The organism is Rhizobium sp. NPDC090279 (assembly GCF_044769665.1).
Classification (GTDB): Bacteria; Pseudomonadota; Alphaproteobacteria; order Rhizobiales; family Rhizobiaceae; genus Rhizobium.
The window spans coordinates 627,222-684,131 of sequence record NZ_JBIVYI010000001.1 but is presented as its reverse complement, the minus strand read 5'-3'; the positions used below and the strand labels follow the sequence as shown (position 1 = coordinate 684,131).

General features: G+C 61.0%; 53 protein-coding genes (2 of these 53 running past the window's edge). 27 read left to right on the top strand and 26 right to left on the bottom strand.

All coding sequences use genetic code 11. From position 1 onward, the window contains the following. A protein-coding gene (locus tag ACIQWP_RS03125; RefSeq protein WP_402782175.1) for an FGGY-family carbohydrate kinase crosses the window boundary here: on the top strand, positions 1 to 263 show its final stretch. The gene continues 1,123 nt to the left of window position 1, outside the view; the window shows 263 of its 1,386 coding nt (coding positions 1,124–1,386); its start codon lies off the left edge, out of view; it ends in the stop codon at positions 261 to 263. Between the two features lie 47 nt (positions 264 to 310). On the opposite strand, the gene ACIQWP_RS03120 is transcribed toward ACIQWP_RS03125, so the two are convergent. Next, on the bottom strand, positions 311 to 1,138 hold the full coding sequence (locus tag ACIQWP_RS03120) for an aminoglycoside phosphotransferase family protein (protein WP_402782172.1): 828 nt from the start codon (positions 1,136 to 1,138) through the stop codon (positions 311 to 313). 398 nt (positions 1,139 to 1,536) lie between these two features. On the opposite strand from ACIQWP_RS03120, the gene ACIQWP_RS03115 reads away from it, so the two are divergent. Next, positions 1,537 to 2,643 (top strand): branched-chain amino acid ABC transporter substrate-binding protein, encoded by a 1,107-nt coding sequence (locus ACIQWP_RS03115; RefSeq protein WP_402782169.1) that lies wholly within the window; start codon positions 1,537 to 1,539, stop codon positions 2,641 to 2,643. Positions 2,644 to 2,728: 85 nt separating this feature from the next. Here ACIQWP_RS03115 and ACIQWP_RS03110 read toward each other — a convergent pair whose 3' ends face one another. The 4 genes from ACIQWP_RS03110 to ACIQWP_RS03095 all read right to left on the bottom strand — a co-directional run bounded on the left by ACIQWP_RS03110 (position 2,729) and on the right by ACIQWP_RS03095 (position 6,764). Next, a complete protein-coding gene (locus tag ACIQWP_RS03110; protein ID WP_402782166.1) occupies positions 2,729 to 3,553 on the bottom strand; it encodes a sugar phosphate isomerase/epimerase family protein in 825 nt (274 codons plus the stop codon). A 28-nt stretch (positions 3,554 to 3,581) separates the two neighbouring features. Further along, entirely contained in the window at positions 3,582 to 4,757 is a 1,176-nt protein-coding gene (locus ACIQWP_RS03105) for a dihydrodipicolinate synthase family protein (protein WP_402782163.1), read from the bottom strand. Between the two features lie 12 nt (positions 4,758 to 4,769). Continuing rightward, positions 4,770 to 5,927 carry a Gfo/Idh/MocA family protein gene (locus tag ACIQWP_RS03100; RefSeq protein ID WP_402782160.1) on the bottom strand — a complete coding sequence of 386 codons (1,158 nt, stop codon included), beginning with the start codon at positions 5,925 to 5,927 and terminating at the stop codon, positions 4,770 to 4,772. A 129-nt stretch (positions 5,928 to 6,056) separates the two neighbouring features. Next, a complete protein-coding gene (locus ACIQWP_RS03095) occupies positions 6,057 to 6,764 on the bottom strand; it encodes a TetR/AcrR family transcriptional regulator (protein WP_402782157.1) in 708 nt (235 codons plus the stop codon). 290 nt (positions 6,765 to 7,054) lie between these two features. On the opposite strand from ACIQWP_RS03095, the gene ACIQWP_RS03090 reads away from it, so the two are divergent. Then, positions 7,055 to 8,266, top strand: a complete 1,212-nt coding sequence (locus tag ACIQWP_RS03090; protein WP_402782154.1) for a TIGR03862 family flavoprotein — start codon at positions 7,055 to 7,057, stop codon at positions 8,264 to 8,266. A 23-nt stretch (positions 8,267 to 8,289) separates the two neighbouring features. On the opposite strand, the gene ACIQWP_RS03085 is transcribed toward ACIQWP_RS03090, so the two are convergent. Together ACIQWP_RS03085 and ACIQWP_RS03080 are read right to left on the bottom strand one after the other, a co-directional pair. Further along, entirely contained in the window at positions 8,290 to 9,243 is a 954-nt protein-coding gene (locus ACIQWP_RS03085) for an NAD-dependent epimerase/dehydratase family protein (protein WP_402782151.1), read from the bottom strand. A 175-nt stretch (positions 9,244 to 9,418) separates the two neighbouring features. After that, a complete protein-coding gene (locus ACIQWP_RS03080; protein ID WP_402782148.1) occupies positions 9,419 to 9,757 on the bottom strand; it encodes a carboxymuconolactone decarboxylase family protein in 339 nt (112 codons plus the stop codon). Between the two features lie 117 nt (positions 9,758 to 9,874). On the opposite strand from ACIQWP_RS03080, the gene ACIQWP_RS03075 reads away from it, so the two are divergent. Beyond that, entirely contained in the window at positions 9,875 to 10,792 is a 918-nt protein-coding gene (locus ACIQWP_RS03075; RefSeq protein WP_402782145.1) for a cupin domain-containing protein, read from the top strand. A gap of 310 nt (positions 10,793 to 11,102) precedes the next feature. Here the strand turns inward: ACIQWP_RS03075 and ACIQWP_RS03070 are convergent, their stop codons facing one another. Next, positions 11,103 to 11,831 (bottom strand): GntR family transcriptional regulator, encoded by a 729-nt coding sequence (locus ACIQWP_RS03070; protein WP_402782142.1) that lies wholly within the window; start codon positions 11,829 to 11,831, stop codon positions 11,103 to 11,105. Between the two features lie 186 nt (positions 11,832 to 12,017). Here ACIQWP_RS03070 and ACIQWP_RS03065 point away from each other — a divergent pair, with 186 nt between their 5' ends. The 5 genes from ACIQWP_RS03065 to ACIQWP_RS03045 all read left to right on the top strand — a co-directional run bounded on the left by ACIQWP_RS03065 (position 12,018) and on the right by ACIQWP_RS03045 (position 16,939). Continuing rightward, a complete protein-coding gene (locus ACIQWP_RS03065; RefSeq protein WP_402782139.1) occupies positions 12,018 to 13,004 on the top strand; it encodes an ABC transporter substrate-binding protein in 987 nt (328 codons plus the stop codon). An 88-nt stretch (positions 13,005 to 13,092) separates the two neighbouring features. Beyond that, the gene (locus ACIQWP_RS03060) at positions 13,093 to 13,872 is read left to right on the top strand and encodes an ABC transporter ATP-binding protein (protein WP_402782136.1); all 780 of its coding nucleotides are present in this window, start codon (positions 13,093 to 13,095) and stop codon (positions 13,870 to 13,872) included. Positions 13,873 to 13,879: 7 nt separating this feature from the next. Continuing rightward, positions 13,880 to 14,803, top strand: coding sequence for an ABC transporter permease (locus ACIQWP_RS03055; RefSeq protein ID WP_402782730.1), 924 nt, complete (start codon positions 13,880 to 13,882; stop codon positions 14,801 to 14,803). Between the two features lie 20 nt (positions 14,804 to 14,823). Beyond that, positions 14,824 to 16,071 carry a kynureninase gene (gene kynU / locus ACIQWP_RS03050; RefSeq protein WP_402782133.1) on the top strand — a complete coding sequence of 416 codons (1,248 nt, stop codon included), beginning with the start codon at positions 14,824 to 14,826 and terminating at the stop codon, positions 16,069 to 16,071. Between the two features lie 37 nt (positions 16,072 to 16,108). Then, positions 16,109 to 16,939 carry an alpha/beta hydrolase gene (locus ACIQWP_RS03045; RefSeq protein ID WP_402782130.1) on the top strand — a complete coding sequence of 277 codons (831 nt, stop codon included), beginning with the start codon at positions 16,109 to 16,111 and terminating at the stop codon, positions 16,937 to 16,939. Between the two features lie 59 nt (positions 16,940 to 16,998). On the opposite strand, the gene ACIQWP_RS03040 is transcribed toward ACIQWP_RS03045, so the two are convergent. Next, positions 16,999 to 17,430, bottom strand: coding sequence for a VOC family protein (locus ACIQWP_RS03040; protein WP_402782127.1), 432 nt, complete (start codon positions 17,428 to 17,430; stop codon positions 16,999 to 17,001). 140 nt (positions 17,431 to 17,570) lie between these two features. After that, complete coding sequence (locus ACIQWP_RS03035; RefSeq protein WP_402782124.1) at positions 17,571 to 19,661, bottom strand: putative bifunctional diguanylate cyclase/phosphodiesterase; 2,091 nt, start codon at positions 19,659 to 19,661, stop codon at positions 17,571 to 17,573. Between the two features lie 170 nt (positions 19,662 to 19,831). On the opposite strand from ACIQWP_RS03035, the gene ACIQWP_RS03030 reads away from it, so the two are divergent. The 10 genes from ACIQWP_RS03030 to ACIQWP_RS02985 all read left to right on the top strand — a co-directional run bounded on the left by ACIQWP_RS03030 (position 19,832) and on the right by ACIQWP_RS02985 (position 33,812). Next, positions 19,832 to 20,320: a pentapeptide repeat-containing protein gene (locus tag ACIQWP_RS03030; protein ID WP_402782121.1), complete on the top strand. Its 489-nt coding sequence runs from the start codon at positions 19,832 to 19,834 to the stop codon at positions 20,318 to 20,320. 56 nt (positions 20,321 to 20,376) lie between these two features. After that, a complete protein-coding gene (locus tag ACIQWP_RS03025) occupies positions 20,377 to 20,604 on the top strand; it encodes a hypothetical protein (protein ID WP_402782118.1) in 228 nt (75 codons plus the stop codon). A 28-nt stretch (positions 20,605 to 20,632) separates the two neighbouring features. After that, positions 20,633 to 23,101 carry a glycoside hydrolase family 2 protein gene (locus ACIQWP_RS03020; protein WP_402782115.1) on the top strand — a complete coding sequence of 823 codons (2,469 nt, stop codon included), beginning with the start codon at positions 20,633 to 20,635 and terminating at the stop codon, positions 23,099 to 23,101. Positions 23,102 to 23,265: 164 nt separating this feature from the next. Then, positions 23,266 to 26,526, top strand: a complete 3,261-nt coding sequence (locus ACIQWP_RS03015; RefSeq protein WP_402782112.1) for a GH36-type glycosyl hydrolase domain-containing protein — start codon at positions 23,266 to 23,268, stop codon at positions 26,524 to 26,526. A gap of 149 nt (positions 26,527 to 26,675) precedes the next feature. After that, a complete protein-coding gene (locus ACIQWP_RS03010) occupies positions 26,676 to 27,332 on the top strand; it encodes a DUF2161 domain-containing phosphodiesterase (protein ID WP_402782109.1) in 657 nt (218 codons plus the stop codon). A 262-nt stretch (positions 27,333 to 27,594) separates the two neighbouring features. Further along, positions 27,595 to 29,097: a DegQ family serine endoprotease gene (locus ACIQWP_RS03005; protein WP_402782106.1), complete on the top strand. Its 1,503-nt coding sequence runs from the start codon at positions 27,595 to 27,597 to the stop codon at positions 29,095 to 29,097. A gap of 346 nt (positions 29,098 to 29,443) precedes the next feature. Then, positions 29,444 to 30,073 carry a J domain-containing protein gene (locus tag ACIQWP_RS03000; protein WP_402782103.1) on the top strand — a complete coding sequence of 210 codons (630 nt, stop codon included), beginning with the start codon at positions 29,444 to 29,446 and terminating at the stop codon, positions 30,071 to 30,073. 231 nt (positions 30,074 to 30,304) lie between these two features. Then, a complete protein-coding gene (locus tag ACIQWP_RS02995) occupies positions 30,305 to 31,795 on the top strand; it encodes a lipopolysaccharide biosynthesis protein (protein ID WP_402782728.1) in 1,491 nt (496 codons plus the stop codon). A gap of 92 nt (positions 31,796 to 31,887) precedes the next feature. Then, a complete protein-coding gene (locus tag ACIQWP_RS02990; RefSeq protein ID WP_402782100.1) occupies positions 31,888 to 32,703 on the top strand; it encodes a galactosyl transferase in 816 nt (271 codons plus the stop codon). A 38-nt stretch (positions 32,704 to 32,741) separates the two neighbouring features. After that, a complete protein-coding gene (locus ACIQWP_RS02985; protein ID WP_402782097.1) occupies positions 32,742 to 33,812 on the top strand; it encodes an acyltransferase family protein in 1,071 nt (356 codons plus the stop codon). Positions 33,813 to 33,825: 13 nt separating this feature from the next. On the opposite strand, the gene ACIQWP_RS02980 is transcribed toward ACIQWP_RS02985, so the two are convergent. After that, complete coding sequence (locus tag ACIQWP_RS02980; RefSeq protein WP_402782094.1) at positions 33,826 to 35,154, bottom strand: PLP-dependent aminotransferase family protein; 1,329 nt, start codon at positions 35,152 to 35,154, stop codon at positions 33,826 to 33,828. Positions 35,155 to 35,256: 102 nt separating this feature from the next. Here ACIQWP_RS02980 and ACIQWP_RS02975 point away from each other — a divergent pair, with 102 nt between their 5' ends. The 5 genes from ACIQWP_RS02975 (at position 35,257) to ACIQWP_RS02955 (ending at position 40,169) form a co-directional block, all read left to right on the top strand. Continuing rightward, a complete protein-coding gene (locus ACIQWP_RS02975; RefSeq protein WP_402782091.1) occupies positions 35,257 to 36,234 on the top strand; it encodes a nitrate ABC transporter substrate-binding protein in 978 nt (325 codons plus the stop codon). Positions 36,235 to 36,280: 46 nt separating this feature from the next. Then, the gene (locus tag ACIQWP_RS02970; RefSeq protein WP_402782088.1) at positions 36,281 to 37,171 is read left to right on the top strand and encodes an ABC transporter substrate-binding protein; all 891 of its coding nucleotides are present in this window, start codon (positions 36,281 to 36,283) and stop codon (positions 37,169 to 37,171) included. Beyond that, positions 37,168 to 38,112 carry an amino acid ABC transporter permease gene (locus ACIQWP_RS02965; RefSeq protein WP_402782085.1) on the top strand — a complete coding sequence of 315 codons (945 nt, stop codon included), beginning with the start codon at positions 37,168 to 37,170 and terminating at the stop codon, positions 38,110 to 38,112. The genes ACIQWP_RS02970 and ACIQWP_RS02965 overlap by 4 nt, the downstream gene beginning before the upstream one ends. Next, positions 38,109 to 38,912, top strand: coding sequence for an amino acid ABC transporter ATP-binding protein (locus ACIQWP_RS02960; RefSeq protein ID WP_402782082.1), 804 nt, complete (start codon positions 38,109 to 38,111; stop codon positions 38,910 to 38,912). Before ACIQWP_RS02965 ends, ACIQWP_RS02960 begins: the two co-directional genes overlap by 4 nt. Positions 38,913 to 38,987: 75 nt before the next feature. After that, the gene (locus ACIQWP_RS02955; RefSeq protein ID WP_402782079.1) at positions 38,988 to 40,169 is read left to right on the top strand and encodes a M20 aminoacylase family protein; all 1,182 of its coding nucleotides are present in this window, start codon (positions 38,988 to 38,990) and stop codon (positions 40,167 to 40,169) included. Positions 40,170 to 40,353: 184 nt separating this feature from the next. Here ACIQWP_RS02955 and ACIQWP_RS02950 read toward each other — a convergent pair whose 3' ends face one another. Next, a complete protein-coding gene (locus ACIQWP_RS02950) occupies positions 40,354 to 40,530 on the bottom strand; it encodes a hypothetical protein (RefSeq protein ID WP_402782076.1) in 177 nt (58 codons plus the stop codon). 157 nt (positions 40,531 to 40,687) lie between these two features. Further along, positions 40,688 to 41,710 carry a LysR substrate-binding domain-containing protein gene (locus tag ACIQWP_RS02945; RefSeq protein ID WP_402782073.1) on the bottom strand — a complete coding sequence of 341 codons (1,023 nt, stop codon included), beginning with the start codon at positions 41,708 to 41,710 and terminating at the stop codon, positions 40,688 to 40,690. Between the two features lie 341 nt (positions 41,711 to 42,051). Between ACIQWP_RS02945 and katG the strand changes: the two genes are divergently transcribed. After that, positions 42,052 to 44,250 (top strand): catalase/peroxidase HPI, encoded by a 2,199-nt coding sequence (gene katG, locus ACIQWP_RS02940; RefSeq protein ID WP_402782070.1) that lies wholly within the window; start codon positions 42,052 to 42,054, stop codon positions 44,248 to 44,250. Between the two features lie 100 nt (positions 44,251 to 44,350). Here katG and ACIQWP_RS02935 read toward each other — a convergent pair whose 3' ends face one another. The 7 genes from ACIQWP_RS02935 to ACIQWP_RS02905 all read right to left on the bottom strand — a co-directional run bounded on the left by ACIQWP_RS02935 (position 44,351) and on the right by ACIQWP_RS02905 (position 50,362). Further along, positions 44,351 to 45,220: a PhnA-like protein gene (locus ACIQWP_RS02935; protein WP_402782067.1), complete on the bottom strand. Its 870-nt coding sequence runs from the start codon at positions 45,218 to 45,220 to the stop codon at positions 44,351 to 44,353. Between the two features lie 132 nt (positions 45,221 to 45,352). Then, entirely contained in the window at positions 45,353 to 45,868 is a 516-nt protein-coding gene (locus tag ACIQWP_RS02930; RefSeq protein ID WP_402782064.1) for a DUF992 domain-containing protein, read from the bottom strand. Positions 45,869 to 45,923: 55 nt separating this feature from the next. Next, entirely contained in the window at positions 45,924 to 46,208 is a 285-nt protein-coding gene (locus tag ACIQWP_RS02925) for a BON domain-containing protein (protein ID WP_402782061.1), read from the bottom strand. A gap of 50 nt (positions 46,209 to 46,258) precedes the next feature. Next, positions 46,259 to 46,438, bottom strand: coding sequence for a CsbD family protein (locus tag ACIQWP_RS02920; RefSeq protein ID WP_402782058.1), 180 nt, complete (start codon positions 46,436 to 46,438; stop codon positions 46,259 to 46,261). Positions 46,439 to 46,635: 197 nt separating this feature from the next. Further along, positions 46,636 to 48,138 (bottom strand): PAS domain S-box protein, encoded by a 1,503-nt coding sequence (locus ACIQWP_RS02915; protein WP_402782055.1) that lies wholly within the window; start codon positions 48,136 to 48,138, stop codon positions 46,636 to 46,638. Between the two features lie 111 nt (positions 48,139 to 48,249). Next, on the bottom strand, positions 48,250 to 49,257 hold the full coding sequence (locus tag ACIQWP_RS02910; protein ID WP_402782052.1) for an aldo/keto reductase: 1,008 nt from the start codon (positions 49,255 to 49,257) through the stop codon (positions 48,250 to 48,252). A gap of 211 nt (positions 49,258 to 49,468) precedes the next feature. Next, entirely contained in the window at positions 49,469 to 50,362 is an 894-nt protein-coding gene (locus tag ACIQWP_RS02905; protein WP_402782049.1) for a LysR family transcriptional regulator, read from the bottom strand. A 174-nt stretch (positions 50,363 to 50,536) separates the two neighbouring features. Between ACIQWP_RS02905 and ACIQWP_RS02900 the strand changes: the two genes are divergently transcribed. After that, a complete protein-coding gene (locus ACIQWP_RS02900) occupies positions 50,537 to 51,235 on the top strand; it encodes a RibD family protein (RefSeq protein ID WP_402782726.1) in 699 nt (232 codons plus the stop codon). A 63-nt stretch (positions 51,236 to 51,298) separates the two neighbouring features. Here the strand turns inward: ACIQWP_RS02900 and ACIQWP_RS02895 are convergent, their stop codons facing one another. Then, positions 51,299 to 52,288, bottom strand: coding sequence for an aldo/keto reductase (locus tag ACIQWP_RS02895; protein ID WP_402782046.1), 990 nt, complete (start codon positions 52,286 to 52,288; stop codon positions 51,299 to 51,301). A gap of 118 nt (positions 52,289 to 52,406) precedes the next feature. After that, a complete protein-coding gene (locus ACIQWP_RS02890) occupies positions 52,407 to 53,339 on the bottom strand; it encodes an alpha/beta fold hydrolase (protein ID WP_402782043.1) in 933 nt (310 codons plus the stop codon). Between the two features lie 61 nt (positions 53,340 to 53,400). Here ACIQWP_RS02890 and ACIQWP_RS02885 point away from each other — a divergent pair, with 61 nt between their 5' ends. Further along, a complete protein-coding gene (locus ACIQWP_RS02885) occupies positions 53,401 to 54,018 on the top strand; it encodes a TetR/AcrR family transcriptional regulator (protein WP_402782040.1) in 618 nt (205 codons plus the stop codon). 9 nt (positions 54,019 to 54,027) lie between these two features. On the opposite strand, the gene ACIQWP_RS02880 is transcribed toward ACIQWP_RS02885, so the two are convergent. The 4 genes from ACIQWP_RS02880 to adh all read right to left on the bottom strand — a co-directional run. After that, entirely contained in the window at positions 54,028 to 54,378 is a 351-nt protein-coding gene (locus ACIQWP_RS02880; RefSeq protein WP_402782037.1) for a ribbon-helix-helix domain-containing protein, read from the bottom strand. Positions 54,379 to 54,398: 20 nt separating this feature from the next. Beyond that, on the bottom strand, positions 54,399 to 54,995 hold the full coding sequence (locus ACIQWP_RS02875) for a DJ-1/PfpI family protein (protein WP_402782034.1): 597 nt from the start codon (positions 54,993 to 54,995) through the stop codon (positions 54,399 to 54,401). A 94-nt stretch (positions 54,996 to 55,089) separates the two neighbouring features. Beyond that, positions 55,090 to 55,482 carry a DUF779 domain-containing protein gene (locus ACIQWP_RS02870; protein WP_402782031.1) on the bottom strand — a complete coding sequence of 131 codons (393 nt, stop codon included), beginning with the start codon at positions 55,480 to 55,482 and terminating at the stop codon, positions 55,090 to 55,092. A gap of 79 nt (positions 55,483 to 55,561) precedes the next feature. Further along, positions 55,562 to 56,910: the 3' portion of an aldehyde dehydrogenase gene (gene adh, locus ACIQWP_RS02865; protein WP_402782028.1), read on the bottom strand. The gene runs 160 nt beyond the window's last position; the window shows 1,349 of its 1,509 coding nt (coding positions 161–1,509); its start codon lies beyond the right edge, outside the window; the stop codon is at positions 55,562 to 55,564.

Here is a 56,910-nt window from a genome sequence, read left to right as displayed (position 1 = left end):
AAGCCTGCCTCGACCTGATCGGCGCCAAGGGGCCGATCTTCGTCGAGGGGCCGTTTGCCCTCAACCGAGCCTATCTCGTGGCACTGGCCGCTGTAACCGGCAAGAGCGTCATTGCCTTGCCGGGGTCGACCGGAACAAGCCAAGGCGCAGCCCTGCTGACGGGAATTCGGCCACCGTCCGCCGGGGAAAACGCACCCATCCGCGCGGATTTGCCGGGATTGCGACACTATCGGCAAGCCTGGCACAGTGCTTTGAGCGGTTAGATTGGTCAGCCTTTGGGAGATCACCAAGCCGCTCCGTCTGTTCACCCTCACGCAACTCCGACCCCGCCGAGCTCCGCCGCCGCGATCTCCGCCACCTGAATTGCGGCCGCGACGTGCTCGTCGACACCGTCCTCGATCAACCACGCGGCCGAGAGGCCCGCCCAGGCAACGATCCACTGCAACAGCCGCCAGCGGCTCAGCTGGGCCGCCTCCGCAACAATATCGACCTGACGCACAAGGCGGCCAGGGGATGTGGCGACGGCATGGTCCGGGTTGCAGAACAAATTGGCGTAGTCGAAGCCGCGTTCGCCAAGCAGGCCCTTCGGGTCGATCACGAGCCAACCCCGTTCTGCGAAGTCCAGAATATTGCCGTGATGAATATCGCCGTGCAGAGGCACGACATCGCGGGGTTCCGACAGCAATTTGCGAGCCATGGCTGCGGACAGTACAAAAGTGCCGCCTTCGCAGTGAGCCATAGCTTCGAGCGAACGAAACCGATGAGTTAGGGGAACCAATTGCGGCAAGGCGCCCCCACGAGCGGCATGAAGCTGAGCAACGGCCTTGCAGATGATGCCGCTTGCTTCGTCATCCCGGCCATTCCTCGCCATCTCGGCAAGGGAGCGGCTGCCTGTCGCCCGTTCGAGCAGGATGGCGTCATCCTTATGCTCGAGAACGCGCGCGGCCCCGTCGCCATTCCACCAAACCATGAGTTCGGCGCCCCCTTTTTCCTCGGGCGAGACCGCGATCTTCAGCATGGCTGGCGCGCCATCACGGCGCACGGGAAAAAGCCGGCTGGAATGCGTCACGATCGGAGCACCATCGGGGATTAGCCGCCAGAGGTCAAAATAGGCTTTCGAATCGTCGTCCTCATTCACGCGACATTCATCTCCTTGACATGGATCACGCCATGGGAGGCGCCACGGCTTATGTGGGTCAGTTGCATGGAAACGTCCACTTTTCGGTCCACCTCGCCTTACCGCCGTATTACCAGGCCTTGGCGGCGGGCACACAACAACCATCCCTCGACAAAATTTTCAAAAAATCGTCAAAATTGTCTTCGCGACGGTTATTTTCTTGCGGAATCGTCGCAATATTCCTACAGAAAATACCCTCATGAGCGCTTTCGAGATCAAAAAATGTCCGAAGGCGATCATCGGCTTCGATATCAGCTCTGTCTTCTTGAAAAGAACGCCTCACGGCAGTTTGCGCGTCGAGACAGGTGATTGCGGGCGGGTTCAAAGGGCGCTGCCGCGCCTATCCAAGGAGAGCTAAAATGAGTCTGAAGACATTGACGGCCGCGACCTTCGTCGCTTCGCTGGCCTTCGCACCTCTCGCGCATGCGGACATCACTATCGGCCTCATCGCGCCGCTGACCGGCCCGGTCGCAGCCTATGGCGAGCAGGTCAAGAACGGCGCGCAGACCGCCATCGACGAAATCAACAAGAGCGGCGGCGTTCTCGGCCAGAAGCTCGTTCTGAAGCTCGGCGACGACGCCGGCGATCCGAAGCAGGGCGTATCCGTCGCCAACGGCTTTGTCGGCGACAGCATCCGCTTCGTCGTCGGCCCGGTAACCTCGGGCGTGGCCATTCCGGTTTCCGACGCGCTTGCCGAAAACGGCATCCTGATGGTCACGCCGACCGCAACGGCGCCGGACCTGACCAATCGCGGCTTGACCAACATCTTCCGTACCTGCGGCCGCGATGACCAGCAGGCAGTCGTTGCCGGCGAATATGTGGTGAAGAACTTCAAGGACAAGAAGATCGCCATCCTCAACGACAAGGGCGCCTACGGCAAGGGCCTGGCGGACGCCTTCAAGGCGGCCGTCAACAAGGGTGGCATCACCGAGGTCGTCAACGACTCGCTGACCCCGGGCGAAAAGGACTACAGCGCTCTGACGGCAAAGCTGAAGCAGGCCGGCGTCGAAGTCATCTACTTCGGCGGCTACCACCCGGAAGCGGGCCTGCTTGCCCGTCAGCTGCACGACATCTCCGTCAAGGCGCAGATCATCGGCGGCGATGGTCTTTCCAACACTGAATACTGGGCAATCGCCAACGATTCGGCTGCCGGCACGCTCTTCACCAACGCATCCGACGCCCTGAAGAACCCGGATTCGCAGAGCGCCGTTGCCGCTCTCAAGGCACGCAACATCCCGGCTGAAGCCTTCACGCTGAATGCTTACGCTGCCGTGCAGGTACTGAAGGCCGGCATCGAGAAGGCCGGCAAGGCAGATGACGCCGAAGCTGTTGCTACCGTGCTGAAGAAGGGCGAACCGATCGACACCGCGATCGGCAAGGTCACCTACGGCGAAACCGGCGACCTGACCTCGCAGAGCTTCTCGCTCTACAAGTGGGAAGGCGGCAAGATCGTTTCGGCCGAATAAGCCGTTACGTCATCGCTTTGAAAAAGAGCCGGGCCACTTGTTGGCCCGGTTTTTTATTGGGGGATGCTGCCAGAAGTGCCGCGGCTCAGCAAACGCCGCGGAAACGCTCGATGCAGGTGGAGAGAACCTCCTCGCCCGGCCGCTTCCACCAATTATCCTGCGAGAAGATCTCCACTTCCTGCAGGCCGAAGAAGCCCGCCTTCTCGATCTCGGCGCGGATGCCCTTCAAGTCGATAACACCATCCCCCATCATGCCTCGGTCGAGCAGCAGGTCCGTGGTCGGCACGAGCCAGTCGCATATATGATGCGCCAGGATGCGGCCGCCGGCACCGGCGCGCGCGATCTGCTCATAGAGCTTCGGGTCCCACCAGACATGGTAGACATCGACAGCGACACCGATGCCGTCGCCGAGCAGATCGCAGATGTCGAGCGCCTGCTCCAGCGTGTTCACGCAGGCGCGATCGCCGGCATACATCGGGTGCAGGGGCTCGATCGCCAGCGGAATTCCCGCACTTCGGGCGTGCGGCAGGATCGCGGCAATGCCGTCGGCCACCATCTCGCGGGCATGGGCGATATCCTTCGACCCCACAGGCAAGCCGCCGACGACGAGCACGAGGCAATCGGCATTCAGCGCCGCCGCTTCATCGATCGCGCGCTTGTTGTCGTCGATCGCCGCCGCCCGGCCCTCGGCGTCCGCAGCGGGAAACATGCCGCCGCGGCAAAGCCCGGTTACTTTCAGCTCATTGTCGGCAACGATGCGCGCGGCTTCCGAAAGCCCGATCTTGTGCACCTGATCGCGCCAGGGAGCGATCGCGACGATATCCTGCTTCAGACAGGCTTCGACCGCCTGGCGCATGTCATATTGGTGGCGCACCGTCGCCAGATTGATGGACAGACCTTCTACTGCCATTGCGCTGATCCTCCCCCGATCATGTTTGCTAGTCGATGCCAACAGTGGCAAGGATCGACCTCATCCGATAGGCCGCCAGATCCGGATCACGCAGCACGCGCGCTGCATCCGCCAGCCGGAACAGCTCGGAAAGGTGCTGGATCGAGCGGGCGCTCTGCTGGCCGCCGAGCATCTGGAAATGGTCCTGGAAGCCGTTGAGATAGGCGAGGAAGACGACGCCGGTCTTGTAGAAGCGCGTCGGCGCCTTGAAGATATGGCGCGATAGCGGCACGGTCGGCTCAAGGATCGCGTGGAAGGCGTCGAGGTCGTTCTGAGCAAGCTTTGCAAGCGCCGCGCTTGCAGCCGGCGCGACAGCATCGAAGATGCCGAGCAAGGCGTGCGAGTAGCCCTGCTCATCCCCGGCGATCAGTTCGGCATAGTTGAAATCATCACCTGTATACATCTTGACCGACGGATCGAGCCGCCGGCGCATGACGATTTCCTTTTCCGCCGAGAGCAGCGAAATCTTCACGCCATCGACCTTGGCCGCATTCTGGTTGATGATTGCGGTCGCGGTCTCCATGGCCTGCATGTCATCGGCCGATCCCCAATAGCCTGCCAGGGCGGGATCGAACATCGAGCCGAGCCAGTGAATGATGACAGGCTCTTTGACCTGACCGAGGATGCGGTCGTAGACACGGATATAGTCGTCAGAGCTCTTCGCGGCTGCGGCGAGCGCCCGGCTTGCCATCAGAATAATGCGGCCGCCCTGCCCTTCCACATAGGCGATCTGTTCCTCGTAGGCGCGGATCACGTCATCGATCGTCACATCGGGACCGGGCTGGAGGTGATCGGTTCCGGCGCCATAGGCGATCACGGCATCCGGCCGGCCGCGCGCCGCCGACTGCGCATGCGCAATCAGTTCCTTTGCGCCGGTCCAGTCCAGCCCCATGCCGCGTTGCGCGGTATCCATCGCCTCGGCCACGCCAAGGCCGAGACCCCAGAGATACTCGCGAAAAGCGATGGTGCGTTCCCAGTCGATGTTGCGGTCGAGCCAGGGATCGTTGTCCGCCAGCGCGTCGACGACGACATGCGCGGCCGCATAGGCCACACGATTGAAGTGATGACCGCCCGCCGGCTTCACAGGCGCGATCAGCGGCTCGTTGGCGGGAGTGAAGGTGGCGATAGAGCCATCTGCCATCGGCATGCGAAGGCTTTTCGTCATGAGCGCGGCCTCCTAGCGGGCCGAGAGGGAGGGTACGTCGACCCAGCGACGCTCCGCCCAGCTCTTTTGCGCAAGCTCAGCCAGCTGCACGCCCTTGGCGCCCTCGCGAAGCGTGAACTTCCACGGCGCGTCCTCGGCCACATGGCACAGGAACTGCTCCCATTGCGCCTTGAAGCCATTGTCGAAGGCCTGCGTGTCCGGCACCTCTTCCCAGGTGTCGAAGAAATTGATCGGCTGCGGCTGATCCGGGTTCCAGACCGGCTTCGGCGTGTTGACCCGATGCTGCGTCCAGCAGCGCATCAGGCCGCAAACGGCTGATCCATGCGTGCCGTCGACCTGGAAGGTGACGAGATCGTCGCGACGGACACGTACCGCCCAGGACGAATTGATATGGGCGATGATACCGCCTTCGAGCTCAAAGGTGGCATAGGCCGCATCGTCGGCATCGGCGGCATAGGTGTTGCCGTTCTCGTCGACGCGGCTTGGAATATGGGTGGCGCCGAGGCAGCTCACCGACTTCACCTCGCCGAACAGGTTGTCGAGCACATAGCGCCAGTGCGGCAGCATATCGAGGATCATGCCGCCGCCATCGGCCTTGCGGTAGTTCCACGACGGACGCTGCGCCTTGACGCCCCAATCGCCTTCGAACACCCAGTAGCCAAACTCGCCGCGCACCGAGAGGATCTTGCCGAAGAAGCCGCTGTCGCGCAGCATGGCGATCTTGCGCAGGCCCGGCAGGAAGAGCTTATCCTGCACGACGCCGTTCTTGACGCCGCGCCGCTCGGCAGAGGCTGCCACCGACAGCGCTTCCTCGAGCGTCTCGGAAATCGGCTTTTCGCAATAGACATGCTTGCCGGCGGCGATCGCCTTTTCGAGAAGCTCGACACGCATCTGCGTCGAACCGGCATCGAAGAAGATCGTATTGCTGGGATCGGCAAGAGCCGCATCGAGATCGGTCGTCGTCTTGGAAAGACCGTGCTTGCGGGCAATCGCCTCGATCTTTTCGGCATTGCGGCCGACGAGCACCGGCTCCGGCATCAGCCGGTCGCCGTTCGAAAGCAGAACACCGCCTTCCTCGCGAATTCCCAGGATGGAGCGCACCAGATGCTGGTTGTAGCCCATGCGGCCGGTAATGCCGTGCATGATAATGCCGATCGGCTTCGTTGCCATGAGTTCTTCCTCCCGTAAATAACTATATAGTTACATAACTGACACGGCGAAGCCATGCTGTCAACGGCCATCGTCAATGGCCGCTGCGGCAGTCATCCATCGTTGCTGAGTTCGTCTTCTCGGGGCGTTCTAGGGGCGCAGATAGGCGAAGATAACCTCGACGATATGCTCGCCCCAGGCGTCGATTTCGACTTTTTCCGAGAGGTTGCGACGGAAGATCGTCGAGAGCGTCCAGCGGTTCGTCAGGAAGAAGGAGCCGAGCGCTGCAATGCTCATGTAGATCTTGACGGGGTCGCAGTCTTTCCGGAAGACGCCCGCGGCAGCACCACGGCCGAGCAGGCCGGAGATCTCGGACACGAGTGGCGAATGCAGCTCGAAAATGCGCGCCGAACGCTTCAGGAAGCGCGCCTTGTGCATGTTTTCCGTGCTGAGAATCCCCAGGAACTCCGGGTGATCCAGGAAATACTGCCAGGTGAAGACGACCAGTTCGCGCATGCCGTCCGCAGGCGAGCGATGCGACAGGTCGAGCCGCGCCTCCGCCGAACGGATGGCAATGTAGCTGCCTTCCAGAACGGCGACATAGAGCGCATCCTTGCCGCCGAAATAGTGGTAGAGCATCCGCTTGTTGATCTTGGCGCGCTCGGCGATGGCATCGACGCGGGCGCCACCATAGCCGCGCTCGGCAAATTCCTTGGTCGCGGCAGCCAAAATTGCCTTGCTGGTGCGTTCCGCATCCCTGAGACGTGGCCGTTCCGAAGCTGTGCGCGAGGAGGTTTGCTCTGCATTCGCGAGGTCTGCACTCTTTGCGCTGCGCTTTGCGGTCTTGACTTCCGACATCATGGCTCCCGGCGGCATTTCATGGGGGCTTACGCGGCCCATCCTCACGCCGATAAGTAACTGATCATCGCACAGGTTGACAGCCCCTGGCGAATCGAAGGCCATAGTAACCATATGGTTATATCGATTTAAATGTTGATATGCCGGCAGATGCTGACCGGAAACGTGGGATTGCCGCTACCATTTCGCCATCTGAGTAGGGGCACCGATTGAGCCGGAAGACGGTAACGAGCTTGCGTTCGGACCCGATCCGGTCCTAGACAGCAATAGGCAAGCGGCAACGGGTGAGCATGACCGAAAAGCAAATCGCAATCATAGGCGGCGGCCCTGCCGGGTTGATGGCGGCGGAGACGCTATCCGCGCTCGGCCATCGCGTCATCGTCTATGACAGCATGCCGACGGTTGCGCGCAAGTTTCTGCTCGCCGGCAAATCCGGCCTCAATATCACGCATTCGGAAGATTACAGTCTCTTTGCCGACCGCTTCGGCACAGCTTCTGCCCGATTGCACGCAGCGCTTGACGACTTCCGGCCCGATGACGTCAGAGCCTGGGCAGAGGGCCTGGGGACGGAAACCTTCGTCGGCTCTTCCGGCCGCGTCTTCCCGAAGGTCATGAAGGCATCGCCGCTGCTGCGCGCCTGGCTGGCGCGGCTGGAGGCGCTGGGCGTCAGCATGATGACGCGGCATCGCTGGTGCGGTTTCGACGACGGCGGCCTGGCATTCGAAACGCCAAAGGGGCGCCAGATCATCCGTCACGATGTCGTTCTGCTTGCGCTTGGCGGTGCGAGCTATGCCCGGCTGGGCTCGGACGCAACATGGGTAGACTGGCTTCGCGATCAGGGGATCGACATAGCCGCGTTCCAGCCGGCCAATTGCGGCTTTGATGTCACCTGGAGTGCCCCGTTCAGCGAACGCTTTGCCGGCGAGCCCCTCAAGGCGGTGACGGCGACCTCAGCAGCAGGAACGTTCCCGGGCGAATTCGTCATTTCGAAAACGGGGATCGAGGGTAGCCTCGTCTATGCGCACGCGGCTTCGCTGCGCGACCGATTGACCAAAAGGGGCGAGGCTTCGCTCATCGTCGATCTGGCGCCCGGTCGCAGCGAGGAACGCCTGGCGCACGACTTGGCGCGACAAGACCCCAAAGCCAGCTTCTCCAACCGCCTGCGCAAAGGCGCCGGCATCGAGGGCGTCAAGGCGGGACTTTTGCGCGAGCTTGCAGACCCCGTCGTTCTCTCGCATCCGGAGCACCTTGCGCGCTTGACCAAGGCCCTGCCGATTCCGTTGCTGAGACCGAGGCCCATTGCCGAGGCCATCTCGTCTGCCGGCGGCATTCGTTGGGATGAGCTCGACGAGGGATATATGCTGAAGAAGCTCCCCGGCATGTTCACCGCCGGCGAGATGATCGATTGGGAAGCGCCGACCGGCGGCTATCTTCTGACGGCCTGCCTTGCGACCGGGCGCGCGGCTGCAAAGGGCATGGATGCCTGGCTTAGGGATCGTTGATCCGCGCCTGAACGCCTGATCTTTCAGCCGATCCGGCCCTTCTCCATCAACCAGGCGACCGATTCCTGAACGGCCTGCAGCGACGTATAGCGCGGTCGGTAGCCAAGCAGCCGCTCGGCCTTGGCGATCGAGCAATTCGGGCTTCTGACGATGTGTTCCCAGGTCGCCTGCGCGTCTTCCGTAGACTGGTTTTCGGCCCATCTCTCATAGGGCAGGAATTCCAGCTTCGGCTCATGCCCGAACCAGCGGGACATCGCTTCGGCATAGCCCCTCAGCGTCAGTGCGCCGGACGAAACCGCATGGAAAGCCTCTCCCGTCGAAGCCCGCCAATTGGCGATCGCGCCCATGAAGATTTGCGCGACGTCATCGGCATGGACGTGGTGAACGGTTTCCAGGCCAAAATTCGGCAGGGCAAGGGTTTCGCCGCGCGCCAAAGTCGAAAAGGCAGACAGATTGAAATGCCCGGCTGGATTAAGCGGCGCCCAACCCGGGCCGACAATATGGCCGGGGTGGATCAGGGTTGCGGGAAATCCTCTGCGGCGCGCCTCCTCCAGCAGATGCGCCTCAATCGCTGCTTTCTGGATGCCATAGTCGCCGAACGGCTGCTTCGGCGCCTCCTCCGGGGTCGGAACGACGGTGGAAAAGCCATGCGTCCAGATCGTGCCCGTATGCAGGAAATGTCCGACATGGTCGGTGAGGGCCTCGGTCAACTGCCTTGCGCTATCGAGCGTAAAGCAGATCATGTCGACGACGATATCCGGCTTCAATGCACGGATGGCCGGCCCGAAACTGCCATCCGTCTCCATAGCGGCGCGGTCCATCACCAGCATCTCCGCCTCATTCCAGGCCTTGTTTGGCGAATAGGGCCTGGCCTGGCCACGGCTGATCGCCACGACCTGATGCCCTGCCTCCACCAGTCGAGGCACCAGATAGGTGCCGACATGCCCCGTCGCACCGATAACCACCGTGCGTGTCATACTGTCCTCCCAAGGATCGAGATCGGATCGGCGGGCGCCGATATTCAAGACGTGATCTGTCCCATGAGAATAGGAGAGCACGCGGCTTTGTCATCCCTTCGATGAAGCAAATGCATGTTCGTCACCATCTTTGCGTGCTTGCAGAAGACGGTGACGAAGAGGTCAGGCGATCAGATCAGTTCGCAATGGCATCGGCGGCGTCAAAGACGCGGGCCGAATAGACAAGTGCAGCCCCTGCATTCACGGAGATGGCAACGCCGAACGCCTCGGCAATCTCTTCCTTCGTGGCGCCATGCTTCATCGCTTCCGTCGTGTGAACGACGATACAGCCATCGCAACGCAGCGACACCGCAACGGCGAGGGCGATCAGTTCGCGCTGCTTGGCATCGAGGTGATTGGTCTTCTGGCCAGCTGTCGACAGCGCCTGATAGCCCTTCACCGTGTCGGGGGCGACCTTGGCGATCTCACCGATACGGCCGAAAAGCTGGCTGCGATATTCCTTCCAATTCAACATCATATTCTCCTTCGCGCGTTGGCCCTGGCGTTGTTGCCTCGGCTGTTGACAGAAAGATGCTCCTGAACGACGATACTTTGAATGCTCTGAAGTCTTGAATTATAGCGCAATCGTCTCATGGATATCCTCAGCCATCTTGTCGACCTGTCCCGCCTGCGCCCGTCGCTCGATCTTCGCTGCCAGCTGACGGGCGAGTTTGCCATCGAGCATGAGCCCCTCGAAAGAGGCGCGATCCCTTTCCATCTGATCCTTGGGGGAGATTGCCTTGTGCGGACGCCTGAAGGTGCCGATATCCGCATGCGGTCGGGCGACTTTCTGCTGTTTCCCCGTGGCAGCGGCCACACGATCATCGGCTCGCGCGGCGGTACAGGCGGCGCCCCAAAGTTGCTGACGGAAAGCCGTGTTTTACCGCTTCGCGTCAATGGCGAGGGCAAACCGGACGTCGACTTGCTATGCGGTCATTTCGCTTACGCAGCGAGTTCATCGACACTGCTTCTCGATGGATTGCCCGATGTCTTCCATGTCTCGCTCATCCAGTCGCAATCCGAAGATGCGTTGAGAGTGCTGATGGGCCTTCTCTCGCAGGAAACCAGCAGCGAACGCCAAGGCTGCCTCACGATCATGACCGCATTGTGCCTCGCCCTCTTCACCATGGCATTGCGCTCCTACGGAAGCGTAGCTCTTGCGAACTCCCCTGGTCTCGTGTCGCTGCTGGCTGACCACCGCCTTGCCCGATCAGTCACGGCGATGGTGCGCACGCCCGCGCGCCCGTGGACCCTCGAAGAACTATCCGAATTGTCAGCCATGTCCCGCGCGACTTACGCCCGCCGGTTCAGGGAAGCAGCCGGCATGACGCCGGGGGCGTTCCTGACGGAACTTCGCATGAGCCTCGCCAGCAATCTCCTGCTGCATAGCCAGCGCAGCACGGCGGATGTCGCAATCGAAGTCGGCTATCGATCGGAAGCAGCTTTCGGAAAGGCATTCAAGGTCACCAAGGGCCAGCCACCTGGACGCTTCAGGCAGCAGGCAACATGATGAGATCAATCACGCAACGATCGTAGAGCCGCACATCATGGATGTCGGAATAGCATTTTAACCGGCCTTTGCCGGGTGCCGGGAAGATTGCCAACGGCAACTGGATGATCCCTAACGGGTTTATTTCCGTGCGATTTGCCGAAGCTTGAAGCCAAGCGGATGAGAGAAATAGGGCACGAAAACCGGCACACGCCGCTATCGACGATGCGGACCGCGCATGAGCGGGATGTCGCCTCGACGTAACCCAGAGAGACGGCGGCAGCGTCAAACATGTTGCATCGCCGGGCATAGCTCATTGATCTATCGATTGTTACCCGACTTCATCCTCGGAACGGATATAGACCTGCAGTGTGTAGCCGATATGCTCGGTCATCAGCGCCTTGGCGCGCTCCAGATCGCGATCCAGCGCCGCTTCCATGAGCGCCGTGTGATGCTCGATCGCCATGGCGTCCTGCAGGGCGGCGACGGCTTTTTCATAGCCCATCGAGAGGCCGGCTGCCGCGCGTTGCGTCGGCGCCAGGCCGAGAAAACGATGGTGGCGGCGAAGCTGATCCGAAATGGTGGACTGGAAACGCTGGAGCCAGTTCGATGTCGCCGCGCTGACGAGCGCTGCGTGAAAGGCGCTGTGCTTCTCGTCCCATTCGTCCGCCATGTCCTCGGAAGCGGAATCGGGCACGATCTTGCAGCGCGACAGCCGGTAATGCGCCGTCACAACAGCCGATTCCCAATCCGGACCGCCCTTCTCGATCGATTCCATAAGAAGCGGCAGTTCCACGACCATGCGTGCCCGCGTCAGGTCCTCCAGTTCGGCGCGCGATACGGGAGCCACCGCAAAGCCGCGATTGCTGATCGCGGTCACAAGCTTCTCGGCCTCCAGCCGTGACAACGCCTCGCGCAGCGGTGTCCAGCCGAGGCCATAGGTGTCCCGGAGAGTGCTTAGCCGCAAGGATGCGCCCGGCCTCAGCCTGGTATTCAGGATGTCTCGTCGTAACAGCCAATAGGCTGCCTCCGTCTTGCTTAGGGCATCCCTGTCCTGCATCGTCCTCGTCCCAATCCTCCTCGGGGCTCAGATTATATATAAAATCGTCACAGACAGATATTATATATCAAAGATAGCCATCGTGAATATCATATATCACAAATTGACAGGCTTGCAGCAGTCGCTATGATCCCTCCCCAAGAGAGCCGAAGGAACACGGCTCCTTGTCACATCCGGGAGGAAAATATGCTGAGATCTACATCCAAATGGCTGTCCGGCCTCGCCGTTGCTGGCGCCTTCGTGGCAAGCATTGCCACAGCATCCGCCGAGCCCATCAAGATCGCCATCGCCAATTTCGGCGAGCATCCGCAGCTCAACGCTTCGATCGCCGGCTTCAAGAAGGCGCTCGCCGAGAATGGCTTTGTCGAAGGCAAGGATGTTGTCTATTCCGAGAGCAACACCAGCTTCGACGCCTCGCTCGTTCCGCAGATGATCGCCAAGCTGCAGTCCGAACATCCGAAGCTGATGTACACGGTCACGACGCCGGTGTCGCAGATCGCCAAGAAGGCGCTCGCCGGCTCCGGCATTCCGATCGTCTTCACCGCCGTGACCGATCCGGTTGCCGCCAAGCTCGTTCCTTCGTGGGACGCGGGTGGCGACGGCATTACTGGTTCGAGCGACCTGCAGGACATCTCCGCTATCCTGACCTTCACCCGGAAGCTTTTTCCGAACGCCAAGCGCATCGGCGTGCCCTACAATCCGGGCGAGGCCAATGACGTCGCTCTGATCGACAAGGTCAAGGCAGCCGCTCCGGCCGCCGGTTTTGAGGTCGTGCCCGTCGGCGTCGACAACGTCAACGACATCCAGCAGCGTATCGCATCCCTCGCCGGCAAGGCTGACGTGATCTACACGCCCGCTTCCAACCTGCTGCAGCCGGCAATCCCAGCCGTTGCGGCCGCCGCCCGCCAGGCGCAGATCCCGATCGTCAACTCCGATGACGCCGCCGTCCGCAATGGCGTCGTGCCGGCGAGCTTCGCCGTCAACTACATACAGGTTGGCGAAAATGCCGGCAAAATCGCTGCGCAGATCCTCAAGGGTGCCGATCCGAAGACGATCAAGCCTTCGCTCCCGGCCTATGCCGACCATGCGCCGCTGATCAACAAGGCCGTACTGAAGGCATTTGGCGCCGACGTGCCGGCTTCGCTTGCCGATTGCAATTGCTTCACGAAGTAATCGGCGGCATTTTCTAGGGATCAATCCGATCCATGGCGGCGTCCGGGACGCCGCCATTTTATAACCCTACACTGCAGGGGAGGCACGGATGCTCGATATCAAATCCGCGCGCAAGGTTTTCTACAAAGGCCAACCCGACGAGAAGGTCGCGCTCAACGGCCTGACGCTCTCCCTCAAACCAGGCGAATTCGGCGTCGTCATCGGCTCCAACGGCGCCGGCAAGAGCAGCATGCTGAATGCGATTTCTGGCGCTCTCAGTCTCGATTCCGGTCAGATTCTCATCAATGGCAATGACGTCACGAGCATGCCGGTCCACAAGCGCGCAGCGCGGCTCGCCCGCGTATTCCAGGACCCGATGAAGGGAACCGCCGCCAGTATGACGGTCGGCGAAAACATGCTTCTGGCGGAACTGCGCGGCAAGAGCCGGGGATTTCGTCCCGGCCTGAACGCCGCCCGCCTCGCTGCCTATAAGGAACGCCTCGCCGTCCTCGGCCTCGGCCTGGAAAACCGGCTGGATACCAAGGTCGAGCTGCTTTCCGGCGGCCAGCGCCAATCGCTGTCCCTCATCATGGCGGTCGGCGGCTCGCCCGATGTGCTGCTGCTCGATGAACATACCGCGGCGCTCGACCCCCGCACGGCCGATATCGTCATGCAGGCAACGGTGCGCACCGTCGAGGCGCTGAAGCTGACGACCTTGATGGTCACGCACAACATGCAGCATGCCGTCGATTTCGGCGACAGCATCGTCATGCTCGATGCCGGCCGCGTCCATCTCGAAATTACCGGGGAAGGCAAGCGACGCATCACCGTGCCCGAACTGATCGGCCACTTCGCCGTCAAGACCGACCGAATGCTGCTGGTGAGCTGAGATCATGATGGACTTCATTCAGACAACCGTTTCGAGCTTCGTCTCGCTCATCCCGGTCACGCTTGCGCAAAGCTTCATTCTGAGCTTCGTCGTGCTCGGCATCATGATCCCCTTCCGGATGCTGAGCTTTCCGGATTTGACCAGCGAAGGCGCGTTTCCGCTCGGCGGCTGCGTCTGCGGCATCCTGCTTGCCGCAGGTGTCGCGCCGCCATTCGGGATCGCGGCGGCATTCGTCATCGGCCTTGCCGCCGGCTGCTGCACAGCCTTCATTCATCTGCGCTTCCGCATCCATACGCTGCTTGCCGGCATTCTGATGTCGACCATGCTCTACAGCGTCAATCTCGGCATCATGGGCAAGTCGAACCTTTCCGTCTTTGGTTCGCCGACGGTGTTCGACTGGGTGCCGTTCACCACGCCCGGCTTTCCTGCCAGCAAGATCGTCATTGCCGGCCTGCTTGCTGTCATCGTTTTGATCGCGCTCAATCTCTATTTCAAGACGGAAAAGGGCACGGCCATGCGCGCCGTCGGCTCCAATCCCGACATGGCAGAGGCGCAGGGGATCAATGTCTGGGCGGCAACCATCGGCGGCGTCGGTATCGCCAGCGCATTTTCCGCCGCCGGCGGTGCCTTGATGGTCCAGTCGCAGGGCTTTGCCGACGTCAACATGGGCATCGGCATCCTGATCAATGGCCTCGCGGCTCTCATGATCGGCGAAGCCTTCACCGGCAAGCAGACGGTGCTCAGACAGCTGCTCGCACCCTTCGTCGGCTCGATCATCTACTACCAGCTCGTCTCGCTCTGCCTTGCCGCCGGCATGCCGCCACCGAACCTGAAACTCGCCACCGGCCTTTTCGTGCTCATCATGCTGGCGCTGCCGAGCATCCGCCGTAGCCGTGGCGGAGCAGCGACCCGAGAAACCATTCGCGAATAAGTTTACGAGGCAACGACATTATGGATAGCCTTCCCGATCTCGCCGCCGTCGAGGCCATGGACGAGGCCGACCCGCTGCGCGGCTTCCGCAGCCGCTTCGCCCTGCCCGCCGGTGTCATCTATCTCGACGGTAATTCGCTCGGCGCGGCCTCGCACGAGGTCTTTGCCGAGGTGCGCCAGGCCGCCATGGAGGAATGGGGCAACGGCCTGATCCGCAGCTGGAACACGGCCGGATGGTTCCATCTGCCGCTCGAGCTCGGCGACAGCATAGGCCGACTGATCGGTGCCGCCGAAGGCCAGACCGTGGTCACCGACTCCACCTCGATCAACATCTACAAGACCCTGCATGCAGCGCTCGCAATGCGGCCCGGCCGCAATGTCATCGTTGCCGAGGGTGACAGCTTCCCGACCGATCTCTACATGGCCGAAGGTGTCGTTTCGACGCGGCCCGGCCTGACGCTTCGCCTCGAAGGCCGCGATGCCGACAGCATTGAGGAGCTGATCGATGAGAGCGTCGCTGTCGTGCTCGTCAACCACGTCAACTACAAGAGCGGCGAATTGCGTGACATGGCGGCGCTGACGAAGCGCATCCAGGCGGCGGGCGCACTCGTCATCTGGGATCTCTGCCACAGCGCCGGCGCTCTGCCTGTAGATCTCGATGGCGCAGGTGCCGATTTTGCCGTCGGCTGCACCTACAAATATCTGAATGGCGGACCGGGCGCACCGGCCTTCATCTACGCGGCACGGCGGCATCACGCATCGATCGTCCAGCCGCTCAGCGGCTGGTGGAGCCATGCTCGGCCCTTTGCCTTCGAACGGAGCTTCGACGGCGATGTCGACATCAAGCGTTTTCTCTGCGGCACGCAGCCGATTTTGTCCTTGCGGGCACTGAGAGGCGCACTCGCCATCTGGGACGAAGTGGACATGCACGCCCTGCGCCGGAAGAGCGTAGCCCTCACCGATCTCTTCATCCGGCTGGTCGAAGCGAAATGCGGTCAGTATGGTGTCGAGCTCGAGACGACGCGCAGCAGCGAGAAGCGCGGCAGCCAGGTGTCCTTCATCCATAGCAATGCCTACGAGGTCATGCAGGCGCTGATCGAGCGTGGCGTCATCGGCGATTTCCGCGCGCCCTCGACGCTGCGTTTTGGCTTCACGCCGCTCTATGTCGGCTATCGCGACGTGTGGCTGGCTGCCTCGGTGCTGGAAGAGATCCTGAGCAGCGGATCATGGAAGGACGCACGTTTCGCCGTGCGAGCAGCCGTGACCTGACGCTCATGCGTCACCCGCCGGAAAGAAGGAGCCGAAGATGAGCTATTTCAAGGTCACCGATTGGGACAGCGCCTACACCAACGGCGCCTATATCGTCGATGGCGATCAATGGCCGGCGGCCTGGGTCGAACCGGCCAAGTCCTTCCGCGACAAGCTGACGGCGGCAGGACGCGCAGAGCTTGATCTCGTCTATGGCCCGGCGAAGCGCAATCGCTTCGATCTCTTTTTGCCTGAAGGCCAGCCGAAGGGATTGGTGGTTTTCGTCCATGGCGGCTACTGGCTGCAGCTTGACAAAAGCTACTGGTCTCACCTTGCCGGCGGCTCAATTGCCGCCGGATATGCGGTCGCAATCCCATCCTACACGCTCTGCCCGGACAATCGCATCGGCGGGATCGGCAAAGAGATTGCGGCGGCGATCACGGCAGCGGCTGAGAAGATCGACGGACCCATCATTCTGACGGGGCACTCGGCCGGCGGCCAGCTCGTCGCGCGCATGATGACGACCACGTCGCCGCTTGACGGGGCAGTCCTCAAGCGCATCCGCCATGTGCTCGCCATTTCCGGCCTTCACGATCTTCGCCCGATCATGCGGCGCAAGATGAACAAGGAGCTTCGCATCGATGCTGCCGAGGCGAGAGCCGAAAGCCCGGCACTTCTCTCACCGGTCGACAGCATCCGTCTCACCTGCTGGGTCGGCGGCGCCGAGCGGGCGGAATTTATCCGTCAGAATGCACTGCTCGCCAATATCTGGATCGGTTTGGGCGCTGCAACCGGGGCCGTGGTCGAACCGGACAAGCATCACTATACAGTTCTCGACGGGCTTATGGACATCGGACATCCGCTAACGCGAACCCTGCTTGCCGAATAGCCGCCGCGCAGCAATGGAAAAGAGCCCTCGGCGCTGCGCGCACCGAGGGCGTGGTTCTACTAGGCCTCTACGGGTGCGTTCATGGCCCAGGCCACGCCGAAGGGATCGCGCAGCTGGCCCCAGCGATCACCCCAGAACATCACCTGCGGCTCGACCACGACTTCGGCTCCGGCATCGACGGCGCGCTTCCACCATGCGTCGAGATCATCGACGACGAGCTGCATCGTGAACGACTGCGGCTTTTCCAGCGCATGGCCGTATTCCGGAAAGGCGTCGCCGAGCATCACCGAGCTGCCATTGATATAGAGGTGGATGTGCATGGTCCGGCCCTTTTCGTCGACCGGATACATGAAGACCTGCTCGGCGCCGAAAGCGCGCTTGTAGAATTCGGCCGCCTTCACAGCGCCATCGACCGTAAGATAGGCCACTACGCCGCCGCGCACCGGCACGCGAGGCTGCTGGGATTGGGTCTGATCTGCTGTATCCGTCATATTCGTCTCCTTGGGAACGGTTCTAAGTGTCACGCCCTTGTCGGGGGCTGACCCAAGGACGCTGATTGATAGCGCGTTCCGACAACGGGAGTCGATTTTCCCGATAATTTTTTCTGCCGCCTATGTCGGTCGTTTCACGTTCATCCGTGCACCGGCTCGCGGATGCGCAAAGCCCGATTCGGAGGGGTTTCGCTGAGAATTCGTGCCAGAGCATCCGCGCGCGGCATGGGACGCCCGAGCAGAAAGCCCTGCACCTCGTGATAGCCTTCAGCCCGCAATTTTGCCAGCTGCGCCTCGGTCTCGATGCCTTCGGCCAATGTCACGGCGTTGAAGCCGGAAGCTATGCCGACCACGGCCCGTACAATCGCCAGATTGCCCGGATCGGAGTCCATGCCTGCAACGAAGCTGCGGTCGAGCTTGATCTTGTCGAAGGAAAAGGAGCGCAGATAGCTGAGCGACGAATAGCCGGTACCAAAATCATCGATGGCAATGCGGATGCCAAGTTCCTTCAAAGCGCGCAACAGCGACAAGCTTTGCTCGACCTCGGAGAGCAGGATGGACTCGGTAACCTCGATCTCCAGGCGCCCGGGGCAAAGACCGGTCTTGTCCAGCGCCGAGACGACGGTGGCGAGCAGGCTCGGATGGCGGAACTGATAGACCGACAGGTTGATGGCCACCTTCAGGTTCTCGGGCCATTCCATGGCAGTCCGACAAGCCTCCCGCAGCACCCAGTCGCCGATCGGCACGATCATCCCGGTCTCCTCGGCGACGGGGATGAATTCAGCCGGCGCAATGAGCCCACGCTTCGGATGGCGCCAGCGGATCAGCGCTTCGAAGCCCGACAGAGCGTCCTTGTCCAGCCGGATGATCGGCTGATAGTGGAGTTCGAACTCATTGTTCTGCAAGGCCTCTCGAAGTTCCAGCGTCAGTTGGTGGCGCCGTTCCGCCTCGAGCCGCATCTCCGTCTGATAGAAACGATAGGTCGACCGTCCGCTGCTCTTGGCCGCATAAAGCGCGAGATCAGCATCCCGCATGAGGACATCGGCGTCAGTCCCGTGTTCGGGCGCGATCGCAATGCCGATGCTGCAGGTCACATGCTCCCGGACGCCATCGAGATCGAACGGCACCGAAAGCGACTGCAACAAGAGATCGGCGAAACGCTGGGCTCGACCGGCATCCGTCATCCTCAGAACCAGCGCGAACTCGTCGCCACCCAGGCGCGCGACCAGATCGCTCTTCTCGGCAAGCCGCTGCAGGCGCTCGGCAACCTGGCGCAAAAGCATGTCGCCTGCGGCGTGGCCCTTGCTGTCATTGATATGCTTGAAGTGATCGACATCGATGTAGAGCAGCGCGATCGGCTTTTCCGGCGTCGCGGCGGCGACCTGACGCACGATGCTCTCGGAAAAGAAAGCCCGGTTCGGAAGGCTGGTCAGGGAATCGTGCATGGCGAGATGCGCGAGCCTCGCCTCGACGCTGCGCTCCTCGGTCACATCCTGGGAAATGCCGAGAACATAGCGCAGCGCCTGCCCGGTCGGCGCGGGGAGCGCCCGCTTCGCCGTCTTCAGGATGCGCGTGGCTCCATCCACCATATGAATGGTTTCCTCGAAGTAGACAGTGGCTTCGGTCTCGAAGGCAAGCTTGTCCTGCTCCCGGAAAATCGCCGTCTGCTCGTCGGAAAATATGGCCTTGTCCGACTTGCCGATCACGTCCCGCGCCGGCTGTCCGACGATGCCGCCGCACGCCTCGTTGAACAGGATATAGCGGCCATCCCGCTCCATGTCCTTGACGAAGACGCCAACGGGGAGGTTGTCGACGATGCTGTCGAGCAGCGATTGGGTCGCGTCGACCTGTCGTTGCGCCGCATTGACCTCGGTACGATCCTGCACGATCGCCAGGATTGCCGCCTTGCCATCGAAGCGGATCTCCCGCCCATAGGTCAGGACCTCGACTGTCTCGCCATCCGCCTTCAGATGCGTCCAGCGTTGCGCCGTCTCCATGTCGGTGCGGTGATGCACCGCATCAAGCATGCGTTCGCGCTCCTCCTGTGGCCGGATATCGAGCACGGTCATATCAGCGAAGGCGGCGTGGCTGTAACCATAGAGGTCGCGGGCGGCATCGTTGACGATCAGGAATTTCAGCGTCTCGGGATCATAGACCCACATCGGCGAGGGATGCGTCTTGAAAAGCGACCGAAAATCATCGTTCGGGGCATCGGACCAAACGGAATTCATGGGCGGCTCGACCTTGCCAATTCGAGTTTGAAGATCTGCGAAGTGGCGATTTATAACTGAAAAAGTTAAATAAAATCAAAATGCTAGACCAGCTTAAACTTTAAGCAAAAAGCTCATCAAATATGCAACCACTTGCCAAATCGGGGTAGCAAAGGCATTTTCCGCCGAGAATGAGGAAAATCTCCCAAAAGGATCTTGAAGCAAACCTTCTGGCTCAGGCACGGGAAAACGGCATCGACCTCAGCGACGCCGATCTCTCGGACATTGTCTGGCATGGAATTGACCTGAACGCAGTCACCATTGCCTTGTCGGTGCTACGGAACGCTCGCTTTTCCGCAATGGAATCATTGAACGGCTGCACCTGGATCGGCAACAAGATCGAGAGCTGCACATTCGAGTCGGTATCGATCTCGAAGGCCGAAATACTTCAGTGCGAATTCGAGGCCTGCGCGATGCAGGCGATGCGGCTCTTCAGGGTGGATCTGTCCGGAACGATCTTCACGTCCTGCCGCTTTATCGATGTCGACCTTTCGGAAGCAGTTGCGATCCGGGTGCGGTTCGAAAATTGCAATTTCACCAATACTCGATTGACGAAGGACTTTCTGTTTACCGGTGCTGGCGATTTCGAATTCTCGGCCGATGGCACTTTGGATATATAGTCACCTGCCTCTCGGCACTGCAGAACACTTATCTTCAAGCCCGTTGACGGTCTCGGATGACTTTGCCGACCATCAAACCTGTCACAAGCCCATGGCATTTTGCGGCCATTGTTGCAGCGGCCCGTGGAGACCGGCGAGTGCCGTTGGGAGATCATCGACGGGCCTATAATGAACATCGAGAGATCATCAAGTCGTTGGAACAACGCGGTCGAATCGCCTACGCCTATCACATGAACCGCCACCTGCAGGCGGGCCTGCAGTTCATCGCGCCAAAGGCTGTTTGAGACATCCATTTCATAACGGACACATGACATGAAAAGACAGACGCTCGACACCGGCTGGACCATCTCGCGCCTTCGCGCACCCTCCAGCGCACCGGCCCTGCCCAATTCGATCCCTGCCGCCGTGCCAGGCAACATCCATCTCGACCTGATGGCCGCACAGCTGATCACCGATCCCTATCTCGACGTCAACGAGATCTCGCAGGATTGGATCGGCCGCGCCGCCTGGCGCTATCGGCTGGCCTTCGACTGGGACGGCGAGGACGCCGAGCGCATCGACCTTGCCTGCCTCGGCCTCGATACCGCCGCGCGCCTGGAGCTGAACGGCACTCTGCTTGGCGAAACCCGCAACATGCATCGCGGCTATCGTTTCGATATCGGCGACCACCTGAAGAACGGCCGCAACGAGTTGATCGTCGATTTCCAATCGGCCTATGAGCATGGCGAGGATGTGCGCAAGCAGCTCGGCAGCGCCGCCGATATCCCCCAGAATTATCCCGGCCCGAGCAATCTCATCCGCAAGATGGCCTGCAATTTCGGCTGGGACTGGGGTCCGACCGTCGTCACCTCGGGCATCTGGAAGCCGATCGTCATTGAGAGCTGGTCGAAGGCGCGCCTTGGCGGCATCCGCCCGGAAATCACCCTGCAGGGCAGCCAGGGCGTAGCGCGCCTGCATGTCGAGATCGAATGGGCGGAAAAGGGCACGGACAGCGTGGCACTGGTTTTGTCCATCGGCGGCAAGCGCGCGGAAGTCCGCGTCGCGCAAGGGGAGACCCATGCGCTGATCGAATGCCGCATCGACAATCCCCAGGTCTGGTGGCCGCACGGCATGGGGGGCCAGCCGCTCTACGATCTCGACCTGCAGCTGCTCGGCTCGGACGGCACGGCGCTCGAGGGCTGGAAGCGGCGCGTCGGCTTCCGATCCGTGCGGCTGGATACGACACCGGATGAGATCGGCTCCGCCTTCACGCTCGTCGTCAATGATGTGCCGGTCTTTGCCCGCGGCGCCAACTGGATTCCCGACGATTGCTTCCTGCCGCGCGTAACCCGCGAGCGCTATCGCGAGCGGATCGCCCAGGCCCGCGATGCCAACATGAACATGCTGCGCGTCTGGGGTGGCGGCATCTATGAGACCGATACATTCTACGAAGAATGCGATGCCGCCGGCATCATGGTCTGGCAGGATTTTCTGTTTGCCTGCGCCACCTATCCCGAAGAAGAACCGGTTTACAGCGAGATCGAGGCTGAAGCGCGCGAGGCGATCGCAAGGCTCATGCCCTACGCCTCGCTGGTGATATGGAACGGCAACAACGAGAATATCTGGGGTTATTTCGACTGGGGCTGGCAGGACGTCCTCGGCAACCGACCGTGGGGCGCCGGCTACTATCTCGATCTCCTGCCGAAGCTGGTGGCCGAGATCGACCCAACCCGCCCCTATTGGCCAGGCAGCCCCTATTCCGGCTCGATGGAGATCGCGCCGAACGCCGACGAACACGGCTGCAGGCATATCTGGGATGTCTGGAACGAGGTGGGGTATGAGACCTACCGCAACTATATCCCGCGCTTCTGCTCGGAATTCGGCTGGCAGGCGCCGCCGACCTTCGCAACCCTTGCCCAATCGGTGCGCGAGAAAGACCGCGCGCCGGCCTCTCCTGCAGTCCTGCATCATCAGAAGGCAACCGGCGGCAACGACAAGCTGCTGATGGGGCTGGAAGGCTGGTTTCCGCCGCCGCAAAATTTTGACGACTGGCTCTTCGTCACGCAGCTCAACCAGGCGCGTGCGATCAGCTACGGCATCGATCACATGCGCTCGCACCGGCCGACCTGCATGGGCACCATCGTCTGGCAGCTCAACGATTGCTGGCCTGTAACCTCCTGGGCCGCCATCGATGGCGCAGGCAGGAAGAAGCCGCTCTGGTACGCCTTGAAGCATAGCTACGCTTCGCATCTCCTCACCATCCAGCCGCGCGGCGATGGCCTGGCTGCGGTTGCCGTCAATGACGCAACCCTGTTCTGGCGCGTGCCCTTCACGGTCGAACGCTTCGATTTCAACGGCACGCTGCTTGCCCGCCACCATGTCTGGCGCATCCTGTGCGATCGCTTCGGAAATACCGATATCGAAATCCCGGCCGAGGTTGCGACCCCGGGCGATCCGCGTCGGGAATTCCTCCGCGCCCGCCTTGGCGATGCCGAAGCCTGGTGGTTCTTCGAGAAGGATATGAAGCTGCAGTATCCGAAGCCCCGCTTCGACATCGAGAGCACGCAGACGACGGACGGGATCACTGTGACGATCACCGCGCAGTCGTTCCTGCGCGACGTCTGCCTGTTCGTCGACCGAATCAGCCCGAATGCCGAAGTCGACGACATGCTGGTCAATCTCGCGCCCGGTGACAGCAGGAGGTTCAAGGTGAAAGGCATCTCCAGGGAGGCTTTCGACGATGCCGACCTGTCGATCGTCCTCCGCACGGCCAATCAGGTCGCCGAGCCCCCGCATCACTGAAACAGGGATCGATTCGACCCAAATATCCGGCGCATTGCGCCGGATATGTCCGCAAGTCGTCACCAATGATCGCACGCGCGAACAGGAAAATGCCTCCTATGATCGGGCATCGCCTTGTGATCTAGTGCAGCCTATCCGATCCATGAAACAGCGAGACCACGCTTATGTCCTCGGACTCCAATCGCAGCTTTCAAACGCCCCGTCGCGAAGAACTCGGTCTTATCACGCTCGGCAACGCTGCCGGCCTTTCGGCTTCGGCCTTGCCGAACGGCACGCTGTTCTCAATCGATTTCGCCGACCAGCAGGGCGGCGTCATGATCAATCAGGTGCTCGGCTCGCCTGTCTATGGCGGCATCGGCCGGCTCTATCTGCGTGTCGGCGGCGCCGGGCCTGAAACGGCTGAAATCGTCGGACCGAAGGCTGCGGTGCAGTTCGGCCACGGCAAAAGCGGCTTTTCCTGGAGCGGAGAGACGGCCGGCGTCAGACATACGGTCAGCCTGAGTCTGCACCCGAGCCAGACCGCATGGTTCTGGCAGGTGTCGCTGCAGAACACCACGAGCGCTACGATTTCGGCCGATCTCGTCCTTCTTCAGGATGTCGGCCTCGGCGATCGTGGTTTCCTGATGAACAGCGAAGCCTATGCCTCGCAATATATCGACCACCATATCGCCAGCCATGCCGCCTTCGGCCCTGTCGTCATGAACCGGCAGAACCTCAAGCAGGGGGGCGGACGAAATCCGTGGCTCGCACAAGGCTGCCTCGAGGGTGCTGCGGCTTACGCAACCGACGCCATCCAGCTCCTCGTGCCCTCCAAGGGTAACGACGGCGTCATGGTGCCGGACTTCGGCACCAGCCTGCCGAGCGTGCGCCGCCAGCATGAGGTCGCCTGCCCGGCGATCCAGTCAAAGCCGCTTTCGCTTGCACCAGGTGCAACAGCCACGACGACCTTTTTCGGCCTATTCATCGCCGATCACCCGGCCGCTTCCAGCGACGCCGATCTTGCCCACCTCGACGGCTTGCCGAAGCTTCAGGGTGAGCTCGTCGTAGACACGATAGCGGCGGCGCAGCCGGCGCACAGTCTCGTGCAGGACGCCCCTCTTGCCGAGAGCGAAGAGCTGGATCAAGTTGATATCGAGGCGCTCTATCCCAAGCGCGTTCTGGAAGAACATGCGGATGGAAAGCTGCTCTCCTTCTTCGCGCCGGATGGGCCGCATAACAGGCACATTGTGCTCCGCGAAAAGGAGCGGCTGGTCGCTCGCCGTCACGGCGCCATCGTCCGCAGCGGGCAGAACATGCTGCTTGATGACCATACGCTCGCCGCCACCTGCTGGATGCAGGGCATCTTCGCCGCGCAGCTGACCATCGGCAACACCTCCTTCCACAAGCTGTTCTCCGTCTCGCGCGACCCGTACAACCTGACGCGATCGAGCGGCCTGCGCATCCTCGTCGACCTTGGCGACGGCTGGCGGCTGCTTGGCGTGCCCGCGGCGTTCGAGATGGGGCTCAGCGATACCAGCTGGATCTACCGGCTTTCCGGCCGCACCATCACCGTGTCGGCAATCGCTTCGGGCAATGACCCGGCCATGCAATGGAGCGTTTCGGTGGAAGGCGAGGCCTGCCGCTTCCTGGTGTTCGGCCATATCGTGCTCGGCGAACGCGACTATGAGGCCGTGGCGAATATCGCGGTCGATACGGCGGCCAAGCGCATTTCCTTCCGGCCGCAGCCGTCCTGGCTTTGGGATCGCTACCCGAAGGCCGGTTACCATCTCGTCACCTCGACGCCCGATGCGTTCGAGGCGATCGGCGGCGACGAGCTGCTCTATCGCGACGGCGCCGCACGCAACGGCCCGTTCATCGCCCTGAAATCGCATCCGACCCAGGCGCTGCGCTTTGCCGTTGCGGGGTCGATGACCGATCCCGAGGCCGCAGAAGCGCTTGCCGCGCGCTACAGCGCCGGCGTCGAAAGCGACGAGATGCTGGCGCCGGCGCAACGCTTCTGGAGCCATGTGACCCGAGGCGCGCGCATCGAAGGCAACGGCCGCGATGTGATGGCACAAGCGATCATGCTGCCCTGGATCGCGCATGATGCCATCGTGCATTTGAGCGTGCCGCATGGGCTGGAGCAATATACGGGTGCGGCCTGGGGCACGCGTGACGTCTGCCAGGGGCCGATCGAATTCCTGCTGGCCTACGAGCATGACGAGGAAGTCCGGCAGATTCTCTCCACGCTCTTTTCCGAACAGTATCGCGATCGCGGCGACTGGCCGCAATGGTTCATGCTGGAGCCCTACGCCAATATCCGCGCCGGCGAAGCGCATGGCGATATCGTCGTCTGGCCGCTGAAGGCGCTCTGCGATTATATCGAGGCGACTGGCGACATCACCTTCCTCGCCAAGACGGTCCCATGGCGTGCCGACGACACCATGCAGCTGACCTCGGAACGTGCGACGATCTCCGATCACATCGAAAAGCTGCTGGACACGGTCCGCAGCCGCTTCGTGCCGGGCACGAGCCTGATCCGCTATGGCGAAGGCGACTGGAACGACAGCCTGCAGCCGGCCGATCCGCATTTGCGCGACTGGATGGTCAGCAGCTGGACAGTCTCGCTGCTTTACGAGCAGCTGGTGCGCTACGCCGGCATCCTGACGCTTGCCAGCCGCAATGAGGAAGCACAATCGCTTCAGGCGACGGCCGTCGCCATGCGTGCCGATTTCAACCGGCTGCTGATGCGGGACGGCGTCGTTGCCGGCTACGGCGTCTTCGATCCGAGCCATGACGGCGTCGAATTGCTGCTGCATCCTGAGGATACGCGCACCGGCCTGCATTATTCACTGATAGCGATGACCCAGCCGATGATCGGTGGCCTGTTCACGCCAGATCAGCGCCACGCGCATATGAAGCTCATCCGCGATAACCTGCTGTTCCCGGATGGCGTGCGTTTGATGGAAAAGCCGGCCACCTATTCCGGCGGTCCGGAAAAGCTCTTCCGCCGCGCCGAATCCTCGTCCTTCTTCGGCCGCGAGATCGGGCTCATGTATGTGCATGCGCATCTTCGCTATTGCGAGGCCCTCGCCCTCGACGACGATGCGGAGGCCGTGTGGCAAGCCCTGGCGCTCGCCAACCCGATCGCCGTCAGCGGCCGGGTGGAGCATGCATCGCTCCGCCAGCGCAACACCTATTTCAGCAGCAGCGATGCGGCCTTCGACGACCGTTACCATGCGTCGTCGGACTGGGCGCGCGTCAAGGCGGGCGATATCGCCGTGGACGGCGGCTGGCGCATCTATTCGAGCGGTCCCGGCCTCTACACCAGGAGCCTGGTCGGCAATGTCTTCGGCTTCAAGCGGCAATTCGGCCAGCGCATCCGCAAACCGTTGTTGCCGGCCTCGATCGGCGCCTGCGAGGTCAAACTGGACTTCAAAGCCTGAGCGAACGACAAGAGGGGCCGTGTTATCGGCCCCTTCTTTCATCCCGCGATATTCGGCTGCGCCGTAAGAACCCCCTTCCCGCCCCTATCGACCTTCTGGTTAACCGAATCGGTTAATCTCATCCGGATGTGCAAAGCCCGGAGGCGGATTTGGAAACGGCGCTCTATCTCCCGATCAAGTCATTTCTCGAAGCCGCCGGCTATGCGGTGAAAGGCGAGATCGGCGGCTGCGATCTTGTCGGCCTGACCGATGGCGAGCCTCCCGTCGTCGTCATCTGCGAGCTGAAGATGAGCTTCAATCTCGAGCTGATCCTGCAGGCGGTGGATCGTGCCGCGGCCAGCGACGAAGTGTGGATTGCCGCCCGCGTCTCGGCAAAGGGCAAGGGCCGCGAAGGAGACCGGCGCTTCCGCGACCTTTGCCGAAGGCTTGGCTTCGGCATGCTGACGGTATCGGACAGTGATGTCGTCGATATCGCCGTCAGCCCCGTCTCGCCGATGCCTCGCAAGAATCCACGACGCAGATCACGCCTTGTTGAAGAACATCGCCGGAGAAAAGGCGACCCTGCTCTTGGCGGCAGCACGCGCAAGCCGATCATGACCGCCTATCGACAGCAGGCCCTCGTCTGCGCCGCCGCGCTCGAAAATGGCGTCCAGCGGCCGAAAGATATGCGCGCGTCGGCGCCAAAGGCGCCGCAAATTCTGAGGGATAACGTCTATGGCTGGTTCGAGCGCGTCGATCGGGGCATTTACGCTTTGACGGAGCTTGGTACCGAAGCGCTCAAGCGATGGCCGGCGCAGCAGCTTTAAATATGGAAAAATTCCGGTCAAGCAACATTAAATTCATGTAATATCTTAACATTTTGCAATAAAAACATGATCGATATTTAATTTGTAAAATTCGATTGGCGGATCATATTACCAACAAGCGCCAATTCAGTTTTATACTTCGTCTCTAGCAGTAAAGACGAAGCTCAAAGCCTCCCGGAGCAATTGACGCGGACCATTCGACACCTGTCCTGGACATGGACAGGGCGCCACAACGTCAACGATCTCGTAAGGGACTTCTGTCATGCCATCTCTCCTCCGCAAACATCGTACCGCAGCCATTGTCGGCGCCGCCATTATCGTCGGCGCAGGCGCGCTGCCCTTCGCTTTCAGCACATCGGCGTCCGTAGCTTCTGCTGCCGAACCGGCCGGCATCATCGCGCCCGGCGGCTCCTTCGCACCGATCGTCGATGCCGATAAACCGGCCGTCGTCACCGTCACCACGACCATGAAGGCGACCGACACCAGCGCCGACGGCAGCAATTCGCCGATGGACGAGCAGTTCCGGCAATTCTTCGAAAATCAGGGCATTCCGTTCCCGAAGCAGATGCCGCGTCAACAGCAGAGCCAGCGCGCCATGGCGCTTGGTTCCGGCTTCATCATCAGCCCTGACGGTATCATCGTCACCAACAATCACGTCATTCAGAACGCGATCGACATCAAGGTGACGCTCGATGACGGCACCGAACTGCCGGCCAAATTGCTGGGCGCAGATGCTAAGTCTGACCTTGCGGTCCTGAAGATCAACGCGCCGAAGCCGCTCTCAACCATCGCCTGGGGCGATTCCGACAGACTGAAGCTCGGCGACCAGATCCTGGCGATCGGCAACCCCTTCGGCATCGGTACCACCGTTACCGCCGGTATCGTCTCGGCCCGCGGCCGCGACCTGCACAGCGGCCCGTATGACGACTTCATCCAGATCGACGCCCCGATCAACCACGGCAATTCCGGCGGCCCGCTGGTCGACCGTGAAGGCAATGTCGTCGGTATCAACACCGCCATCTACTCGCCAAACGGCGGCAGCGTCGGCGTCGGCTTCGCCATTCCTTCCGACGAGGCCAAGTCGATCGTCGCCAAGCTGGAGAAGAACGGCTCCATCGATCACGGCTACCTCGGTGTCGCAATCCAGCCCGTGACTTCGGACGTCGCCAACGCGATGGGCCTGTCGCAGGCTGAAGGTGCGCTCGTTGCCAGCGTCAATGGCGATACGCCGGCTGCCCGCGCCGGCATCAAGAGCGGCGATATCGTCACCGCGGTCGGCAACGAGACCGTCAAGACGCCGAAGGACCTGTCGCGGCTGGTTGCCGATCTGTCTCCCGGCGACAAGCGCTCGGTCACGCTGTGGCGCGATGGCAAGAGCATGGACGTCAATGTCACCATCGGCGGCAATGACGACAGCAAACAGGCTGCCAACGACAATGGCGACGGCAAGGTCCAGCCGTCCAACCAGCCAAGCATCGGTGTCGGTCTTGCCAACCTCACGCCCGATGTCCGTCAGCAGCTGAACCTGCCGCATGGCGTCGAGGGCGCCGTGGTTGCCAGCGTCAACCCAGACAAGCCGGCTGCCGCTGCCGGCATCCAGACCGGCGACATCATCGTCTCGGTCAACGACCAGCCGGTGCGCAATGCCCGTGACGTTCAGACGGCCGTCGCCCAGGCCGGCAAGGATGGCCGCAAATCCGTCCTGCTGCTGATCGAACGCGACGGTAGCAAGACCTTCGTCGCCGTACCGTTCTCGGCGGCCTAAAAAGCCGAAACGCCTCTGCAATCGGCCCGCTTCCTGCAAGGAGGCGGGCCGATTGTTTTGCATTACCAGCGATCGCCGACAAAACGGCCATCGGCATGGCATCCCCGCTCCCCTATCTGTCCCAAATCAAGCGAAGCGCCCATCGTCCGGCTGAAGCGACCATGCTTCTTCTATCGGACGATCTGAGGCAGCGCTTTTCCACGGGAGAATCGCTTCGACTTTGACACAAGACTCTTTTTGTCCAAACTCTGCCTTTGTGATGGTACAAATAGCGCCGGGCCTGATTGAAACAGGCTGGCGGCAAGTTTAAACCGCGTCGGCAGTGTGAGCGGCGGCAGGAGTTGGAGTGACTGATCCATACGATATTCTCGGCGTTGCGCGCGATGCCAACGAAGAGCAGATCAAGGCGGCCTATCGCAAGCGCGCCAAGGCTGCCCATCCGGATTCCGGCGGCGATACCGAAGCTTTCGCTCGATTGCAGAAGGCCTACGAGCTGCTTCTCGATCCCGTGCGTCGCAAGGTGTTCGACGATACCGGCTATGACGTCGAATTGACCGATGCAGTCGACCTGCAGGCGCTGGTCGCGATTGAAAAACTCATCACCGAGATGGTGCTCGACGAGCGCGAACCAGGAACCTTCGATCCGGTTGCCAAGATGCGGGCAAGCCTTCTCGAGGAAATTCGCAAGGCGAATTTCAGCAAGAGCGAGCTTGAGCGGCATTCCGACCGCATCGGTCTTCACCTCGATCGATTGGGCAAGCGCCCCGGCAAGGACGTGGTCGGCCACATGCTGCGCGCGCGCATCAAGGCGATCGCCACCGCCATCAGCGAAACCGAAGCGAAGATCGGCGCCAGCGAGCGTGCCTGCGACATGCTGGAGGGCTATCTTTACGAGATGATCGAGCCCCAGGAAGAGGCCGATTCAGCGCCCGAAATCGAGTGGGACGAGCCAAGGGTCCGCTCAGCCGCGCAATAGCTGCAGCGTTTTTCGCCGCCCTGAACAGACAGAATTCGCGTTTGCCTTGATCACGAGATCACTTTCAGCAACGCAATGTTGCAATGCAACAATCCGCCCCTAGACAAATCGAGGTGCTGGCCTAGATCAAGCATCCAACACGCGGTCTTGCTCTATCGAATGATGGCGACGCGACAATGGCGGGCGCTGGAATTCCGGCGCCAATGAAGATCTGGACGGCGAGGTATGCGTTTGCTGGTTTCCGAAGCGGATGAAATCGTCTTTGAACATCTGAGCGAAAACCGATCGCGGGCCGCATTGAGGGGTGCCTTCTGGTCGGCGCTGGACACGCTGATCCCGACGGCGCTCAACAGTCTGGTGTTTGTCGTCACGTCCCGTTTTCTTCTGCCCCAGGATTTCGGTCTGGTGGCGCTCGCCTTCGCCATCGTCAGTTTTGCTTCCGGCTTTGGGCCGACGGCCTTCGGCGAAGCGCTGATTCAGCAGAAATCCATTCGGCGCAGCCATCTCGATACGGTCTTCTGGCTGTCTTTTGTCTCCGCGGCCATTCTCTATGCCGCGCTGTTTCTGCTTTCGCCCTTCCTCGCGCACTGGGTCGGACATGACGATATCGTCAAGCTGCTACTGATTATCGGCCTGAAAATCTTCTTCGACATGATGATCATCGTCCCCAATGCCCTGATCGGCCGGACGATGTCCTTTCATCTTGCCGCAGCCCGCACCGCGATTGCCACCTTCGTCTCGGCGGTCATCTGCCTCTCGCTGATTTTCGCCGGTTTCGGGCTCTGGGCGCTTGCAATCGCCCAGATCGCCGCGCCGGCCGCCGCCTGCATCGCGGCTTTCTGGGGCGCGAAGTGGCTGCCGGGCTTCAGGGTAAAGCTCTCGAGCCTGCGCGAGCTGCTGCATTACGGCATCTTCGCCTCGGGTAACCGCTTCCTGCAGACCATGAATCTCGATCAGCTGATCATCGGCACGCTGGTAAGCCCGGCCGCTCTCGGCATCTATAATTTCGCCCGGCGGCTCTATGAGATGCTCAACAATGTGGTGGCGGGCGGGCTGAATTCGGTCAGCCACGTGCTGCTTTCCTCGCTGCAGCACGATCGGGACAAAGTGCGCGAAGCCTTTCTCATGGCAACCTTCGGCTGCTCGCTGGTGTCGTTCCCGGCCTTCATGGGGCTTGCAGCGGTCGCCGACGACGCCATTCCGCTGATCTTCGGACCGCACTGGGCGGCGGCCATCTGGCCGGTGCGCTTCTTCTGCGTGATCGGCCTGATGGCCGGTATCGGCATCATCCAGGCATCCCTGATCACCAGCCAAGGCAGGTCCGACTGGTGGTTCTACTATCAGCTGGTGCGCAACGTCGTCTCGATCCTCACCGTTTTCATTCTCCACCAATATGGTGTGGCGACCGTCGTCTTCGGGCTTATGATCGGGGTGCTGATGCTGTGGCCGGTAACGCTGTGGATGGTCTCGCGATTGATCGGCCTCAGCATTTCTGAATATTTCGGCCAGTTCCTGCGGCCCATAGCCGCCTATCTCGGCATGCTTGTCGTGGTCCTGGCAACCTCTTCGGCCTTGTACGACCGGCCCCTCGCGGCACGCCTGATCTGCGAAGTGCTGGTCGGCGGCCTCACCTATTCGGGCCTCATCCTTCTTCTATGCAGAGAAAGAGTTCTCTTCCTCGTGCGGACGACACTGCAAGGTCGCCGCGCAAGGGCACAATAGCTGCCATCGTGGCCATCGGATCGAAGCATGGCATCCAAAATGGGTCCCTTCGATCCCCGCGATAGCAATAGCAAATGTCGGAAAGGTGCCTCATGACACTGGTTACGTTCATCATTCCCGTTCGCCATCAGGCCAATTCCAATGATTGGCCTTCGCTGAAACGGCGGCTGTCGCAAACGATCGCATCGATCGCCGGGCAATCCAACAGCAACTGGCGCGGCGTTGTTGTCGCAAACGAAGGCGCCGACCTGCCCGATCTGCCGCCGAATTTTACAGCGGAGCGCGTGACCTTCCCGCCGAACCAGCTCCACGACATCGATGGTGCCGACCGGGAAAAGGTCTATGACGCCTTCCGGCTCGATAAGGGCCGCCGTGTGCTGAGCGGCATGTTGTCGGCGCGCGACACACGCTTCTTCATGATCGTCGACGACGATGATTTCGTCAGCGCCAATATCGTCGATTTTGCCGCGAGAAATAGCGATGCCAACGGCTGGAAGATCGATCGGGGCTATCTCTGGAACGAAGGCGGCCGGCTGCTTTTGCATCACAACGACTTCGCCAATTATTGCGGCACGTCGCTGATCATCCGCTCCGATCTCTATAGCCTGCCTGCGACCTTCGAGGATGCCGAGGTCGATTACATCAAAACCATGCTCGGCAGCCATGTGCGCATCGGCAAGCTGCTTGCCGGGGCCGGCTCGCCGCTCGGATCACTTCCCTTCCGCGGCGCGATCTATCGGGTCGGCCATGCCGGCGCCCACAGCAAGTCCTCCAATCTCATCAGGACGCATTTCCTGAACCGTTCGGTGCTGACAAGTCCCCGCCAATTCCTGGGCAACCTTTCGCGGGTGCGCCCGCTCGACCGCAATCTCAGAAACGAGTTCTTCGGCGCGCGCGCCACCGGATAGCGCAGGCACAATCCTTTCGCCCCAAGAGGTTTCGATCAATGCCGGCTGACGCAACGAAACATAGATACGCCGCCCTGGATGCGATGCGCGGCCTGGCAGCCCTCGCCGTTGTCGTCTACCACCTCGATCGACCCTATGCGCCGTCAGCCTATATCGCGGTCGATTTCTTCTTCGTGCTCAGCGGCTTCGTCATCGCCAGAGCCTATGGCGAAAAGCTCGCGGGTGGCATGACGGTGCTCGCCTTCATGAAGGCCCGCTATGCACGCCTTTATCCGCTTTTCCTCATCGGCAGCGTCTACGGTCTCGTGCAATTGCTGCTGCATTGGCAGGCGGTAGGCGTCGGACGCGCCGATCTCTCTGCAAGCATTCTCACGACCGCCTTCATGTTGCCTTCACCGAGTTTTCTCACCCGGTCGGCGGGAGACATTTGGGCGCTCTATCCGCTGAATGGCCCCGCCTGGTCGCTGTTTTGGGAACTGTTGGCCAATCTGGTATTCGCGCTCGTGCTGTTCCGGCTGAAAACGCGCAGCCTCATCCTCATCGCCGCCGCGTCTCTGGCGATGCTGATCGGCTCGGTCTTCTTTCATAAATCGCTCGATCTCGGTTGGGAATGGCGCTCCGTCGACGGCGGCCTTGCCCGCGTCTTCTTCTCCTTCACGCTCGGAATGATCATCTATCGGCTTCGGAACACCACCGTACTCGGCCGAACGGTGAGCAGCTACGCGGCGCTATTGCCCATTGCGGCGATCTTAATCCTGCTGTTTCTCCCCACCTATTCGCTGAAATATGCGCTTGTTTTCTGCATCCTGATCTCGCCGCTCATCGTCCTTGCCGGCACGATGCTCGAATTGCCGGCCAAGCTGCAGCGGCTCGGCATTTTTCTCGGCTACCTCTCCTACCCGATCTACATGTGCCATCGCGGCTTTACCGAGATCTACGGGCACATGATGCGCAATGACCATCTGCCGCAGCCGGTCTACATCGCGATCTATCTCGTCGCGATTTCCATCATCGCGCTCATCTCGGCCAAGCTTGCTGAAATCATGGTTCGCTATATCGGCTCCTTGAAGGGCACCCCCAAAGGCATTGAGGCCAGCCAGCGCGGCTAGCCGGTCTCAGCGATCACGTATGAACCGCAGCAAGTGCGATGGCATCCGCAACGTATTCGCGCCGTTCCGCGAGATTGGCCGTCGCGACGCGCAAATGGCTGCTGGACAGGATCGAAAACTTGGCGCCCGGATGTACCGCGATGCCCCTGGCTGCAAGCGTCACCATCGCGAAGGGCTCCGACGAGACCGGCACCCAGGCAGACAACCCTTCTCCGTGGCGCGCAACGACGCCGCGCTCGCCGAGCGCATCGATGAGACCGGCCCGGCGCTCTCGATAGGTCTTACGGGCATGGTCGAGGCAGGCTTCAGTTGCCGGATCGCGTAGCAGCCAGGCGGCGGCCGCCTGCAGAATGCGGCTCGTCCAACCTGAACTGAAGCTGCGATAGGATTGGATCTGCTCGACGATCGCCCGCGAACTCGACAAGACCGCGAGGCGCAGATCCGGCCCGTGCGTCTTGGAAAATGGCAGGATATGGATGACGCGATCGGGAAAGAGCTGCCCCATGGAATGGCGCGGAGCCGTCGAGATATCGGCAATACCATCGTCTTCCACGATCAACGTATCCGTGTCGCGAAGGATCTCCGCCATGCGCGCCATGCGCGCCACGCTCACGCTTTGGCCGGTGACGGAATGGACGCGTGGCTGGAAGATGAATGCAACGGGGCGATATCTCAGCGCTTCTTCCAGCGAAGACGGCAGCGGGCCCTCTTCGTCACATTTCACCGGAATGATGCGGGCACCGCGATCCTCCAGAATATCGAGAAGCCGCATGCCTGTGGGGTCCTCGATCGCAACGGCAGCGCCCGGCATGACCAAGGCATTGATCAAGGTGTAGACGGCATTATAGCCGCCATTGGTCGCCAGGAACGCCTCCGGCTCGTATGGCCAGGTCTTCCTGACCTCCTCCTCCAGCTCCGGTAGGATGCGATTGCGCTCGTAACTGTTGAGATTTTCGGCTGAGGCCCCGTAGGCCATCGCCGCTTCCAGTTTCGGCAGCAACCGGACATCGGGCACGGCCGCCGTCAGATTGAGGGCGTCGTTGCCATAGTCGCCCGCGCTTGCAAGACGCGCCGGCTTGGCAATGAAACGGTCGCCGCTGACCCATGTGCCGTTCCTGCCGCGCCCGCTGATGATCTTCTGGCGCCTAAGCTCGCTCCACGCCTCCGAAAGAGTTGCCGGACTGATACCGAGCGCAAAGGCCAGATCGCGGATCGGCGGCAATTTGGTACCAACAGGCAGCGCGCCGGCGCGGATCAACGCGCTCGTTTCAAGCGCGATACCGCGAATCGTCCGATCGTTTAATTTTTCGGCAAACCACTTCGCGTCCCGATTATCGCTCATTTCCACGCCATCTTTTAATGTTCAATAACGTAATAACATTTGATCGACAAATATTGAACATTTAATCATCTGAAAAACAAGTTTTCCAGCGAGTGAATATTCATGCCTCTAACTCTCCGCCTTGCCCTCCGCGACTGGGACTATATGACGCCGCTGGTCCTGGGTGACGTCTCCTCCCCCAAGCTTGACCTCAAGGTGGATCGTGTCGGCACGCTCATCTCGCATGTCGGCAAGAGCGATGCCTATGACGCGGCCGAAACCTCGTTCAGCCGTTATACGCAATTGCGCATCGACGGCGACGAGAGCGTCGTCGGCATTCCGAACTTCATCATGCGCGGCTTCCGCCACCGCTGTGTCATCACCACCAAGGACAGCCCGATCACGAGCTTCGGGCAACTGGCCAGCAAGCGTATCGGCGTCACCGGCTGGCGCGACTCCGGCAATACGTGGACACGCGCCGCACTTCGCCGCGAAGGCGTCGGCGTCGAGGATGCCATGTGGTATGCCGGCCGCCTGACCGAAGCCCACCCGATCACCGATCGCCTCGACGGCTTCGGCCGTGCCGGCCGCATCGAGGCCGCACCCGGCGAAAGGCCGATGGTGGATCTGCTGAAAGAAGGTTTGCTCGACGCGATCTTCACACCTTTCATGCCGGACGGTTATTTCGCCGGCGGTTCCGGCTTCCGCCAGCTCCTTTCCGATTTCCGCAGCGCCGAGCGTCGCTATTTCGACGATGTGGGCTATGTACCGGGTATGCACCTGATCGGATTGAAGGCCGAAATCGTCGCCGAGCATCCCTGGGTCATTGCCGAGTTGAGCGCCCTGATCGATGAATCGCAGCGCGTCTGGCTTAGCAAGCGGCGCAAATATGCCGACACCACGCCCTTCATGCTCGACGAACTCTTGAAATCGGCAGCAGAGCTGCCGGAGGGCTGGGATGCCAGCGGCTTTGCTGCCAATCGCAAGATGATCGCCGATTTCGCTGGGGAATTGCATGTGCAAGGCATCCTGCCGCGCCTGATGACGCCGGAGGAACTCTTCCCGTTCGACGTCGACGGTAGCCGGACGAGCGCCAAGTAACCATCGACAAAAACTCAAAAATGCAAAGCAAAAAAGGGGAACAAATATGTCGCTGAAGAAAATGACCTACCTTACCGTGGCAGGCCTGATGATCTCGGGCTCGGCCCTTGCGCAAGACGCCAGCCCGCCGAAACTTTCGGTCAACGCCGATCTGCACGCCAAGCTGCCCGAAGCCCTACGAACCTCCGGCAAGATGATCTCCGTCAACAACGGCTCCTTCCCTCCCTATGAGATCGTCACCGGCACCAAGCTCACCGGCGCCAGCGCGGACCTGACCGACGCGATCGGCGAGATCCTCGGCGTGAAGATCGAGCACGAAAGCGTCAGCGGTCTGCCCGCCATCCTCGCCGGCATCAATTCCGGCCGCTACCAATTCGCCTTCGGCCCGATCGGCGATTTCAAGAGCCGCGAAGAGGCCAATGATTTCGTCGACTGGGTGCAGGAATTCGTCGTCTTCGCCGTCCAGAAGGGCAATCCGAAGGGCATCACCTCGCTCGACAGCGCCTGCGGCCAGCGCATCGCCGTCATGGCCGGCGGATCGGCCGAGAAGGTCATCCAGGTCCAGGCCGAGAAATGCAAGACCGACGGCAAGGGTGCGATCGAGGTCCAGTCCTTCACCGACCAGCCGAGCTCGATCCTCGCCGTCCGCTCCAAGCGTTCCGACGCCTTCTTCTCTTCGCAGGCGCCGCTCACCTATTTCGTTTCGCAGGCCAACGGCCAGCTGGAACTGACCGGCGTCGGCCAGAAGAACGGTTTCGAGGATCTCTATCAGGGCGCAGTCGTGCCGAAGGGCTCGCCGCTCGGCCCCATTCTCAAGGATGCCGTCAAGGTTCTGATGGACAATGGCACTTATGCCGCCATCATGAAGAAATGGGGCCTTGAGAACAACATGATCAAGGAACCCGGTATCAATCTTGGCGGGACGTTGCCGAAATGAGTACGAACACCGGATATATCGCATCGCCTTCAGGCGATGCGGCCGAACGGGATGTGGCGAATGCCCATAAACCGTTTCCGAAGGGCCGTGTGGCGGCTTGGGTGATAACCCTCGCGATCGCGGCCTATTTTGCCTGGTCGGTTGCCAACAACGAGAACTTTGGCTGGCACGTCGTCGGCCAGTATTTCTTCGATCCCGTCGTTATCAGCGGCCTCTATGTCTCGCTTGGCCTGACCGTCGTCGCCATGGCGGTTGGCATCGTGCTCGGCCTGCTGCTGGCGATCGCGCGGCTGTCGAAGGATACGCTCGCAAGCTCGCTCGCCTCGCTGTTCATCTGGTTCTTCCGCGGCACGCCGCTGCTGGTGCAGCTGATCTTCTGGTACAATCTCTCGACGCTCTTCCCGACGCTCTCGATCGGCATTCCCTTCGGCCCGACCTTCGTCAGCTGGGACACGAATTCCGTCATCAGCCCGATGACGGCGGCCATTGCCGGCCTGGCGCTGAATGAAGCTGCCTATATGGCGGAGATCATCCGCGGCGGCCTGCTTTCGGTCGACAGGGGCCAGTTCGAGACGGCCGAAGCCTTCGGCATGACGCGCATCCGCGCGCTCCGCCGCATCATCATCCCGCAGGCCATGCGCTCCATCGTGCCGCCGACGGGCAACCAGCTCATCAGCATGATCAAGGCGACCTCGCTCGTCAGTGTCATCGCCATGGCAGACCTGCTTTACTCCGTGCAGTCGATCTACAACCGCACCTTCGAAGTCGTCCCGATGCTGCTCGTCGCCGTCATCTGGTATCTGCTGATTACCTCGGTGCTGAACATCGGCCAGAGCTACATCGAGCGCTATTATAGCCGCGCCGACCGCCGTTCCGGCGCGGCGAAGGCCGTAAAGGGCAGCTCGCCGGCGCTCGTGCCGGCACAGGAGGCGGGCCAATGAACGCCCCGATGAATATCCCAACGGGTACCAAGGCCAACGTGCGGCCGCTGGTACAGGCGCGTAACGTCCACAAATCCTTCGAAAACCTCGAAGTCCTGAAAGGCATCGACCTTGATGTCGCACCAGGCGAAGTGGTCGTCATTCTCGGGCCATCCGGTTCCGGCAAGTCGACCTTCCTGCGCTGCATCAATCATCTGGAATCGATCAATCGCGGCTCGATCGAGGTTGATGGCGAGCAGATCGGCTACCGGCTCAACAAGGGCCGGCTCGTCAAACTGTCCAACCACGCGATCGCGCTGCAGCGGCGCAAGATCGGCATGGTATTCCAGCAGTTCAATCTCTACCCGCATATGACGGCGCTGCAGAATGTCATCGAGGCGCCGATCGGCATCCATGGCGAAAGCCGCAAACAGGCGACGGAGAACGCGCTCGCACTCCTCGACCGCGTCGGGCTTTCGACCAAGGCCAACAACTACCCTAGGCAGCTTTCCGGCGGCCAGCAGCAGCGCGTGGCGATCGCCAGAGCACTGGCGATCAAGCCGAAGCTGATGTTGTTCGACGAGCCGACTTCGGCGCTCGATCCGGAACTGGTCGGCGAAGTGCTGGCAACCATGCGCGATCTCGCCAGCCAGGGCCTGACCATGATCGTCGTCACCCACGAGATCGGCTTTGCCCGCGAAGCGGCCGACCGCGTCGTCTTCATGGATGGCGGCAAGATCGTCGAACAGGGCAAGCCGGAGGATGTGATCGGCAATCCGCAGCATCCGCGCACCAGAAGCTTCCTGTCGCGCTTCATCTAGCGCGACAGCTCCATCATCAGTAAAGCCTGCACGCTCTATGGCGGATGGCGGCTCAAGCGAACCATTGGAATAGCCATGACCCTCGACAACGATTTCGCCCGGCTCTCGGACTTCGAGCCGATGAAGGCCGAACTGACTGGCATCCGCCGGCATCTGCACGCCAATCCCGAGCTTTCCTTCGAAGAAGCGGAAACCGCACGCTTCGTTGCCGAGAAGCTGGAAGCCTGGGGTTATGAAGTGACGCGCAATGTCGGTGGCCACGGCGTCGTCGCGCGCATGACTGTTGGAGCCGGCAAGAAGAGCATCGCCATCCGCGCCGATATGGACGCCCTGCCGATCACCGAGCAGACCGGCCATACCTATGCCAGCAAGGTGCCGGGCAAGATGCATGCCTGCGGCCACGACGGCCATACGACCATGCTGCTGGGGGCTGCCGAATATCTTGCCCGCACCCGCCGCTTCAACGGCACGGTCAATCTCATCTTCCAGCCCGCCGAGGAGGCGGGGGCGGTGAGCGGCGCCCCGGCAATGATTAGGGATGGCCTCTTCGAACGCTTCCCCTTCGACGTCATTTACGGGCTGCACAATCATCCGGGTGCTGCGGAAGGCACCTGGCTGTTGCGCTCCGGCCCGCTGATGGCGGCAGCGGACACGGTCGAGATCACCATCACAGGCAAAGGCGGCCATGCGTCGCGCCCGCATCTGACCATCGATCCCGTCGTCATCGCCTGCAATCTCGTCGTCAGCCTGCAGACGATCGTTGCCCGCAGCATCGACCCGACACAGACGGCCGTGGTGACGGTCGGCGCCATCCATGCCGGCGAGGCTTCAAACGTCATTCCGGAAAGCGCGAAGATGCTGCTCACCGTCCGCTCCTTCGATCCGAAGGTGCGTGAATTGCTCGAGGCTCGCATCCGCAAGCTGACAGAATCCATCGTTGACGGCTATGGTGCGAGCGTCGAAATCGACTACACCCACGGTCATCCGGTCGTCGTCAATTCCGAAAAGGAAACGGAGTTCGCGCGCATGGTTGCAGAAGAACTCGTCGGCGCCGACAAGGTCACCACCTGTAGCCTCATTCCCGGCAGCGAGGACTTCTCTCATTACCTGGAACACAAGCCCGGCAGCTTCCTGCGCCTCGGCAATGGCTTGAACTCGGCCATTCTCCACAGTGCCAAGTATGATTTCGCCGACGAAAGCCTGACCGTCGGCGCCGCCATGTGGGCACGGCTGACCGAGCGCTATCTCGACGCCTGAAGCAATCTTGCGAAGCGCATCACCCGGTAAACAACGGAGCAAACGACAACCCTGGCCATGAGCCGGGGCTGATCCGCTTCTGGGTTGTGACGGGAAGAGGAGAAGTGCCGAGATTGACCTCACCGGAGCTCTCATCAGCAGAGCACGGTAGCAGAGCACGGTGCGATCCGGTCTCCTTAAATGATTACTTGTCGACGGATGTCAGGCTGTCGGACGCTCCCGGCGCTGTCTGGGCAGGCGTCTCGGTGGAGAGCGCGATCTTCACCGGAACGCTCTGAGCCTGTACCAGCCGCCATTCATTTTCCAGGCGATCAATCACATACGTAGGAATTTCATCTCTTACGTTTTCAAATTCTTGCATCACGACCTCCATTGTCATGCATCCTTGGCATGACATGGAAGAGTTTCTTTGTAAATCAAGGCATTAAACTATTTAAACGATTAAAATAGTTTCAATCGTTTGAAATATCCCGGCCTGTGGAAAAGCTGCGAACAGCGTTAATGTGACGATGCGAGAGCTATCCGCCTGGCGCTGGATCATCGGCGGCGTCAAACAAGACGCCCTTCCCGGCTCGCCTTGCGGCTTTCTTCTGCAACCGTCCATCAAGCTCCAGATCCTGCGTGCGCCAGATCGAATCATGCTGCTCGCGCATGACGTCCGCAGCCTCGCGGACCACTTCGGAAATCTGCATCAGCTGCTTGGCGAGAGGGCTCGTCCTGCGCCAGATCATGCCGATCGTCCGTGAAGGCTGGGGACTTTGAAAGCGCACGGTGGAAACCGAGGCGGAACGGGTTTCCACCGCCACGGCCATCTCCGGTATCAAGGTGACGCCGATGCCGGCGCTGACCATCTGCACCAGTGTCGACAGCGAGCTGCCGTCCATTAGTTCCCGTGGGAGCGCCGACTGTATATTGCAGAAGGAGAGCGCCTGATCGCGGAAACAATGGCCCTCCTCCAGCAACAACAGCCGCATCTCGCGAAGCGCCTCGCGGTTGGGAACGGGCTTGCCTTCGTCCTCGCTCGGCCGCACCAACACGAAATTTTCCGCAAACAGCGGCACCTCCGTCAAAGATGCCTCGGAGATGGGCAGGGCGACGATCGCCGTATCCAGTCTCCCCTCCTCCAGTTCCTCGACCAGTTTCGATGTCAGGGTCTCGCGCACATGAATATCGAGCCCGTCATATATCCGGGAGAGATTGCCGATGATGCTCGGCAGCAGATAGGGCGCGACCGTCGGGATGATGCCGATCCGCAATCGGCCGACCGGCTGATTGTGTGATGCGCGGGCAAGGTCTCCCAGCTCGTCGACGGAACGCAGGATGTCGCGGACACGGATCGCAAACGCCTCTCCGAAATTGGTCAACCGAACCTGGCGCGCGCTCCTTTCGAAGAGATCCGTGCCGAGTTGCTCCTCCAGTTCCTTGATCTGCATCGACAGGGCGGGCTGGGAGATCGCACATAGATCCGCGGCACGCCCGAAGTGGCCGTGCCGGGCCAGCGCTTCGAAATAGCGCAGCTGTTTGAGAGTGAGGTTCGTCATAAGTTTATCTTATCGCGCCAATCAGGAAATCCAACTTAAATTAATGGAGAGCCTTGGCTATAGTGCCGCGGCAAGGATGAGATGCGGCCGCCCGTCACACGAAGCTCACATTGGGAGCATTGACTGCGTTCAGTTCATCGATGTGCGGGGCGTTGGAAGGCAGAGGACCCAAGCTTTGCCTGTTTTCACGTCCTTGTTTCGTGCAAGACCAGAACAACGGGAAATTCATGCGTCTGACATGTCGCCGCCATGCCCGCCTTCAAGCCGGACCATTTCCCGGAGGGCTGGCAAAACTCCATCTCCGGTCGTCACAATTCAAATCATCGTAAGGGAGAAAAATTATGGATAATAAAGTCGAAAATGCCGGCAAGTGTCCGTTTCCGCATGGAAACACGAGCGTTTCGGCCCGTTCGAACCGTGACTGGTGGCCGAACCAGCTGAACCTTCGGATTCTTCACCAGAACACGGCGCTATCCAGCCCGATGGGCAAGGCATTCAACTATGCCGAGGAATTCAAGAAGCTCGATCTGGAGGCTCTGAAGAAAGACCTCACCGCCCTGATGACGGATTCGCAGGAATGGTGGCCGGCCGACTTCGGCCATTATGGCCCGCTCTTCATCCGCATGGCCTGGCACAGCGCCGGCACCTACCGCACCGGCGACGGCCGCGGCGGCGCCTCTTCCGGCACGCAGCGTTTCGCACCGCTCAACAGCTGGCCTGACAACGTCAACCTCGACAAGGCTCGCCGCCTGCTCTGGCCGATCAAGCAGAAATACGGCAACAGCATCTCCTGGGCCGACCTGCTGATCCTCACCGGTAACGTCGCGCTGGAATCCATGGGCTTCAAGACTTTCGGCTTCGGCGGCGGCCGCGAAGACATCTGGGAACCGGAAGAAGACATCTATTGGGGTGCGGAAGACACCTGGCTCGCCGACAAGCGCTATAGCGGCGACCGCGATCTGGAAAACCCGCTCGCAGCCGTGCAGATGGGCCTCATCTACGTCAACCCGGAAGGCCCGAACGGTAATCCTGACCCGCTCGCCGCAGCGCGCGACATTCGCGAAACCTTCGCCCGCATGGCCATGAACGACGAGGAAACCGTCGCCCTCATCGCCGGCGGCCATACCTTCGGCAAGACGCATGGCGCTGGCGATGCAGCCCATGTCGGCCCGGAGCCGGAAGCAGCAGGCATCGAAGAACAGGGCCTCGGCTGGAAGAACAGCTTCCGCAGCGGCAAGGGCGGTGACGCAATCGGCAGCGGCCTCGAAGTCACCTGGACCTCGACGCCGACCAAGTGGAGCAACAATTTCTTCTGGAACCTGTTCGGCTACGAATGGGAACTGACGAAGAGCCCGGCTGGCGCGCATCAGTGGACCCCGAAGCACGGCGCAGGCGCCAACTCGGTGCCCGATGCGCACGACAAGTCCAAGCGTCACGCTCCGTCCATGCTGACCACGGACCTGGCATTGCGCTTCGACCCGGCCTACGAAAAGATCTCGCGGCACTTCTTTGAAAACCCGGATGCCTTTGCCGACGCCTTCGCCCGCGCCTGGTTCAAGCTGACCCACCGGGACATGGGCCCGCGCGTCCGCTATCTCGGCCCGGAAGTGCCGAGCGAAGAGCTCATCTGGCAGGACCCGATCCCGGCTGCCGGTCACGCATCGATCGATGCCAACGATGTCGCCAAGCTCAAAGGCGAGATCGCGGCATCGGGCCTGACCATCTCGCAGCTGGTATCGACCGCCTGGGCTTCGGCCTCCACCTTCCGCGGCTCCGACAAGCGCGGCGGCGCAAACGGCGCCCGCATCCGCCTTTCTCCGCAGAAGGAGTGGGACGCCAACCAGCCGGCCCAGCTTGCTTCCGTGCTGCAGACGCTCGAAGGCATCCAGAAGAAGTTCAACGATGCCCAGACCGGCGGCAAGTCGGTATCGCTTGCCGATCTGATCGTTCTCGGCGGCTCCGTCGCCGTCGAACAGGCAGCGAAGAAGGGCGGCCATGACGTGGTCGTGCCGTTTGCTCCGGGCCGTACCGATGCGACGCAGGAACAGACCGATGTCGAGGCCTTTGCCGTTCTCGAGCCGATCGTCGACGGCTTCCGCAACTACCAGCGGCAGGCCTACACCGTCTCTACGGAAGAGCTGCTGATCGACAAGGCGCAGCTGCTGACACTGACAGCTCCGGAAATGACCGCGCTAGTCGGTGGTCTGCGTGCGCTGAACGCCAATGTCGGCCAGAGCCAGCACGGCGTCTTCACCAAGCGTCCGGAGGCGCTCACCAACGACTTCTTCGTGAACCTGCTCGACATGAGCACGGAGTGGAAAGCCGTTTCCGACGCCAAGGACGTCTTCGAAGGGCGCGACCGCGCAACCGGCGACGTGAAGTGGACCGCGACGCGGGCCGATCTCGTCTTCGGTTCCAACTCGCAGCTGCGCGCGATCGCCGAAGTCTACGGCCAAGCCGATGCCGAGAAGAAGTTCGTACAGGACTTCGTCGCAGCCTGGACCAAGGTGATGAACGCCGACCGCTTCGACATCGCGTGAAGTGAACTGGAAAACGTACGGACGCGGCCAATTTCTGGTCGCGTCCGGATTATCATGTCGTCCTCCGCAATGCCTCTGCATCAGGGGTATTCTTGTCGGCCTAATACAGATCGCGATTGCTAGCGGCGGCCCAGGCTGCGCCGATCGAAGAGGCGACGATCGCAAGAACGAGCGAGACGAAGGCGACGATGGCCCCTGCTGAAACAACCTTCGCTGTGACCGAAGCCGCCTGAATAGCCTTCGCCTTGGCCGCATCGACGGCTTGATGATACTGCTGTTCGTATTGAGCCACCTCATTCTTCGCCTGATCTGCCGGTATGTTCTGTGCCCGAGCCAAAGCATCTGCTGCACGGGTACGCGCTTCGTCGGCCTTGGCGGGGTCGTCAGTCAGCACGGCCTGGACGGAGACCACGGCTGCCTGACGCAACGCCTGCGGATCATTGCCACTGTTACGGATCTGCTGTTCGATCGCATCGATCGGATTTGGCACACTGCTTATGACAGGCATAGCGCCGACCGTTGCCGTCTGAACCGTTTTTCCGGTGCCGGACAACAGTTCCGTGGCGCCGTTGAAGGCACCGCCGACCACCGCTCCGACCGACGTAGTCAGCAGATAGACGACGATCAGGCTCGAGACTGCCCAGGCGGCAAGTCCATGCAGAATGCCGACGGTGGTGGATATCGATCCGGAAAGACGGCTCGCGATATAGCCGCCGACGAAGGACGCAAGCAGCCCGGAACCGATGAACCAGGCCGCCCCGGTGAGCGAGGCTGTGAGACCGGGCGCATCGTGGCTGCCGGCTGGATTGACGATGGCCGCGCCGATACCGACACCGAGAAGGTTCAGTACAATCTGAACGGCAAGGGCGATCGCGCTCGCTGCGAGGATCGCACCCCAAGATGTTCGGTGGACAAGCAACGCATCTGCGGATGACGGGAAACTGGTATTGTAGCTAACGGTTTCACTCACGGAACTGACCTCGCGACGTGTTCTTTGGGAGCGGGTAGCACTCTGCTAACCCGCTAATTTTCTGGAATGAGAATGAATATGGAAGTGGCAACGGCGCGCCTGTGTGGATGGGGTCGCCGTTGCCGGCACCTATCAGCTGGCAGGGCTCAGTTGCAGGCGCGAAACGCCAGCAGCCACATTGAGACCGGTTCCGGCCTCAGCGCTCAGCGGCTGCAAGGCAAAGTTCTTGGAATTGCCGCCAACCAGGGCGTTGGCACCGAGGCCGAGACCGACGGAAGCACCGGCGGAGGCGCCGACATAGGTGCCGGCGAGAGCGCCTTCACCGACGCGCGTTGGTGCGGTATTGACGACCACCCAGCTCAGATAGGTCTTGCCGGTAATCCCGACATCGATACCGAGTTTGCCAATGCTCCCGGTATAGCGCTCGACCTTGCCGGACCGCTGCTTGAAGGTGCAGCTGACCTTCTTGTTGGAACCGATGATCATGCCAACGCCGCCTGCGACCTCGCAAGACAGTGTCCCAAGGCGTTCCTTCGGCTGAGAAGCGACCTGTGTCGACCGCTTCTCCGGATGATGAGTGCTGGCGGCCGAGGCCACGGAACCCAGCGCAACAGTGATGGCCGCAGCCGCGATAATAATCTCTTTCATGGTTTTCTCCTTCGGGAGCCTGAACGCCGTCGTCAGCGCGATTGGCGCCAGGATGCTAGGCGCCGGCCTCGGACTGGTCCGACGGCCCTCGGTCGGCGCGAATAGCTATATTGTTGATGATGCGAATTCCGGCGTATTCGCCGGCGATCCCAAGAGCCCGCTCGCGGGCTTCGTCGGATGATGCGACGCCCGACAGGATAATCGCGCCCTCTACGGCGGTAACGTCGATATGCGAGGCTTCCAACCCTTCGGCATAGGCAATCAGGCAGCGGATAGCTGCGCAGGTCGCGCAGCTATCCGACGATGTCGGTAGCGATGAAAGCTTGGCCAGGAAGAGCATCGATGAGCCTCGGCAAGATCGCAAGAGCGGGATTCGCGCGCCTTCTGGCGTCAGCGAAGCGCATTCTTGATGGCGTCCTTGGCCTTGCCGACCTTGGATTGGATCTTCCCTTCCATCTTCTCGGCAGTACCTTCTGCCTGAAGCTGATCGTTTCCCGTCAGCTTTCCCGCGGCCTCCTTGATAGAGCCGCTTACTTCCTTGACTGCACCTTTGACACGGTTCTTATCCATTGTCCTGTCTCCTTGGTTTTCAAAAGAAGAGGTGTCGGCACTCGACCGAAACCATGAACAATGAAGTAGGGCGCCGCTACAGATGCGTGCAGAGCAGAAAATACTATTGAGGTTAGTATAAAATCGCCTTTTTGTCGCCACGCATGCCTATTTTCCTTAAAGCGGGGCAATCGGGCGGAGCCCGAATGCCGCTGCATTCACCGTGATTTCTTCCCTTTGGAGACCGCCGATATACCGGTAAATCCGCGCTCCCTCGCCCAGATCACCGCTGCCGAGCGCCGATTGATCCCGATCTTCGCATAGAGCGAGGCAACATGATTGCGGATCGTGTTTCTGGAGAGATGCAGCGTCTCGCTCATTTCCGCGTCACTTTGGCCACGGCAGATCAAGGCGAGAATTTCTCTTTCACGGTCGCTAAGGTCGAGAATCTGCGCCGATGGCACCTTGCCGTTGGAAACCTGTCGCACGGTCGCAAGCCGATCGACTATGGAGCGGCTGAACCAGGACGTATCGGCCATCACGCTCTCTATGGCTTCAACCAGCTCAGCTTCGCTGCGTCTGCGCTCCGTAACATCCTGCACCGACCAGATGACGCATTGCTGGTCACTGATCTCGACACGCTCGGCGGAGACGAGGCAATCCGCAAGGCTGCCGTCTTTCTGTGTCATCCGCATCGCCTCATCGCGAAGCGGCATGTTGTCCAGCAGCTTCCGCTCCATAACGCGCCGGGCAGCCGTATCGCCCCACAGATGCAGCTCGCCTGCTGTCTTGCCGATGACGTCCTCTAGGCGATAACCCGAGAGCTGGACAAAGGCGTCGTTGACCTCTGTGAAGACGAAATCATCCAGGCGGGAAATCGCCGCCGGCGCCGGCGAGAGCCGGAATGACTTCGAGAAGCGCTCCTCGCTTTGACGGAGCGCATTCTGAGCCTTTCTCCGTGCATCGAGATCGGCAAAGGTGAACAACATGCATGGTTCCTCGCCGACGGCAATGGGCTCGCCAGCGATGATGACGAGCCGGTCGCTACCATCGGGCAGCGGGATCAGGGCCTCGCGCTGACGAATCAGGCGCCCTTCCGCAAGCTTTGCCAGCGCATCCTCGCCCGTGTCGCAATTGGCAAAGAGACCCAACTCGCCGACGGTGTTTCCGATAACCTCTTCCTTGGTGAAGTTCGTCATCTCGACGAAACCCTGGTTGACCCGGATGAAGCGGAGGTCGTCGAGCCGGCAGATCAGGCCAGGGGCGGGATTGGCGTTGAACGCCCGCTCGAAACGCTCCTCCGCTTCGAAAAGCGGCGTCTCGTCGCGAATGATGAGGGCGAGCACGTCCGGACGAGCGCCGGCATCGGAAATGACCAGACTACGAACTGTATGAACCCATACGAGATCGAGGCCCGACGCGGGCGATATCTCGACCGTCACCTCATCGACCGCCTCCCCCTTCAGCAGACGCTCGATGGGATATTGCCCCTCTTCCAGAAGATGGTTGTTGCGATAGCGCAGCGTGAAAGCCTGTCTGTAACCGGCTGCATCGCTGCCCAGTTCCTCGACACCTGAAACTCTGTGCATTTGCAAGGCGGCGTTGTTCGCCCAGGAAATCTCGCCCTCAGGGTCAAGCAGGATGATGCCGTCGCTCAATCCGGCAACGAGTTCACGCAATACGTTCCGATTCACATTCAGTGGCTGCGCCCCGCTGCTCATGCAATGCCTCATATAGACGACTGACAACTGAGATAGGCCAGCCCGCCGATAAGGAAAGCGATTGCGGCCGCCGGTAAATGTCGGCGCCGATAATCACTCGCAAGCCGCAGTTCAGTCCACGCAGCACAGGGGTGCCGCATTCTGCAACGGGAGCGGCAGGGCAATAACAGGATTGGGGATTGTAAGCGCGTCCAGCGTCGCCGTCTGTTCCGGCGAAAGCTGGACCTGCAGTGCGCCGATATCCTCATCGAGTTGTGCCAGCGTGTGAACGCCGATAATCGTCGAGGATACTCCCCGCCGCGCCATTGCCCAGGCAAGGGCGACGCGGGCGGTCGTCGTGCCGAGTTCGTCGGCAACGCGGAACAAGGCGTCAACGATTTCAAGATCTTGCTCGTCGGGCCTTTGCGCCAGTTTCGCTGCGTGACCCGCCATCATACCGCTATTGTTGGCGCGCGTATATTGGCCGCTGATGAGACCGCCGCTCAACGGTGAATGCGAGACGACGCCAAGCCCCAATCCGCGCGCCAGCGGGATGAGCTCGGCTTCAAATAGCCGTGCCGCCAGCGAATATTCGATCTGCAGACCGATGAACGGAGCCCAACCGTTGGACTGCGCCAGGAGATGCGCATGTGCGACCTTCCAGGCCGGCGCATCGGAAATGCCGAAATAACGCAGTTTTCCCGACTGAACGAGATCATGGAGCGCCGCCAGCATTTCTTCCAGAGGCGCCTGAATGTCCCAGTTATCCAGCCAATAGAGATCGAGATAGTCGGTGCGCAGTCGCCGAAGGGCTTGCTCGAAGCCGGCTACGACGGCTTTGCGGCCGAGCGCTTCGCCATGCCACTCGACATCGAACTTGGCGGCAATGACAAGGTGATCGCGTCTGACCGAGTTCTGTACGACATAGCTGCCGACAACCGTCTGGCCGCCCGCTTTCATGGTCCCGTTGCCGGTGTCGAGATAGTTGCCACCGAGTTCGAGATAGCGGCCGAGAACCGCCGCAGGCTGATTTTCACCTGACTGGCGGGCGAAGCCTTCATCGAAAGTCATGGTTCCGAGCGCAAGCGGACTGACGCGCAACTCCGAGCGGCCGAGTGCGGCATAATCTTCAAGATGCATGCATTATCCCCCAGCCGGCCTGCAGCCGCTACATAATTTTATGCGTTATGTAAGAGCATCAAATAGAGGAATTAAGCGGCAATTTGCGATTTTACAATTCGGAAATCCGGATAATCCGCCGGACGTCGTTCAATTTTGCAGGCATAGCCAGGAAGGAGTGGCGCACCATTCATGATTGCGGCCGAGCTCGGCTTAATCCTCACCGGAGCCGTCAATCCCGATAACGCAACGCTTCGACCAGCAGCGAGAAGGCGGCCGAAAGTTGCCGGCGGCTCGGATAATAGAGATGATAGCCGGAAAACGGCACGCACCAGTCTTCCATGACGCGCACCAGCCGCCCCTCCGCCACGTCGGCGGCAACATGGTCTTCCATGACGAAGCCAAGGCCCAATCCCGCCCTCACGGCCCGCACGATCATGCCGACATTGTTGAAGACGAGTTGACCGTCCACCCGCACGCGAAGCTCCCGCCCATCCTTTTCCAGCTCCCAGGCATAGAGGCCACCGGAACTCAGCAAACGCAGATTGACGCAATTGTGCTCGGCAAGTTCGTTCGGCGTCCTCGGCGCTGGATGCTTGGCGAGATATGCCGGAGAACCGACGATGACCATGCGCACATCCGGGCTGATCCTGACCGCGATCATGTCCTTGGCGAGTGCCTCGCCGAGCCGGACACCTGCATCGAAGCGATCGGCAACGATATCACGCAGGCTGGAATCGATGCTGAGTTCGATATGGATGTCCGGATATTGCGGCAGAAGCCCTTCAAGAGCTGGCCAGAGAATAGTGGCGGCCGCGTGCTCCGACGTGGTGATGCGGATGGTTCCCGTGGGCTTTTCGCGCAATTCGCGTAAGGAAGCGAGTTCGCTATCAATGCTTTCGAGCGCCGGGCGAAGCGTGGCAAGCAGCCGCTCGCCCGCTTCCGTCGGCGCGACATTGCGCGTCGTGCGTGTCAACAGGCGTACGCCCAGCCGCGCCTCCAGGCGCCGGATCGTATGGCTGAGGGATGACTGCGACGTGCCGAGTTTCGCGGCGGCACGCGTGAAACTCTTCTCCTCGGCCACAACAGCAAAGGCGTTGAGATCGACCAGTTCTTCTCGCTGCATTCATGAGCCTCGGATATAATTGTATGCGATTTATATTGTATGGTCCCAATTATGCGACAAGTCTAAGGTGCCTTGAAGAGTGGCCTGGGCATGTGTGGCGAGAAAGAAAACGGCTCGCCGGCGGCCTGGCTGGAGAAGGTGCGCGACACCGATTATCTTGGGACAAGCACAATCATGAAGCCCTATGTCATCTGTCACATGGTTTCCTCGCTCGATGGCGGATTGCATCCCAGCCGGTGGACGGGCAGTCCGGACGGCAAGCTCGGCGACTGGAGCGCTCTCTATCAATCCTGCCACGAAAGGCTTGAGGGCGATGCCTGGATGGTCGGTCGCGTCACGATGGCCGAACTGAGCAAAGGCAGCCCCCATCCGCCGCATGAGCACGGCAAGATGGAGCGCCCCTTCCATTTCGCCAATCGGAAGGCCGCCAATTTCGCCATTGCCGTAGACACTTCCGGCAAGCTGCATTTCACAGGGAATGAGATTGATGGCGATCACATCGTCGTCCTTCTCGGCAGCGATGTGGCGGATAGCCATCTTGCCGAACTGGCGGGTGACGGGATCTCCTACATCGTCTCGGCGCAAGCCCAGCCCGACCTATCTGTCATGCTGGAGACGCTGGAGCGCGAACTCGGCATCAAGCGGCTGTTGCTGGAGGGTGGCGCGGGGATCAACGGCTCCTTCCTTGCCGCCGGCCTCGTCGATGAAATCAGCCTGATCATCGCGCCAGTCCTCGATGGGCGCGCTGCAAGCCAGAGCATCGTCGAATACGGTGAGGCGGGCCTGGCAGGGAAGGTTCAGCTCTCGTTGAAGAGCTGCGAGCCGCTGGCGCATGGGGCGATCTATCTGCGCTACGCGGTTGCGCCATCGTGATGCTGGCAGCAAACGCGGCATAGGGTTTGTGGCCGCCCATCGGCGGCCACGGGAATGCTCATATCAGCGGCCGGTGGTCTTCATCAGTTGCTCCGGATAGCGCTCGCCTTCGATCGCGATGTCCGCGGCGGCGCGCTGAATTTCGGCGAGATCGGCCGCGCTCAGCTCGACATCCGCGGCCGCAAGGTTTTCTTCCAGACGATGCAGCTTGGTTGTACCGGGAATCGGCACGATCCAGGGCTTCTGTGCAAGCAGCCATGCCAGCGCGACCTGGGCTGGTGTTGCCTGCTTGCGGTCGGCAATCTGCTTCAGGAGATCGACGAGTGCCTGGTTCTTCTCCATCGCCTCCGGCGTGAAGCGTGGCAGGATCTTGCGAAAATCATTCTCGCTCATCTTCGTATCCTTGCCCATCGCGCCGGTCAGGAAGCCCTTGCCGAGTGGGCTGTAGGCCACGAGACCAATGCCTAATTCCTCGCAGGCCTGCAGGATGCCGTTCGTCTCGGGGCCGCGCGTCCAGAGCGAATATTCATTCTGCAATGCCGTCACCGGCTGCACCGCGTGGGCGCGACGCACCGTCTGCGCACCGGGCTCGGAAAGGCCAAAGTGCCGCACCTTGCCGGCGGCGATCAATTCCTTCACCGTGCCGGCCACATCCTCGATCGGCACTTCGGGATCGACGCGATGCTGGTACAGCAGGTCGATGACCTCGATGCCCAGCCGCTTCAGCGAGGCATCCACGACCTCGCGAATATGCTCCGGACGGCTGTCGAGGCCGTTGGATTTGCCATTCTCGATCCTGAAGCCGAATTTCGTGGCGATGACGACCTGATCGCGAACGGGTTTCAGGGCCTCGCCGACGATTTCCTCATTGGTGAAGGGACCATAGATCTCGGCGGTGTCAAAGAAGGTCACACCACGCTCGACGGCATTGCGCACGAGCCTGATACTGTCATCCTTGCTCAGCGCATGACCATAGCCGAAGTTCATGCCCATGCAGCCGAAGCCGAGAGTCGAAACTTCAAGGCCGGTATTTCCAAGTACACGCTTCTTCATCGCATCTCTCCTGCTGTCGCAAGCGTTTCGGGTTCGATGCGCATAAGATATGGGAGGCCGCACCTAGTGATTAGGCAGCATAATCGGCATAAAGCTATATTCAATTTTCATGAATAGGCTATCCGGCCTCTGCACCGATGAGGGCAGATGGCCAGGGATTGCGGCCCTCCCCCAGCCAGGAAAGCGTATCGGTCCAGAAGCTGTCCTTGTAGCTGTCGTGAAACAGGCCGAAATGGCCGATCGTACCCCGGCCGAAATCGGCCGGGCGAAGCAGCACCGACAGGCGTCGCGCGCCAGTATAGTAGTTCAACGTGCGGCGAATGGCCGGTAAGGTGCCGAGTTCGTCGTCGGAAACCGCGACGGCCAGAACGGGCGCGATGACGGCTGCCATGCGCCGCAGCGCATCCGTTTGCTCACCCTTTGGATGGCTGCGCTCAAACCGGCGACCGCGAAAACTCCATTCGTTTGCCACGCCTTTCGGCAGGTCCTCCAGCCAGCCAAGCCGGCGGCCTGGAAAATAACCGCAGAACGCGGTTATCGCGGGCATGGCGACATGCCATTTGAAGAAGAGAGCGGCCCGCCTGCGCGGCATGTAATCGCCCCACCAGGCATATTGGGCACCAACCGTCAGGATTCTATCGATCATCGGCGCATGTTCGGCCAAGCCTGGCAGGAAGCCCCCGACGCTATGGCCAACCACCATCAGCGGATCGCTGCGACGATGACTGGTCATCCACTGAAGCGCCGCATCGAAATCCCGCTCGCCCCAATCCCGCCAGCGATAGCCTGAACCCCGTAGCTGCTGCGGCCGAGACTGACCGATGCCGCGATAATCATAAGTCAGGACATCGAACCCATGCCCGGCCAGAAACTGCGCGTAGCGATGATAGTAGCGCGCGAGAACGCCGGTGGCCGGATTGATAATGACGCTACCTGCCGGCCACTTGGTCTCCGCCTGCCAAAGATGGCCGCCGAGAACAACTCCGTCCCGGCACGGAATGGAAATCACCTGGCCGGTTGAACTCGGGGATGGACGTGGTTGCTCGCTCATGGCCGACAGCATGGGGCTATTGCCGCGTTGTGTATATTCACTACCCGGTATACATTGGGCCATGAAAGACAGCTCCCAGCCGACCCGCGAACGCATTCTTCAGGCCGCTGGAAAACTCTTCCACCAAAGTGGTATCCGCGCTATCAGCGTTGACGCCATCGCCGACAAGGCGGGCGTCACCAAGCGCACCCTCTATTATCATTTCCGCAGCAAGGACGACCTGATCGCCGCCCATCTGCAGGCGCGCGACGAGCCGAACCTTGCCCTCTTCAAGCGCTGGTTCGAGGAGGCGGACGGCGATATCGCCGAGAGGGTTGCCGGCATTTTCCGCCATCTGGCGCAGTCGGCGCGCAGCGCCAAATGGAAAGGTTGCGGCTTCCTGCGCACCTCGGTCGAACTCATCAACCTTCCCGGCCATCCGGCCCTGGTGGCGGCACGCGCCCATAAGAGGCGCGTCGAGGACTGGCTGGGCTCGATCTTCTCGGAGGCGGGAGCGGGAGGCGATGCCCTGCCGCTCGCACGCCAGATCATGCTGCTCCTCGACGGCTCCTTTGCCGTCGTTTTGCTCCATCGCGATCCCAGCTACATGGACGCTGCGGCGGATGCAGTGACGCGGCTGATTGCCGAGCGATTGTCGGACGCACGGGCAAACGCGAGCCGCCTCCCAGGCGCCGCATAGGCAATACGTTCAGTGATACTTCAAGCGCTCACGGCCAAGGATCGCGGGAGCATCGACGCCGGCGATGGGCTGGGAGAGATCGCTCGAAATATTGCCGGCAAGCTGCAGGTCGAGATATCGGGCGCAGCAGACCCGCAGGAACGAGGTGAAATTGCCGAGATCGTGGCCGGCGTCGATCGATTCGTGGTGCAGCTTGGTAATCAGCTGCACCACGTTCATGCCATCACGCCGCGCGATTTCCTCCAGCTTCGACCAGAAGAAGTTTTCAAGCCTGACGCTGGTCACCATGCCATCGATGCGCAGGGAGCGCGTCGTGCTTTCCCAAAGTCTCGCATCGGCCTTGATGAACAATTCGCACATGCGCGTTCTCTCCCAAAGTTTCAGGCGGCGTTTGCTTCCGACAATGCGGCAGCATCGAGCACGGCCATGAATTGACGCAGCCACGACGGATGCGCCGGCCAGGCCGGTGCGGTCACCAGATTACCGTCGGCGACCGCATCATTGATGGCGATATCGGCATAGATGCCGCCGGCGAGTTCCACCTCGGGACGGCAGGCGGGATAGGCAGAGCAAGTACGTCCCTTGAGGACGCCGGCAGCCGCCAGCAATTGCGCGCCGTGACAAATTGCGGCGACGGGCTTGCCTGCCGCGAAGAAGTGCTGGACGGCCTTGATGACCTCTGGGTTCAGGCGCAGATATTCCGGCGCGCGGCCACCCGGAATGACGAGCGCGTCGTAATCTTCGGCACGGATGCTGGCGAAGGTCGCGTTTAGCGCAAAATTGTGGCCGCGCTTCTCGGAATAGGTCTGGTCACCTTCGAAATCGTGGATGGCCGTTGCCACGGTCTCGCCGGCATTCTTGCCGGGGCAGACGGCATGGACCGTATAGCCGCAGGCAAGCAGCGTCTGGAACGGCACCATGGTTTCATAGTCCTCGGTGAAATCACCTGTGATCATCAGGATCTTTGCTGCTGGCATCGTCTTCCTCCCTTGGAACCAACGGATGGCACTTTAGCAAAGCAGCTGAGGTCGCGGGTATTAGGCGAATACTACACGCCATTTATGACCTTGGTTATGGCTTTGGCGACGGCCGGATATCCGGGATCGCGCAAGCCTCGCCGCCGCCGAACAGGCGGGATCGGGTCAGGAAGCGCTTCTCTCTTCCGTTGTCGAGGGAGAACATGCCGCCACGACCTGGCACGACGTCGATGATGAGCTGCGTGTGCTTCCAGGCTTCGAACTGGCTGCCGCCGATATAGACCGGCACGCCGCCGATCTCGCCGAGCTTGACGTCGTTGTCGCCGATCATGAACTCGTTGGCCGGATAGCACATCGGCGAAGAGCCGTCGCAACAGCCTCCGGACTGATGGAAGAGGATATCGGGGTGATCCTCCTGTATCTCGCGGATAAGCTCGAGCGCCTTGTCGGTCGCGAGCACCCGAGGCTCCGATCCATTGTCGTCCATGATGATCCTCCCTCATCGCCTGCAAATGCACGAAGCCCCCAGCCACAGCTGGGAGCCTCATTGGTTTCGTTGGGAGGTCTCAGAAGAAGCCGAGCGCCTTCGGGCTGTAGCTCACCAGCATGTTCTTGGTCTGCTGGTAATGATCGAGCATCATCTTGTGCGTCTCGCGCCCGATGCCGGATTGCTTGTAGCCGCCGAAGGCCGCATGCGCGGGATAGGCGTGATAGCAATTCGTCCACACACGGCCTGCCTGGATCTCGCGGCCGAAGCGATAGGCGCGATTGCCGTCGCGGGTCCAGACACCGGCACCGAGGCCATAGAGCGTGTCGTTGGCGATTTCGAGCGCTTCCTTCTCATCCTTGAAGGTCGTGACCGAGACGACCGGACCGAAGATCTCTTCCTGGAACACACGCATCTTGTTGTGCCCCTTGAAGATGGTTGGCTTGATGTAATAGCCGCTCGCCAGTTCGCCACCAAGATCGGCGCGAGCGCCGCCCGTCAGCACTTCCGCACCTTCCTGCTTGCCGATATCGAGATAGGAGAGGATCTTCTCCATCTGCTCGCTCGATGCCTGCGCCCCGATCATCGTTGCGGAATCGAGCGGATTGCCCTGCTTGATCGCCTCCACACGCTTGATCGCCTTTTCCATAAAGCGGTCATAGACCGATTCCTGGATCAGCGCGCGGCTCGGGCATGTGCAGACCTCACCCTGATTGAGGGCAAACATCGCGAAGCCTTCGAGCGCCTTGTCGAGGAAATCATCATCCTCGGCCGCGACATCGGCAAAGAAGATGTTCGGCGACTTGCCGCCAAGCTCAAGCGTGACGGGGATGAGGTTCTGGCTGGCATATTGCATGATCAGCCGGCCGGTCGTCGTTTCGCCGGTGAAGGCGATCTTGGCGACGCGCGGGCTGGTGGCAAGCGGCTTGCCGGCCTCAAGGCCGAAGCCGTTGACGATGTTGAGAACGCCCGGCGGCAGGAGATCGCCGACAAGCTCGGCCCAGACGAGCAGCGAGGCCGGCGTCTGTTCGGCGGGCTTGATGACAACGCAATTGCCGGCGGCCAGCGCCGGCGCAAGCTTCCAGGCGGCCATCAGGATCGGGAAGTTCCACGGAATGATCTGCCCGACGACGCCGAGCGGCTCGTGGAAGTGATAGGCGACGGTGTCGTGGTCGATCTCGCCGATCGAGCCTTCCTGTGCACGGATGCAGGAAGCGAAATAGCGGAAGTGATCGATGGCGAGCGGAATGTCGGCTGCCATGGTCTCGCGGATCGGCTTGCCGTTATCCCAGCTTTCGGCCTGTGCCAGCACTTCCAGCTTATCTTCCATGCGCTGGGCGATCTTCATCAGGATATTGGAACGCTCGGTGATGGAGGTCCGGCCCCACTTGTCCTTTGCCGCGTGAGCAGCATCGAGCGCAGCGTTGA

Coding starts and splice junctions, on each gene's coding strand:
- ACIQWP_RS03115 (WP_402782169.1), top strand. CDS start 1,537: ATGAGTCTGAAGACATTGACGGCCGCGACCTTCGTCGCTTCGCTGGCC.
- ACIQWP_RS03110 (WP_402782166.1), bottom strand. CDS start 3,553: ATGGCAGTAGAAGGTCTGTCCATCAATCTGGCGACGGTGCGCCACCAA.
- ACIQWP_RS03105 (WP_402782163.1), bottom strand. CDS start 4,757: ATGACGAAAAGCCTTCGCATGCCGATGGCAGATGGCTCTATCGCCACC.
- ACIQWP_RS03100 (WP_402782160.1), bottom strand. CDS start 5,927: ATGGCAACGAAGCCGATCGGCATTATCATGCACGGCATTACCGGCCGC.
- ACIQWP_RS03095 (WP_402782157.1), bottom strand. CDS start 6,764: ATGTCGGAAGTCAAGACCGCAAAGCGCAGCGCAAAGAGTGCAGACCTC.
- ACIQWP_RS03090 (WP_402782154.1), top strand. CDS start 7,055: ATGACCGAAAAGCAAATCGCAATCATAGGCGGCGGCCCTGCCGGGTTG.
- ACIQWP_RS03085 (WP_402782151.1), bottom strand. CDS start 9,243: ATGACACGCACGGTGGTTATCGGTGCGACGGGGCATGTCGGCACCTAT.
- ACIQWP_RS03080 (WP_402782148.1), bottom strand. CDS start 9,757: ATGTTGAATTGGAAGGAATATCGCAGCCAGCTTTTCGGCCGTATCGGT.
- ACIQWP_RS03075 (WP_402782145.1), top strand. CDS start 9,875: ATGGATATCCTCAGCCATCTTGTCGACCTGTCCCGCCTGCGCCCGTCG.
- ACIQWP_RS03070 (WP_402782142.1), bottom strand. CDS start 11,831: ATGCAGGACAGGGATGCCCTAAGCAAGACGGAGGCAGCCTATTGGCTG.
- ACIQWP_RS03065 (WP_402782139.1), top strand. CDS start 12,018: ATGCTGAGATCTACATCCAAATGGCTGTCCGGCCTCGCCGTTGCTGGC.
- ACIQWP_RS03060 (WP_402782136.1), top strand. CDS start 13,093: ATGCTCGATATCAAATCCGCGCGCAAGGTTTTCTACAAAGGCCAACCC.
- ACIQWP_RS03055 (WP_402782730.1), top strand. CDS start 13,880: ATGGACTTCATTCAGACAACCGTTTCGAGCTTCGTCTCGCTCATCCCG.
- kynU (WP_402782133.1), top strand. CDS start 14,824: ATGGATAGCCTTCCCGATCTCGCCGCCGTCGAGGCCATGGACGAGGCC.
- ACIQWP_RS03045 (WP_402782130.1), top strand. CDS start 16,109: ATGAGCTATTTCAAGGTCACCGATTGGGACAGCGCCTACACCAACGGC.
- ACIQWP_RS03040 (WP_402782127.1), bottom strand. CDS start 17,430: ATGACGGATACAGCAGATCAGACCCAATCCCAGCAGCCTCGCGTGCCG.
- ACIQWP_RS03035 (WP_402782124.1), bottom strand. CDS start 19,661: ATGAATTCCGTTTGGTCCGATGCCCCGAACGATGATTTTCGGTCGCTT.
- ACIQWP_RS03030 (WP_402782121.1), top strand. CDS start 19,832: ATGAGGAAAATCTCCCAAAAGGATCTTGAAGCAAACCTTCTGGCTCAG.
- ACIQWP_RS03025 (WP_402782118.1), top strand. CDS start 20,377: ATGACTTTGCCGACCATCAAACCTGTCACAAGCCCATGGCATTTTGCG.
- ACIQWP_RS03020 (WP_402782115.1), top strand. CDS start 20,633: ATGAAAAGACAGACGCTCGACACCGGCTGGACCATCTCGCGCCTTCGC.
- ACIQWP_RS03015 (WP_402782112.1), top strand. CDS start 23,266: ATGTCCTCGGACTCCAATCGCAGCTTTCAAACGCCCCGTCGCGAAGAA.
- ACIQWP_RS03005 (WP_402782106.1), top strand. CDS start 27,595: ATGCCATCTCTCCTCCGCAAACATCGTACCGCAGCCATTGTCGGCGCC.
- ACIQWP_RS02990 (WP_402782100.1), top strand. CDS start 31,888: ATGACACTGGTTACGTTCATCATTCCCGTTCGCCATCAGGCCAATTCC.
- ACIQWP_RS02985 (WP_402782097.1), top strand. CDS start 32,742: ATGCCGGCTGACGCAACGAAACATAGATACGCCGCCCTGGATGCGATG.
- ACIQWP_RS02980 (WP_402782094.1), bottom strand. CDS start 35,154: ATGAGCGATAATCGGGACGCGAAGTGGTTTGCCGAAAAATTAAACGAT.
- ACIQWP_RS02975 (WP_402782091.1), top strand. CDS start 35,257: ATGCCTCTAACTCTCCGCCTTGCCCTCCGCGACTGGGACTATATGACG.
- ACIQWP_RS02970 (WP_402782088.1), top strand. CDS start 36,281: ATGTCGCTGAAGAAAATGACCTACCTTACCGTGGCAGGCCTGATGATC.
- ACIQWP_RS02965 (WP_402782085.1), top strand. CDS start 37,168: ATGAGTACGAACACCGGATATATCGCATCGCCTTCAGGCGATGCGGCC.
- ACIQWP_RS02960 (WP_402782082.1), top strand. CDS start 38,109: ATGAACGCCCCGATGAATATCCCAACGGGTACCAAGGCCAACGTGCGG.
- ACIQWP_RS02955 (WP_402782079.1), top strand. CDS start 38,988: ATGACCCTCGACAACGATTTCGCCCGGCTCTCGGACTTCGAGCCGATG.
- ACIQWP_RS02950 (WP_402782076.1), bottom strand. CDS start 40,530: ATGCAAGAATTTGAAAACGTAAGAGATGAAATTCCTACGTATGTGATT.
- ACIQWP_RS02945 (WP_402782073.1), bottom strand. CDS start 41,710: ATGACGAACCTCACTCTCAAACAGCTGCGCTATTTCGAAGCGCTGGCC.
- katG (WP_402782070.1), top strand. CDS start 42,052: ATGGATAATAAAGTCGAAAATGCCGGCAAGTGTCCGTTTCCGCATGGA.
- ACIQWP_RS02930 (WP_402782064.1), bottom strand. CDS start 45,868: ATGAAAGAGATTATTATCGCGGCTGCGGCCATCACTGTTGCGCTGGGT.
- ACIQWP_RS02925 (WP_402782061.1), bottom strand. CDS start 46,208: ATGCTCTTCCTGGCCAAGCTTTCATCGCTACCGACATCGTCGGATAGC.
- ACIQWP_RS02920 (WP_402782058.1), bottom strand. CDS start 46,438: ATGGATAAGAACCGTGTCAAAGGTGCAGTCAAGGAAGTAAGCGGCTCT.
- ACIQWP_RS02915 (WP_402782055.1), bottom strand. CDS start 48,138: ATGAGCAGCGGGGCGCAGCCACTGAATGTGAATCGGAACGTATTGCGT.
- ACIQWP_RS02910 (WP_402782052.1), bottom strand. CDS start 49,257: ATGCATCTTGAAGATTATGCCGCACTCGGCCGCTCGGAGTTGCGCGTC.
- ACIQWP_RS02905 (WP_402782049.1), bottom strand. CDS start 50,362: ATGCAGCGAGAAGAACTGGTCGATCTCAACGCCTTTGCTGTTGTGGCC.
- ACIQWP_RS02900 (WP_402782726.1), top strand. CDS start 50,537: ATGAAGCCCTATGTCATCTGTCACATGGTTTCCTCGCTCGATGGCGGA.
- ACIQWP_RS02895 (WP_402782046.1), bottom strand. CDS start 52,288: ATGAAGAAGCGTGTACTTGGAAATACCGGCCTTGAAGTTTCGACTCTC.
- ACIQWP_RS02890 (WP_402782043.1), bottom strand. CDS start 53,339: ATGAGCGAGCAACCACGTCCATCCCCGAGTTCAACCGGCCAGGTGATT.
- ACIQWP_RS02885 (WP_402782040.1), top strand. CDS start 53,401: ATGAAAGACAGCTCCCAGCCGACCCGCGAACGCATTCTTCAGGCCGCT.
- ACIQWP_RS02880 (WP_402782037.1), bottom strand. CDS start 54,378: ATGTGCGAATTGTTCATCAAGGCCGATGCGAGACTTTGGGAAAGCACG.
- ACIQWP_RS02875 (WP_402782034.1), bottom strand. CDS start 54,995: ATGCCAGCAGCAAAGATCCTGATGATCACAGGTGATTTCACCGAGGAC.
- ACIQWP_RS02870 (WP_402782031.1), bottom strand. CDS start 55,482: ATGGACGACAATGGATCGGAGCCTCGGGTGCTCGCGACCGACAAGGCG.